Below are 57,671 nucleotides of genomic sequence, written 5' to 3'. Positions count from 1 at the left end.
ACGTTCGGGCGGAAGATGCTGAGCTTCTCGCCGGGAGCGGCCCCCTTGGGCGCGGCGGGCGGGCCTCCCGTGGCGCGCCAGGTGTCGGAGGCCCGGTAGGCGGCACGCATCCGTGCCTCCATGGGCCTGTCGGCCTTCTCCTCGGCGTAGAGGGCCTCGTACCAGGTGGCGTGTCCTTCGTTGAGCCACAGGTCGGACCAGGTGCGCGGGGAGACGCTGTCGCCGAACCACTGGTGCGCCAGTTCGTGCACCATGATCGCCTCGACGTACCACTTCGGGTACTCGGGCCGTGTGAACAGTTCCTTCTCGAAGAGGGAGAGCGTCTGTGTCTCCAGTTCGAACCCGGTGCGGGCCTCGGCGATCAGCAGCCCGTACGTCTCGAAGGGGTAGTCGCCGACCTTCTGCTGCATCCAGTCGATCTGGTCGGGTGTCTTCTTGAGCCACGGTTCCAGCGCCTCGCGGTCCTTGGTGGGCACCACGTCGCGTACGGGCAGACCGTCCGGCCCGCTCCGGTGCAGCACGGAGGAGCGGCCGATGGAGACCTGTGCCAGCTCGGTGGCCATGGTGTGCTCGGTCCGGTACGTCCAGGTGGTCGAGGCGGCGCGGCGGTTCACACCGAGGGGCAGCCCGTTGGCGACGGCCGTGTAGCCGTTGGGCGCGGTGACCCGGATGGTGAACAGGGCCTTGTCCGAGGGGTGGTCGTTGCTCGGGAACACCCGGTGGCCGGCGTCGGCCTGGTTGGCCATCGCGAGGCCGTCCTCGGTCCGCACCCAGCCGCTGTCCTGGTCCTTGGTCGACACGGGGTTGCTGTCGTGGTGCACGGTGATCCGCATCCGGACGCCGGGCAGCAGCGGCTCCGCGGGCGTGACCACCAGGTCCTCCCCGGAGCTCCGGAAATCCGCGGGCTCGCCGTTGACCTCGACGGATCGCACCGTTCCGTGCGAGTAGTCAAGATTGACCTGCTCCAGCCAGTCTGTCGTCCTGGCCACGATCGTGGTGACGGACGGCAGCGGCTTGGTGTTGCTGCCGGGATAGGTGAAGGAGAGGTCGTACGACGTGACGTCGTACCCGGGGTTGCCCAGGTGCGGGAAGAGCCGGTCGCCGATGCCGAGCGGGGGCGGGGCGGGGGCGCTCGCGGCGATGAGGCAGACGGAGGCGGCGGAGGCGAGGAACGCCGTGCGGAGCCGTCGGGGGGCCTTCTGGCGTGGGGTCCCGGCACGGGGAGTGGTCCTGGGGGTGCGCAGCATGGACCACGGCTATCAGCGACCGCCCGCCCTTCGGCGACGACTCGCGCCGAGCCCACCCGAACGGGCGCTTTTCGCCGAGTCGCCGCTCTACGGAGTCGTCGTCTGGTGCTGTGCGCGGCCCACGTCGAAGACACCCGGGACGTTGCGCATCGCCCGCATCAGCACGGGAAGGTGGGCGGCGTCCGGGAGTTGGAGCGTGTAGGTGTGGCGCACGCGCTGCTGGCTGGGCGGTTCGACGGTCGCCGAGACGATGTCGACGCCTTCCAGGGCGATGGCCTCGGTGAGGTCGGCGAGCAGGTGGGGCCGGCCGAAGGACTCGACGAAGAGGGTGACGCGGCACTGCGCGGTGTCGCCCCAGCGCACTCCGACCTCCGTGCGCCCGAGATCCTTCATGCGGGTCACGCCCGCGCACTCGACGCGGTGCACGGTCACCACTCCGCCGCGTACGGCGAAGCCGGTGATGTCGTCGGGCGGCACGGGCGTACAACAGCCCGCGAGGCGTACGGTCGCGCCGGGCTGGTCGACGACGACGTCCGCGGCGGCCGGGCGCGCGGCGGGCGCGTCCGCAGACGGACGGCGGGTCGTGGCGGGGGCCTCGGGCGGTGTCGCGGGTGACGGGTGGGCGGCCAGCCAGCGGGTGATGGCGATCCGCGCGACGGGCGTGTGCGCGTGCTCCAGCCACTCCCTGGAGGGCTCGGAGGCCGGGTCCTGGCCCATGAGCAGTTGCACGGTGTCGCCGTCACTCAGGACCGTACTGAGCCTCACCAGGCGGCCGTTGACGCGCGCGCCGATGCAGGCGTGCGCGTCCTCGCCGTACTGGGCGTACGCGGCGTCGACGCAACTGGCGCCCGCGGGCAGCCCGAGCGTGCCGCCGTCGGGCCGGTAGACGGTGATCTCCCGGTCCTGGGCGAGGTCCTCGCGGAGCGTCGACCAGAACGTGTCGGGGTCGGGGGCCGCCTCCTGCCAGTCGAGGAGGCGGGAGAGCCAGCCGGGACGGGTCGGGTCGGCGCGCTCGCCGTCCACCGCGTCGCCTGAGCGTGAGCCGTCGCCGTCCGTCTGCTCCTCCGAAGGAGGAGCGTAGGGATTGCCGAGCGCGATGACGCCGGCCTCGGCGACGTTGTGCATCTGGTGCGTACGGATGAGGACTTCGGCGACCTGGCCGTCGGTGCGGGCGACCGCGGTGTGCAGCGACTGGTACAGGTTGAACTTGGGGACGGCGATGAAGTCCTTGAACTCCGAGACCACGGGCGTGAGACAGGTGTGCAGTTCGCCGAGGACCCCGTAGCAGTCGGCGTCCTCGTTCACGAGCACCAGGAGGCGTCCGAAGTCGGAGCCGCGCAGTTCGCCGCGCTTGCGCGAGACGCGGTGCACGGAGACGAAGTGCCGTGGCCGGATGAGGACTTCGGCCTGCAGCCCGGCCTCGCGCAGGACCACCCGCACCTCTTCGGCGATCTCGTCGAGGGGATCGTCGGCGCGCGAGGCGTTGTTGACGATGAGTTCGCGTGTGTGGGCGTACTCCTCGGGGTGCAGGATCGCGAAGACGAGGTCCTCCAGCTCGGTCTTCAGTGCCTGCACGCCCAGGCGTTCGGCGAGCGGGATCAGCACGTCCCTCGTCACCTTGGCGATGCGCGCCTGTTTCTCGGGGCGCATCACACCGAGGGTGCGCATGTTGTGCAGCCGGTCGGCGAGCTTGATCGACATCACGCGTACGTCGCTGCCGGTGGCGACGAGCATCTTGCGGAACGTCTCGGGCTCGGCGGCCGCTCCGTAGTCGACCTTCTCCAGCTTCGTCACGCCGTCGACGAGGTAGCGGACCTCCTCGCCGAACTCCTCACGCACCTGATCGAGCGTCACTTCCGTGTCCTCGACGGTGTCGTGGAGCAGAGACGCCGTCAAAGTCGTGGTCTCCGCGCCGAGTTCGGCGAGGATCAAGGTCACGGCAAGCGGGTGCGTGATGTACGGCTCGCCGCTCTTGCGCATCTGGCCGCGGTGCGAGGACTCGGCGAGGACGTACGCGCGGCGCAGCGGGTCCAGGTCGGCGTCGGGATGGTGGGCACGATGAGCCTCGGCCACGTGACCGATCGCGTCGGGCAGCCGGCCGCGGACTGTGGGCCCCAGGAGAGCGGCCCGGCCGAGGCGTCGCAGGTCGATCCGGGGGCGGCTTCTCCTGCGCTGTGCCCCGGGCGTCATGGGGCCGGGCGTCGCGGGGTTCGTGGCCTCCGCACTCATGGGCACCTCCGGCTGCGTGGACCGGCGGACGGGGTGCCCCATGGCGTACTGCGCGGCTCTGGGGATGGCGTCGTTCCCCCGTCCGGGCCGGTGCTTGATGCTACCGAGCCCACCACGCCCGGCTGACCGCCTCTCGCCGAGCGTGAAACGGATCACCCATTCGAGCGAAGGTTCAGGGGGTCACGGTTTCGAGCCATCCGGCGTCGATCTCACCCTCTGCGACGATCACCGCGGGCCCGGTCATCTCGATCTCGCCGTCGGGCCGCTCGGTGATCACCAGGCGCCCGCCGGGCACATCGACCGTGTACGTCGCCGGTGTGCCGGTCACCGCGGGGTCGGCGCCGTCCCTGCGCGCCGTCGCCACGGCCACGGCGCACGCGCCCGTGCCGCACGAGCGGGTCTCGCCGGAGCCGCGCTCGTGGACACGCAGAGCGACGTGACGAAGACCACGGTCGACGACGAACTCAACGTTCACGCCGTCCGGGTACGCGGAGGCGGGGCTGAACGGCGGCGCGGTGTAGAGATCTCCGGCGTGGTCGAGGTCCTCCACGAAGGCGACGGCGTGGGGGTTGCCCATGTTGACGTTGCGCGCGGGCCAGCTGCGGTCGCCGACGCTCACGGTGACGTCCACTTCGGGGAGGAGCGCCTTGCCCATGCCGACGGTGATGTCGCCCTCCTTGGCGATGTGCACCGTCTTGACGCCTCCGCGCGTGGCGACGGCGATATCACCTTCGGCCACATGTCCGGCGCGCTGGAGGTAGTGGGCGAACACACGCACTCCGTTGCCGCACATCTCCGCGATCGAGCCGTCGCCGTTGCGGTAGTCCATGAACCATTCCGCTTCGGCCGCCATCGCCTGTGCCTCGGGGTGCGCGGCGGACCGCACGACGTGCAGCAGACCGTCCCCGCCGATGCCCGCGCGGCGGTCGCACAGGGCGGCGACGGCGGACGGGGGCAGGTCGATGACGTTCTCGGGGTCGGGGATGATCACGAAGTCGTTCTCGGTCCCGTGCCCCTTGAGGAAGGCGATCCGCGTGCTCATTCCTCGATCGTAAGGGGTCGGTACGACAACCCGGCCGTGCGGTCCGGCAGCCGGACCACACCGGGCCTCGGGCAGGACCGCACACGCAGGGCAGGCCCCAGGGGGCTCAGCGCAGCCGGGCCACGCGCCACACGGCGAGCACCACGACCGCGGCGACGACCACGGCGTACGCGATGGCGACCCGCCAGTCCGGGCGACGGCCGGAACCGCGCTGCGGGAGGCCGGGCCACGTGTAACCCACGCGGCGGGCGGCCATCATGCCCCAGCCGGCGGCACAGGAGCAGATCAGCAGGCCGAGCATGGCGATCATGGCCCCGCTGTCGCCGAAGTCGAAGGCGAGCGGGAAGGCGAACATCAGGGAGCCGAGCGCGGCGAGGCCCACGATGGGTGCGAGCTGCCAGATACGCATGCGGCGCTGCGGGCGAAGCTCGACCTCGACCTCGGGCCCCGGGAACATCTCGTCGGGTTCGGGACCGTCGGCGGTGACCCCGCCGGCGATCTCGTCGGGCCCGTCCGGGCTCAGTAGGTCCTCATCGAGGTCCTGCTGCTCCTGTGCGGTGTCGTGTACCCCGCCGGTGGCGGTGCCTTGTTCCGCGCCTTGTGCGGTGTCGCGAGGGCCGGCCTCCATCGCCACGCGCCCTCCCAACTCGGACTCCACTTGGTCGATCGAAGCTCGATGATGGCACGGCCTCGGAGACCGGGATGACGGCCGGAGCGTCCCGATGCCAGGACGTGATCAGGCTGTGACCGGTCGTTCGACCAACGCCAGCGCGAGCTGCGGAAGTTCTGTGAGATCCGCCGCAGCCCCACTCAGCCAATGCACCCGTGGATCGCGTCTGAACCAGGAATCCTGACGGCGCGCGAAGCGCTTGGTGGCACGTACGGTCTCGGCACGCGCCTCGCCCTCCGTGCACTCCCCGGAGAGCGCCGCGAGCACCTGCTGGTAGCCGAGGGCACGCGACGCCGTACGCCCCTGGCGCAACCCTTGCGCCTCCAGTGCGCGCACTTCCTCGACGAGGCCGGCCTCCCACATGCGGTCCACCCGCAGGGCGATGCGGTCGTCGAGCTCGGGGCGCGTGACGTCGACGCCGATCTGCACGGTGTCGTAGACGGAGTCGTGGCCGGGGAGGTTGGCGGTGAAGGGCTTGCCGGTGATCTCGATGACCTCCAGGGCCCGGACGATCCGGCGGCCGTTGCTGGGCAGGATCGCGTGGGCGGCCTCGGGGTCGGCGACGGCCAGCCGGGCGTGCAGGGCGCCGGAGCCACGCAGGGTGAGCTCCTCCTCCAGGCGGGCCCGGACCTCGGGGTCGGTACCGGGGAACTCCAGGTTGTCGACGGCTCCCCGGACGTACAGCCCGGAGCCGCCGACGAGGATCGGCCAGCGGCCCGCGGTGAGAAGTGCGTCGATGCGGTCGCGCGCGAGGCGCTGGTACTCGGCGACGCTCGCCGTGACCGTCACGTCCCAGATGTCCAGGAGGTGGTGCGGGATGCCGCCCCGTTCCTCGGGCGTCAGCTTGGCGGTACCGACATCCATCCCCCGGTAGAGCTGCATCGAGTCGGCGTTGACGACCTCGCCGCCGAGGCGCTGGGCCAGATGGACGCCGAGATCGGACTTTCCCGCCGCGGTGGGACCGACGACGGCGATGACCCGCGGGGCGGGGGCAGGACTACTCACCGCAACAGTCTCGCAAACCTCGGGGCGTCTTCTCGAACGAGCTACGTGACGGCGCGGGGCCGGGGTCGTTGCCTGTTGCGAGGTTCCAGCCGCCGGTCGTGAGGGCCGGTGACCCGGGCGACGCAATGGGACGCACCGGGCAACGCGGAATTTCGCCCACATGAGTAGAGTATGGAGATGGTATGGGCGTTTTTGCACGGCTTCTTCGTAAAGATGGACCTAAGTCGAAGGGGTCGGAGGAGGCCTCGACCGCCGAGGCCGAGGCCGGCGCTGTGACGGCCGAGCCCGGGGCGGATACGGAGCACTCGGAGGACGCGGCGAAGGGGTCGGCCAAGGCCGAGACCAAGACCTCGTCCGCAGCAGCGACGGACTCGGCGGAGTCCGAGGAGTCCGCCGCGGACGGCGTCGAGATCCCCAAGCAACAGTCCGCCGAGGAGGCGGCCGACAGCGAGGCGGGCGAGGGCGCCCGCAAGTAGCTGTCCCGCGAGGGAAGGTGAACCATGGGTCTCCTGGACAACGTGAAGGCCAGGCTCGCGCCTGCCAGGGAGAAGGTCTCCGACCTCGCGCAGCAGCACGGGGGAAAGATCGACAAGATCGAGCAGGGTCTCGACAAGGCCGCGAAACTGGCCGATGAGAAGACCAAGGGCAAGTACAGCGACAAGATCCAGACGGGCACGGGCAAGGCCAAGGGCGCCCTGGACCGACTCGCGCACAAGGAGGGTGACGGTAAGGACGGCGGCACGACGCCCCCGTCTCCCCCGGCACCACCGCCCTCGGCATCCTGAGCGACACCACATCGGCGGACGGCCTCGGAGCACGTTGAGCTCCGGGCCGTCCGCGGTGTTGGCGGCACACGCACGGCACGCGTCCTACCGCCTGCGTCTTACGGCCCGCGTCCTACGGGCCCACGCCTGACGCGTCGGCTCACGCATCGCCTGACGCCCTGCACCTGGCGGTTCGCTGCTGCCCCAAACCTCGGCAGAGGCAGGTCTCGCCCGGTGCTGGTGCACCCGGCGCGCGGGCGCTACGAGCAGCGCGGGGCCAGGGCAAACGCCGGGCACCAGGACCGCCCCGGGCGCTACGACCGACCAGCCCAGGCACTCAGACACTCGGATCGACCCGCCCGGGCGTTCAACGCCGACCAGCCTGGGCACTACAACCGTCCCGAGCACTCCCACCCGACCGCCCCAGGCACTCGGACCGACCGTCCCGGGCCCTACGACCGGCTAGCCCGGGCTGGACGCCCAGCTCAGCCCAGCCCGTCTCCCACTCCCGCCCCAGACCCTACGACCAGGCCGCCACCACGTACCCCACGCCGTAGGGCGCGTCCTCGTACAGGAGCGCGCCCGCGAGCCCCGCGCCCTCGCCAGCGCCCGCGAGCACCTGCCAAGGGGCACGGCCGGAGGCCTTGAGCTCGTACGCCAGTTCCGCGTCCAGCGTCTGAAGGGCGGCCACGTCGGCCGCTCCGAGCGCGTGCGCCACCTCCGCGTCGAAGCCGGCCGCCCGGTCGTCCAGATACCCGGGCGCCTTGAGCGTGCGGCACGCGCTGGCGTCGCCCATCACCAGCAGCGCCACCCGCTCGGCCCGCGTGGCGATTTCCCTCCCGCTCTGGATACACCGCTCGGCCGCGAGAGGTTCCCCCACGCCGAGACCTTCGACGGGGGCGTCCGACCAGTCCGTACGACCGAGCAGCCAGGCCGCGACCGCGAGCGAGGGCGGCAGGGGCCGATCAGCACCCTCGACGGGGCCGGATCCGGCCGGGCCTTCCGGTGTCCGGACCCCGTTCCGGCCCAGTCGGACGTCGAGATCCACGCCGAAGCCACGGAACGTGCCCCGAGAGCCCTCCGGATGCGCCCCACGCCCGCTCTGCTCGGCGGGTCCAACGACCACCAGCCGGTCGGCCCGCGCGGCGGCCAGTACCCCCAGCGCGTCCGTGCAAGCGGCACGTGCGGCGTCCAGTTCGGGTGCGGCGCCCGCGGCGACGTCGGGCACGAGAAGGGGCGGACAGGGGCAGACGGCGGCGGCGACAAGCATGATCGGCAGCGTAGCCCCGTGCGATGGTCCGACGGCACTCCTCGGGCGGCCGGATGTCACTCCTCGGCAGAGCCCGTCACCGCGCCCCGCCCAACGCCTCGCCTTACCTTGCCCAACGCCACGCCCTGCCCCGCCGGACGTCACTCCTCGATCAACACGTCCGTGAGGTCGATGACCGTGAGGAGGAGCACCACGAGCTTGCCGTCGCTGATCACGTACTCGACGAACAGGTTCCGGGAGAGGGCTATCTCGCGGGTCGACTCGTCGCCGCCCACGGCGTGCGACAGCTTGTGGCGCGGGTCGGCCACCAGTATGGCCAGCCCGCGGTCCAGCACCTCCCGGCGCTCGGCGGGAAGGCTGTCCCGGACGCGTGCGGCGCGCTCGGTGAACTCCACGCTGTACGGCATGAGGGACCCCTTCCCGGCCCGTGACGCGGTCAGTCGCCGTGTCAGTCGCAGCCGTGTCAGTCGCAGCCGCACCCGCTGCCCGTGGCGACCGGCAGCGGCTCCGGGGCCCCGATCTTCGGCAGCCCCAGCATGACGCCCGCCGGCTTTACGGCCTCGGCGGCGTTGCGCTTGTCCCAGGCGTCTCCCGCGCGCGTGCGCCGCACTTTCAGGGCGGGGCCCTCCGCCAGGAGGTGGTGCGGGGCCGCGTACGTGATCTCGACCGTCACCACGTCACCCGGGCGCACCTCCTCGTCGGGCTTGGTGAAGTGCACCAGGCGGTTGTCGGCGGCGCGGCCGGAGAGGCGGTGGGTGGCACCGTCCTTGCGGCCCTCGCCCTCGGCGACCATCAGCTCCAGGGTGCGGCCGACCTGCTTCTTGTTCTCGTCCCAGGAGATCTCCTCCTGGAGGGCGACGAGACGCTCGTAGCGCGCCTGCACGACCTCCTTGGGGATCTGCCCCTCCATGGTCGCCGCCGGGGTGCCGGGGCGCTTGGAGTACTGGAACGTAAACGCTTGCGCGAAGCGGGCCTCGCGGACCGCGTGCAGGGTCTGCTCGAAGTCCTCCTCGGTCTCACCCGGGAAGCCCACGATGATGTCGGTGGTGATCGCGGCGTGCGGGATCGCGGCGCGGACCTTGTCGATGATCCCGAGGTAGCGCTCCTGCCGGTACGAGCGGCGCATCGCCTTCAGGACGGTGTCCGAACCGGACTGCATCGGCATGTGCAGCTGCGGCATGACGTTCGGGGTCTCGGCCATCGCTGCGATGACGTCGTCCGTGAAGTCGCGCGGGTGCGGCGAGGTGAAGCGGACGCGCTCCAGGCCCTCGATCTTCCCGCAGGCCCGCAGGAGCTTGCTGAAGGCCTCGCGGTCGCCGATGTCGGAACCGTAAGCGTTTACGTTCTGCCCGAGCAGCGTGATCTCGGAGACGCCCTCGCCGACCAGCGCCTCGATCTCGGCGAGGATGTCGCCGGTCCTGCGGTCCTTCTCCTTGCCGCGCAGCGCCGGGACGATGCAGAAGGTGCACGTGTTGTTGCAGCCGACGGAGATGGAGACCCAGGCCGCGTACGCGCTCTCGCGGCGGGTCGGCAGCGTCGAGGGGAACGCCTCGAGCGACTCTGCGATCTCGACCTGCGCCTCTTCCTGTACGCGGGCGCGCTCCAGGAGGACGGGCAGCTTGCCGATGTTGTGCGTACCGAAGACGACGTCCACCCAGGGCGCCTTCTTCACGATGGTGTCGCGGTCCTTCTGGGCGAGGCAGCCGCCGACGGCGATCTGCATGCCGGGCCGCTTCGTCTTCATCGGCGCGAGCCTGCCGAGGTTCCCGTAGAGACGGTTGTCGGCGTTCTCCCGCACCGCGCAGGTGTTGAAGACGACGACGTCGGCGTCACCGTCGGAGCCGTCGGGCGCGCGTACGTATCCGGCGTCCTCGAGCAGTCCGGAGAGCCGTTCAGAGTCGTGGACGTTCATCTGACATCCGTAAGTGCGTACTTCATACGTTCTCGTCAGGTCCACTACGGGGCTCCGGTCGCTGCTGCTCATGCGACAAGGGTAGGCGGTGCCCGGAGTACGTCCGGCCCTGGCGCCTGTCGTGCGGGGGTATGCGGGCCGTGGCGCCCGCGTCCGGGGGCCCGGCCCTGGTCATCGTGGGCGTTGTGCTGGCAGGATCGCGCCCATGTTCCAGGCATTTTCCCGTATCGGCAGACGCCGGGCCCTGCAGGGTTCGGCCGCCGCCTTCGTGGCCTTCGGGCTGCTCCTGTGGTGGCTGCTGCCCCTGGGCAAGAGCTCACCGAGTGGGACGGTGTCCTTCAGTACGGGATCGGCGTCCGGCGTCTACCAGCTGTACGGGACGCTGCTGCAGGAGGCGCTTGCGAAGGACATGCCTCGTCTGAAGGTGGAGCTCGAAGGAAGCGTGGGCTCGCAGCAGAACGTGCAGCGGGTCGCCACCGGGGAGGCAGATTTCACCATCGCGGCCGCCGACGCGGTGGCGAAGTACGAGCGGGAGGGCGGCCGGGGCGCGGAACTGCTCCGCGGCTGCGCCCGGCTGTACGACGACTACGTGCACGTGATCGTCCCCCAGAGTTCCCCCGTGGAGACCATCGCGGAGCTGAAGGGCAAGCGGGTCGCGGTGGGGCCGCGCGGCTCCGGGGTGCGGCTGATCGCCGAGCATGTGCTGGAAGCGGCCGGCCTCGACCTGGACAGGGACATCGAGCCGGTGTCCGTCGGCATAGGAGAGATGCCGGAGCTACTCGAATCGAAGAAGATCGACGCATTCTTCTGGTCGGGCGGGCTCCCGACGAAAGCCGTGAGCGACCTCTCGAACAGGTCCGACATCAGGCTGGTCCCCATCAAGGCCGACCTCGTGGAGGAGCTGCACAAGCAAGGCCAGGAAGCCGAGTACTACCGGTCCGCCGTCATGCCGGCGGACGCCTATCCCCGTGCCCAGTCCGGGGAGTCCGTGGAGACGGTGGCGGTGGCGAACCTGCTCGTGACCCGGGCGGGGACGGACACGGAGCTGACCGAGGGGATGACCCGCACGGTGATCCACAGTCGCGACAGCATCGGGGAGAAGGTGCACGCGGCACAGCGCGTGGACCTGCGGACGGCCATCTACACCGATCCGCTCGACCTGGACGAGGGAGCGAGCCGCTACTACCGCTCGGTCAAGCCATAGCGGTCCGTACGGCGGAAGGCCTGACGGCGGCACAGGCACGGCCCAGGGCCGCTTGCGCGGCCGTTCAGGCTCCCGGCACCGTCCGCGGCACACTCACCGTCACCTTCAGGCCGTGCGGCTCGTGGTGCTCGTACGTGATGGCGCCGCCGCCTGCCGCGAGCAGGGCCCGGGAGATGGACAGGCCGAGGCCCGAGCCCTTGATGTTCTGGTGGCCGGGGCTGCGCCAGAAGCGGTCGCCGACGCGGGTGAGTTCCTCGTCGCTGAGTCCGGGACCGAGGTCGGTGACCACGATGGTCGAGACCTGGCCGTTGGAGGCCACCTCGACCTCGACGGACTCTCCTTCGGGGGTGAACTTCAGCGCGTTGTCGATCACCGCGTCCAGGGCGCTGGAGAGGGCGACGGGGTCGGCCCACGCGGTCGTGGCGGGGCAGGTCCCGACGAGTCGTACGCCCTTGTCGTCGGCGACCGGCGACCAGGACGCCACGCGCTCGGCCGTCAGCTCGCCGATGTCGGTGAGCCGCAGGTCCGCCTCGGCGTGTTCGGCGAGGGCGAGGTCCAGGAGGTCGTCCAGGACCTGCGCGAGGCGCTTGCCCTCGGTGCGGACGGAGGCGATCTCCTCGTTGCCCTCGGGGAGTTCCAGAGCGAGCAGTTCGATGCGCAGCAGCAGCGCGGACAGGGGGTTGCGCAGCTGGTGCGAGGCGTCGGCGACGAAGGCACGCTGCTGTTCCAGCACGTCCTCCACGTTGTCGGCCATCTCGTTGAACGACCGGGCCAGGCGTCTGAACTCCGGCGGCCCGCCGGCGACCGCGACGCGGGACTTCAGGCGGCCGGTCGCGATGTCGTGGGTGGTGGCGTCGAGGACGCGTACGGGCCGCAGTACCCAGCCGGTCAGACGTAGCGCTGCACTGAGCGCGAGGAGCATCGCGGCGATCTCGCCGGCGCCGATGACCAGCCAGCCGCGCAGGATCTTCGAGCGCATCTGTCCGGTGGGCGAGTCGGTGACCACGACGGCGATGACGTCACCGTCCCGGATGACGGGGGACGCCACGACGAGACGGTCCCGCTCCCACGGCCAGACCTGTGCGGGGTCGTGGCTGCGGCGGCTCTGGAAGGCCTCGTCGAAGGCGTCGCGGGCCTCGCCCTTCTCGGGGATGTACCAGTCCACCGGGGCCTTGGCCATGATGGTGTCGCGGTAGAACACGCCGACCTTGATGCCGTACAGCCCGTTGTACTTGATGAGTTCCCTGCCGAGCGTGTTGAGGCGCTCGTCCGAGGACTCGACCCGGGACCCCTTCGGCGGGTCGGTGACGAACTGTGCGAGAGACGCGAAGCGGGCCGTGTCGTCGATCCGGTCGACGACGACCTTCTGCTGCTGGGCGGCCGCCAGGCTGACGGCGAGGGGGACGCCCAGGGCGAGCAGCACGGCCGCCATCAGGACGATGAGCAGCGGGAGGAGACGTGCGCGCACCTGGCCCCGCTACGCGGCGGGCGCGACGAGCCGGTACCCGACGCCGCGCACGGTCTCGATCAGGGCCGGCATGCGCAGCTTGGAGCGCAGCGACGCGACGTGCACCTCCAGGGTGCGGCCGGTCCCCTCCCAACTGGTGCGCCAGACCTCGCTGATGATCTGTTCCCGCCGGAACACCACACCGGGACGCTGGGCGAGGAGCGCGAGAAGGTCGAACTCCTTGCGGGTCAGTTGGACAACCGAACCGTCCACGCTGACCTGACGGGTGGGCAGTTCGATCCGTACGGGGCCCAGGTTCAGCGCGGTCTCGCCAGGGGCCGCGGCCTCGTCGGCGACGTTGCGCCGGCTGACGGCGTGGATACGGGCGAGGAGTTCCCCCGTGTCGTACGGCTTCACCACGTAGTCGTCGGCGCCGAGGTTGAGGCCGTGGATCCGGGAGCGCACGTCGGCGCGCGCGGTGACCATGATCACGGGGATGCTGGTGCGCTTGCGGATCTTGCCGCAGACCTCGTAGCCGTCCTGGTCGGGCAGGCCGAGGTCGAGGAGCACCACTCCGAAGCCGGCCCCTTCGGGAACGAGCGCCTGCAGCGCCTCCTCGCCACTGCGGGCGTGGGTGACGTCGAAGCCGTGACGTGCGAGAACCGCGGACAGAGCGGCGGCCACGTGGTTGTCGTCCTCGACAAGGAGCAGTCTCACCCCGGCCCCCTTCGGTTCATCGGTCGTACGTTTTCGGTGGATAGACGTGGGCACGCGCGCGTGCCCCCTGGAAGTCAGTCCGATGACGCTGACGGCGTCAAGCATGTTCGGGGCGCGGCCGACTTCCGTTACGCAGCCGGTACGTGCCCGCCGCGGCCTTCACGAAGAGTGTCCGGTTGCTACCAGATCGTTATGCTCAATTTCCCCTCAGATGTAATGACGCTGGTCGTGCGGCATCACTACTGTCCTCCGCAACCGAGGAGGACGGAGCAAGAGGCCGATGACCGAAGTATCGGTGACCAAGGACGCCGTACCCGCGGCCGACGATCTGGTCGTACTGAAGAACGTCAACAAGCACTTCGGTGCGTTGCACGTGCTCCAGGACATCGACCTGACGATCGCGCGCGGTGAGGTCGTCGTGGTCATCGGGCCCTCCGGGTCCGGAAAGTCCACCCTGTGCCGCGCCATCAACCGCCTGGAGATGATCGACTCGGGAGACATCTCGATCGACGGCAAGCCGCTGCCCGAGGAGGGCAAGGAACTGGCCCGGCTGCGGGCCGATGTCGGCATGGTCTTCCAGTCCTTCAACCTCTTCGCGCACAAGACGGTGCTCGAGAACGTGATGCTGGGACAGCTCAAGGTCCGTAAGGCTGACAAGAAGGCCGCGGAGGAGAAGGCCCGCGGGCTGCTCGACCGGGTGGGGGTCGCCACGCAGGCGGACAAGTACCCCGCCCAGCTCTCCGGCGGCCAGCAACAGCGTGTCGCGATCGCGCGGGCGCTGGCGATGGACCCCAAGGTCATGCTCTTCGACGAGCCGACTTCGGCTCTCGACCCGGAGATGATCAACGAGGTCCTGGAAGTCATGCAGCAGCTTGCGCGTGACGGGATGACGATGGTTGTAGTCACACACGAGATGGGTTTCGCCCGTTCGGCCGCCAACCGCGTCGTCTTCATGGCGGACGGACGCATCGTCGAAGAGGCTGTGCCGGACCAGTTCTTCAGCAACCCCCGCAGCGACCGGGCGAAGGACTTCCTGTCGAAGATCCTGCACCACTGACGGCCTGCGTCACCCGCCACCGACGGATCGCACATCTTCACCACTCAAAGGATGTTCATCATGAAGCTCCGCAAGGTCACCGCCGCCTCGGCCGCCGTCCTCGCACTCGCCCTCACTGCCACCGCGTGCGGCTCGGACGACAAGGACAGCGACAGCGCCGACACCGGCTCCGGCGGCAGCAAGAAGATCACCATCGGCATCAAGTTCGATCAGCCCGGCATCGGCCAGAAAACGCCGGACGGCTACGAGGGCTTCGATGTCGACGTCGCGACGTACGTCGCCAAGCAGCTCGGCTACAACGCGGACCAGATCCAGTGGAAGGAAGCGAAGAGCGCCGACCGCGAGACCATGCTCCAGCGTGGTGACGTCGACTTCATCGCCGCCTCCTACTCGATCAACGACGAGCGCGCCGCGAAGGTCGACTTCGCCGGTCCGTACCTCCTGGCCCACCAGGACGTCCTGATCCGCGCCGACGACGACTCGATCAAGACGCCGGCCGACCTCAACAGCAAGAAGCTGTGTTCGGTGACGGGCTCCACCTCGGCGCAGAACGTCAAGGACAAGCTCGCCCCCAAGGCCCAGCTGCAGGAGTACCCGGCGTACTCGGCGTGCCTGTCCGGTCTGCAGAGCGGCGCCATCGACGCGCTGACCACGGACGACTCGATCCTCGCCGGTTATGCCTCGCAGGCGAACTACAAGGGCAAGTTCAAGCTCGGCGGCTTCAAGATGACCAACGAGAACTACGGCATCGGCGTCAAGAAGGGCAGCGACCTCAAGGCCAAGATCAACACGGCCCTGGAGAAGATGGTCTCCGACAAGGCCTGGGACACGGCCGTGAAGGACAACCTCGGCCCGGCCGACTACAAGAACGAGCCCGCCCCCCAGATCGGCAACATCGTCAAGTGAAGCGGGTCCTGATCTGACAGGTGCGCCGCCCCGGAGGGCGGCGCACCTGCTGGAAAGAGCCCTCCACACACGCGGAAGCGCGGGAGATCGTGTTCGACTTTCTTGAAGGTTACGACCTGTGGGAAGCCTTCTGGACGACGGTGCAACTCACCGTCCTCTCAGCCGTCGGCTCCTTGATCTGGGGGACCCTGCTGGCCGCCATGCGGGTCGGTCCGGTGCCTCTGATGCGCGGTTTCGGTACCGCCTACGTCAACATCGTGCGGAACATCCCACTCACCGTGATCATCCTGTTCACGTCGCTCGGCCTCAACCAGACGTTCAGGGTCACCCTGGGCTCGGATCAGACCGCCACCACCAATTTCCGGCTCGCGGTACTCGGTCTGATCGTGTACACCTCCGCGTTCGTGTGTGAGGCGCTGCGGTCCGGCATCAACACAGTGCCCGTCGGCCAGGCCGAGGCGGCGCGCGCCATCGGCCTGAACTTCACGCAGGTGCTGACGCTGGTCGTACTGCCCCAGGCGTTCCGTTCGGTCGTGGGCCCGCTGGCCAACGTCCTGATCGCGTTGACGAAGAACACGACGGTGGCCGCAGCGATCGGTGTCGCCGAGGCGGCGCTGCTGATGAAGGAGATGATCGAGAACGAGGCGCAGCTCCTCGCGATCTCCGCGGTCTTCGCGTTCGGATTCGTGTGTCTGACGCTGCCGACCGGTCTGATCCTCGGCTGGGTGAGCAAGAAGGTGGCGGTGAAGCGATGAGCTCGGTCCTCTACGACGCCCAGGGCCCGCGGGCCAAGCGGCGGAACATCGTGTTCTCCGTGGTGTTCCTCGCCGCCCTCGCCGCGGTGCTGTGGTGGGCGTACACCATGCTCGACGAGAAGGGCCAGCTGGAGTGGGTGCTGTGGAAGCCCTTCTTCACCGGCACCGAAGCCTGGAGCACATACCTCTGGCCGGGGCTGCAGAACACGCTCAAGGCCGCGGCGCTCGCCATGGTCATCGCGCTGCCGCTCGGTGCGGTCCTCGGTATCGCACGGCTGTCCGAGCACGCCTGGGTACGCATCCCGGCGGGCGCGGTGGTGGAGTTCTTCCGCGCCATCCCGGTGCTGGTCCTCATGATCTTCGGCCTGGCGCTGTTCTCCGAGTACACGAACGTCAGCGCGGACGACCGTCCGCTGTACGCGGTCGTCACCGGCCTCGTGCTCTACAACGCCTCGGTCCTCGCGGAGATCGTCCGGGCCGGCATCCTGTCGCTGCCCAGAGGCCAGTCCGAGGCTGCCTTGGCGGTCGGTCTGCGCAAGAACCAGGTGATGCGGTTCATCCTGCTGCCGCAGGCGGTCACGGCGATGCTGCCGGCGATCGTCAGCCAGCTCGTGGTGATCGTGAAGGACACAGCGCTCGGCGGCGCCGTCCTCACCTTCCCCGACCTGATGGCGTCCGTCAGCCCGATGAGCGCCTACTACGCGAACGTCATCGCCAGCTTCACGGTCATCGCGGTGATCTACATCGTGATCAACTTCGCGCTCACGAGCTTCGCGAGCTGGCTGGAGGGCAGGCTGCGCCGCGGCAAGAAGTCCACCGGCGCGGTCCTCGGAGTGGACGCGGTCGACGAGCTCAGCGCACCCGGCGAGCACGTGGACGTCACCCACGAGGTCGACAAGGGTCCGTGAACGACCCTCGCAGACCGAAGAACTGACGAGATGTGAGCAACCGGAGGCAGTGGCATGATCGCCACTGCCTCCGTCACTTGACGCAAGCACCGGCAATGGGTTGCATACGTTCTGTGATCGTGCACCCCGCTCCACCTGCCCCTCCCGGTAAGACACTCGGCACACCTCTCCGGGCAGGGGGCGCCGCGTCGTGGACCCGGTGATCATCGTCGGAGCGGGGCCCGTCGGACTCACGCTCGCCCTGGCGCTGGCCCGCCAGGAGGTCCCGTCCATCGTTCTGGACGAGGGGCCCGGCAAGGACGAACAGAGGCTCGCGCGGACCGTCGTACTGCGTGAGGACACCACCGCGCTGATCGAGCGGCTGACGGGGTTCCCGCTGGCCGAGGCCGGTTTCCGTTGGGCCGGATGGCGGTCGATGCGACGCAAGCAGGTGATGCGGCAGATCACGTTCGGCGACGACGAGCCCGCACCGCTGCACGTCCCCCAGCACGTACTGACCGCCGCACTCAGGGCCGCGATCGCGACCGAGCGGCTGGTCAGGGTCGCCGTGGACAGCCGCCTCGACTCGATCGAGCAGGAGACCTCGGGCGTCACGGCGCACACCCGCGAGCCCAAGGGCACCTGGTGGCGCGGCAGCTATCTGATCGGCTGCGACGGACCGCGCTCGACGGTGCGCAAGCTCCAGGACATCCGCTTCCCCGGTCGCACCGCCGTCGAGCGACACGCCGTCGCCGCGCTGCGTACGGAACTTCCGTGGCCCGGTGAGGCGTTGTTGCACCGGATGCCGCCGTGGCGGACGTCGGGCCCCTCGGCCGGGGAGGTGACCGCACGTCCGCTCGCCGACGACGTGTGGCGCCTGGACTGGCTGCTGCCGCCGGGCAAGGACCTGGTCACGCCGGACCTGCTGGTGGCGCGCGTCCGTGAGACCCTCGCGGGCTGGAGCGGGGGCACCACGCCCCCGTACGAGCTGCTGGACACAGGAGTCCACACGGTGCACCACCGGCTGGCGCGGCGGTGGCGCGCCGGACGTGTCTTCCTGGCCGGGGACGCCGCGCATCTGCTCGGTGCGCTCGGCACACAGGGCCTCGACGACGGTCTGCGGGACGCCGACAACCTCGCGTGGAAGCTATCCCTCGCCTGGCACCACGGCCCGCACGAGGCGCTGCTCGACAGTTACCAGGTGGAACGGCGCGCGGTCGTCGCCGCGCGCCTGCGCGCCGCGGACCAGGCGCTGCCGATACTGCGCGCCGGAGGACTGCGTTCCGCGGTGCCCGGGTCGGCCCGCGGCCATGACTCGTTGCTCACCGACGGCCATCTGGGGCGCGGACCGCTGGGCGCGCCGGGGGCGTACGCCGATTCGCCGCTCGCGCCTCCACGCGCCGAGTCGTCGGCCGAGGTCGGCACGGCGGTGGGCGACCAGGTCGCCGATGTACGGGTGACGGCGGAGGACGGTTCCTTCGTACGGCTGCGGGACCGGCTGGGCCACGGGGCGCTGCTGGTCCTGCTGATCGCGCCGGGGACCGGGGTGTGGGAGCGCAAGCACTGGGTGACGGCCGGGATCATGCCGCGTCTCGCGGCCGCCGTGACCGCGCTGCCGCACCACGCCGAGCTGCTGGTCGCCGAGAGCTACCCGGGTGCGGCGGCGCACACGGTGCTGCTGATCCGCCCTGACGGGCACCTGGTCGCGGCGTTCAGCGGGGTGCGCCCGGCGGATCTGTACGAGGCGGCGGAGGCGGCTCTGGGCGGCCCCCGGGCCACGGCGGAGGCCGCGGCGGGGACGTCCTGAGCGCTCTCTGTCCAGTCGGTGACACTGAGTTGACCGGTCCGGACCGCCATGGTGTACTCCGGATCGTGACCGACACCTGTGTGCGCCTGTGGCGGAGGGTCCATATGGACCTCGTCCGCTATGCGGGCTGCGTGTGTCGCCCGTCCTGCTGAATTCGCATCCTCTCCACCCGCGCGCGTCGCCGACGTCGTTCCCGCGCGCTCCACGCGAACGCTCACCAGGACGGTACCCGTGTCTGTCTCCCCTTCCCTGACACCCTCTGCCTCTGCCCCCGCTCCGGCCCACGGCCCCACGCAGGCCGAGCTGCTCGACTTCGTCCGGCGCACGGCCGCAGACGCCGAGCTGATCGCCTCTCTCCCGCTCGACCCCGAGGGCCGTACGTGGGTACGCCTCGAAGGGCCGGGCGGCAGCGAGGCCTGGCTCATCGGCTGGCCGCCCGGCACGGGCACCGGCTGGCACGACCACGCCGAGTCGGTCGGCGCCTTCCTCACGGCGTCGGGCGAACTCAAGGAGAACTCGCTCACCGCCCGGCTGCCCACCGACGGCTGGAAGACCCTCGAACTGACCGAGGGCATCGACCGGGAACGGCGGCTGGGGGCCGGCAAGGGCCGTTCTTTCGGCCGCCACCATGTGCACGAGGTACTGAACGAGTCCACGGAGGAGCACGCGATCTCCGTCCACGCCTACTACCCGCCGCTGCCGCAGATCCGGCGCTACAGCCGCAGCGGCCAGGTGCTGCGCCTTGAGCAGGTCGAGCGCCCGGCGGACTGGCAGTGACCGCCGAAGGCCGTCCGCGAGCCGAAAGCCCGGTCGGGATCGACGAGTTGCTGGAGCGGGTCCGTGAGGGCCTCGACCGGGTCGGGGCCGACGCCGCCCACGACGCCGCGCGGGCGGGCGAGGCCCTGCTGGTCGACATCCGGTACACGGCACTGCGCGAGCGCGACGGACTGATCCCCGGCGCCCTCGTCGTCGAGCGCAACGAACTGGAGTGGCGCCTCGACCCCCAGGGCAGCCATCGCGCTCCCGAAGCGACGAGCCACGCCCTGCGCGTTGTGATCGTCTGCAACGAGGGCTACGCATCGAGCCTCGCGGCCGCGTCCCTGCGCCAGTTGGGACTGCACCGGGCGACAGACCTGGTGGGCGGCTTCCAGGCTTGGCGGGCGGCGGGCCTGCCGGTGACTGGGCTGACGGTGGATGGACTACCGGTGACTGCAGTGCCGGTGACCGGACGACGGTAGCTGGGCTGCCGGTGGCTTCTCAGGCCTCCGGTCGGACAGTCTCATCCGGGCGCGGGCCTCTTCTTCAACTGTCGGTCACAAAGCCTCCCCTGTCGGCGTACTTCGACGCCTCGTTGGGCATATGTAGCGGTGGGGGCCCTTCGCGTAAGGGGCCCCCACCATTGCGTACCACCCCTTACTCCCTGGCCGTGGCCACGGTGACCGGCCGCGCCTTGAGGGCCACCCGGCCCGGCAGCGTGGTGCCGACGAGGGCGAGCAGTCCGGCGGCTGCGACCACCGTGACGTACACCAGGGGTGTGACGGCCGGAGCCGCGCTGCCTGTCATCCCGATGCTGAAGGCCGTGAGGACGGCGAGCGCGATGCCGCTCCCGAGGGTCGTGGCCAGGAGCAGCACCAACAGTGCCTCCGTCCGCAGCATCCGCAGTACCTGGCGACGCGTGGCACCGGCGAGGCGGAGCAACGCGAACTCCCGTACGCGCTCGGAGACCGACATGGCGAGCGTGTTGACGACCGCGATGGCCGTGAAGGCGAGAACGAGCCCCATGGCGAAGTAGTTGACCTCGGCGTTCGCCTGCAGCCGCTCGGCCTGCAACGAGTCAGCGGTGGCCGGTGAGACGACCCGGACACCCGGGAACTTCCGGACGGCGGCCGCGAGTTCTTCCTGTGAACGGGCGGTGGAGACGAGGACCGTGGCCGCGAGCGGGTTGTCGACATGGCGGGCGACCAGGTCGTGGGCCATGGTGAGGTCGCCGAAGCCGAGTCCCTTGGCGTAGACGGCGACGACGGTGAGGGTGGCGGGCGTGCCGTCCCCGAGGGTGAGCTTCAGCGTGCTGCCGGGCTTCAAGTGGAGCTGGTCCGCGGCGAGTTCGCTGACGGCGACGGTGTTGTGCGTGAGCTCGGCGAGGGAGCCCGCGGTGACGTCGGGGTCCCAGGTGCGGGTCAGGCCGGCGGGGCTGACGCCCTGTGCCGCGTACTTGTCGAGGCCGACACGAACGGTCGTCCGGACGACCTCGGTGGCCACATCGCGGTCCGTACGCAGCTGCCGTGCGGCCTGCGCCGGGACGCCGGGGCCCTCGGCGGCGAGGACCCAGTCCGCGCGGATGCCCTCGCGGGCCTGGGTGCGCGCGGCGTGTCCCAGCGTCGGCTGGACGAAGAGGACGGTGCAGGTCATACCGATGAGGAGGGTGAGCGGCGTGACGACGGAGGCCATGCGGGCGGCGTTGCCCCGCAGATTGGCGGTGGCGAGCCTGCCACCCGGGCCGCTGAGTCGCAGCGGGGCGCCCAGGACCGCCGCGGCCGCCCTCACCAGGAGCGGGCCGAGCAGCGCGACGGACGAGGCGAGGACGACAACGGCCAGGAACGTCACGGGAGTCGACGCCGGCTCGGTGCGCAGGATGCTGAGTACGGCGACGAGGACCGTACCTCCGGCGAGCAGCACGAGCCCCGCGATGATGCGCCCCCAGGCGGGGCGGCTGCGCTCGGCGCCGGCCTCGGAGAGTGCCTCGGCCGGGCGAATACGGGCGATGCGGCGTGAGGAGACACGGGCGGCGGCCCAGGCACCGATGAGCGTGGCGGCGATGGCGGCGAACAGCGGGAACACGCTGACGGTGTGCTGAAGCGTGGCAGGCACGGCGCCCAGGGCGACGAACCTGCCGTGCAGCCAGCTCCCGAGCGGCAGCCCCGCGAGCGCTCCGGTGACTCCGGCGGCCGCGCCGATCAGCAGGGCCTCGCGGCCGAGGAGCTTGCGGATCTGCCCTGATGTGGCGGCGATGGCGCGCAGCAGGGCGAGTTCGCGGTGCCTCTGCTGCACGGAGAGCGCGAAGGTGCCGACGACCACGAGTACGGCGACGAGCAGGGACGTGCCGCCCATCGCTCCGCCCATGCTGACGAGCTTGATCCGGGCGGCTGCCGCGTCCAGGAACTCGACGGAACCTCGCTCGTCACCAGTGCTGACCTGCGCGGTCGTGCCATGCAGCGCCTTGGCCACGGCCGCTTTGAGGTCGGCGGTGTCGGTGCCCTCGGCCGGGACGACGCCGATCGCCGTGACCTGGCCCGGGTGCGCGGCGAGGCGCCGGGCTTCGGCGGCGGAGAAGAAGAGCGAGGTCTGGTGGCGTAGGTCGTCTCCGGTGGGCGCGGCGATGCCGGTGACGCGATACGTGCGCGGGCTCTGGGTGGACTGGACGGTGAGGCGGTCCCCCGGCTTCAGTCGGGCTCGGTCGGCGAGATAACGGTCGACGACCAGATCGTCCCGGGCTCGGGGAGGGGTTCCGGTGGTGAGGGCGTACGGAGTGAGGGCAGCGGAGTCCCAGGCGTGGCCGTAGGCGGTCCGGCCGCCGGTGCCTGTGCCTGTCGGTATCAACGGCTCGGCGAGGAAGGTCAGTTCGGGGATGACGCGACGGGCGCCGGGGACTCGGCCGAGCGTCGTGGTGAGGTTCTCGGCCAGCCAGGCCCGTTCTGAGATGGGCTTGGCCTTGTGTTTGGTCTTCGTCTTGCCCTTCTTGTGCTTGACGGTGGTCCGGTGAACGTTCTGGTCGGCGGAGACCACGATGGGGGCGGCGGCGTAGCGCTCGGTGCCGATGGTGCCGCGCAGTCCGGTTTCGAGGAGGGCGCCGCAGGCCGTGATGAGGGCGGCCGCACACATCAGGGCGAGGAAGGCACCGAGGAATCCGCCTTTGCGGTGGCGGACGGTCCGCAGGGCGTAGCGAAGCATCATGAGGTCTCGGTCTCTCTTCCGTCGTCTGCGGTGTCAGGAGTGGAGCCGGGCGCCGAGTCGGGCGGGGTATCGCGGGTGGGCGCTTCTGCTGAGGCGGCCTGGGCGGGGAAGGCGAGGAACCGGGTGAGTACCGTGCGCGCGTCGGCCGGTGTGTCCGCCTCGGGGCGCTTGTAGCGGTTGAGGAGCGCGATGTACTCCTCGAAGAACTCGCGCAGTTCGGGGAGCGTCAGCCGGATCGTGCCTCGCGAGTACGGGAAGGCGTCGGCCCATGGCTCGTCGACCGCGTCCCACTGGAGTTGCTCGAAGAGTTCGAGGTCGGCGGCGTACGCGTGGTGGTTCAGCTCGTCCATCACGAGCCGCATCTCGGGGCTCTGGCGGCTGCGCGGCGGGAAGCGACGGTCACCGGGGACGGCTCGCCACCAACGTTCGCGGCCGTGTCCGGCGGCACCCGTCTCCTCGACGAAGCCGTAGCGCGCGAGTTCGCGCAGGTGGTAGCTGGTGGCCCCGGTGTTGAGCCCGAGCGCCCTGGCGAGCGTCGCGGATGTGGCGGGGCCGTGCACGGTGAGGTGCTGCAGCATCCACTGCCGCCGGGGCTGGGCAAGTGCCTTGAGCGCGGCGAGGTCGGAGAGCTCGACGGGGGCCGGGCGAGGGTCGGGGTCGGGAGCTGTGTGCTCCGGCTTCGCGGGATCGGGACGTGTGTGTCCCGGCTCAGCGGGGTCGGTTGCGCCGGGTTCCTGTGCCATGCGTACACAGTCGCCTGTGCACAGGGGTCTGTGCACTGCGGTCGGCCAGCGTCTTGGACCGGGGGTTAACCCCACCCTCACTCATGGCAACAGGGGCTCCCCGGAAGGGAGTTGTCACTCGTCCGGGGTCAGGGTCGGGGTTCTCCGGCGCCGGCGCGGGCTTCCGACTCCGATGTCGGCGCTGACATCGGAGCTGGCGCTGGTGTCGGAAGCACGCGCTCCGCCCAGCTGGCCTCCGCCCTGCCCGCTCCACCCGTCCCGGCCCCGGACGCGATGGGCGCCCCCGCGCGTCCACCGTGCCCGGGGCCCGGAACCGGTCGGCCCGGAGGCAGCCTCACGCCTCCTCAAGGGCCTGTCTCAGAACCCCTCGCCGTCATCGAGGAACTCCGTGTCCTCGCCCTCTTCCTCCAGCGCCTGCCGGACCACTCTGAGGGCCATGCCCTCGGAGTAGCCCTTGCGGGCGAGCATGCTCGCGAGGCGTCGTATCCGCTTGTCGCGGTCGAGGCCGCGCGTGGAACGCAGTCTGCGGGCGACGAGCTCGCGTGCCGTCGTCTCCTCCTGTTCGGAGTCGAGCTGTCCGACGGCCTCGTCGATCAGTGCGGAGTCCACGCCCTTGGTCCGCAACTCCCGGGCGAGCGCCCGCCGGGCCAGGCCCCGGCCGTGATGCCGGGACTCCACCCAGGCGTCCGCGAAGGCACTGTCGTTGATCAGCCCGACCTCTTCGAAACGGGAGAGCACCTCGTCCGCCACGTCGTCCGGGATCTCGCGCTTGCGCAACGCGTCCGCGAGCTGTTTCCGCGTGCGCGGGGTCCCGGTGAGCAGGCGCAGGCAGATGCCGCGCGCCCGCTCAGCCGGGTCCCCTGGGGGCTCCCCCTTCTCGGCCCTCGACGAGGCAGAGGGGCCTCCGTCCTGTGGTTCGCCCTCGGTTGACGATTCGCCGAAACCACGCCGCCGACCGCGACCCCGACCACCACGGCCGCCACCGCGTGAGGCTCCGGCACCCCGCTCCCCCGTGCTCTGCGGCCCGTCGCCCCCGTACGACCAGCCATCGGCATCGCGTCGGCCGGAGCCTCGGCGCGAGCCGCCGCTCGGCGTGGTGTCACCGTCCCGCGGACCGTCGCCGCGGTACGGACCATCGTCCGGCCGTCCGTCCCCCTCCGGATCGCCGTACGCAGCCTCGGCGTCCCAGGCCCCGAGACCGTGACCGTACGACCCGTCGGCGTCGTACGCCCTGTCGCTGTCTCCGGCCGTGCCGCTGTCACCCCCGCGCCTCTTCCCTTCGGAGGCGGCGGGGTCGACGTACTCGGCCCAGTCGGTTCGCCGTGTCACGGACTAGCTCTTGGCCGCCGCGGCCTTGGGCTTGACGGCCTTGGCTGCGGGAGCGGGAACCGTCTTCGCGGCCTCGTCCGACGCCGCCGACACCGCCGCGTCCGCGCCCGGCTCGGCGGTGGGCTTCTCCGGCTTCACACCGACACCCAGCTTCTCCAGGATCTTCTTCTCGATCTCGTTGGCGAGGTCGGGGTTGTCCTTCAGGAAGTTGCGAGCGTTCTCCTTGCCCTGGCCGAGCTGGTCGCCCTCGTACGTGTACCAGGCGCCGGCCTTGCGGACGAAGCCGTTCTCCACGCCCATGTCGATCAGGCCGCCCTCGCGGCTGATGCCCTGCCCGTAGAGGATGTCGAACTCGGCCTGCTTGAAGGGCGGGGCGACCTTGTTCTTGACGACCTTGACGCGGGTGCGGTTGCCGACCGCGTCCGTGCCGTCCTTCAGCGTCTCGATACGGCGGATGTCGAGTCGCACCGAGGCATAGAACTTGAGCGCCCGGCCACCGGTCGTGGTCTCCGGGGAGCCGAACATCACGCCGATCTTCTCGCGCAGCTGGTTGATGAAGATCGCCGTGGTCTTCGACTGGTTGAGCGCGCTGGTGATCTTCCGGAGGGCCTGGCTCATCAGGCGGGCCTGGAGACCCACGTGCGAGTCACCCATCTCGCCCTCGATCTCCGCGCGCGGCACGAGGGCGGCGACGGAGTCGATGACGATGAGGTCGAGGGCGCCGGAGCGGACCAGCATGTCCACGATTTCCAGAGCCTGCTCGCCGTTGTCCGGCTGCGACAGGATCAGGTTGTCGATGTCGACGCCGAGCTTCTTCGCGTACTCGGGGTCGAGGGCGTGCTCCGCGTCGACGAAGGCCACCTGGCCGCCGGCCTTCTGCGCGTTCGCCACCGCGTGCAGGGTCAGGGTCGTCTTTCCGGAGGACTCCGGGCCGTACACCTCGACCACTCGGCCGCGCGGCAGACCACCGACGCCAAGGGCGACATCGAGTGCGGTCGACCCTGTGTGGATGACCTCGATGGGCTCGTTCGGCCGCTCGCCGAGGCGCATCACCGCGCCCTTGCCGAATTGCCGTTCAATTTGTGCGAGAGCGGCGTCGAGCGCCTTCTCGCGGTCAGTACCTGCTGCCATGGGTTCCACCCGATTTGCTTGAGTCGATCGCTTCACGTCAAAGACGCTAACGCCTGCCACTGACAATGCGCCCCGACGCCCCTCCGGCCTGTGGATAACTCGGGCGCTTCTCCACGAAATCCCCGTCGACATCCCGTCTCTGGCTTGGCCGGAGCCTCCATCAGAATGGATGTTCGATTTTGGTGTCAAGCGCACCACGCGCTTCGCCGGAGGCGTGTCGCGAGCCGTACCACCCGGCTGCTTCCAGGGTCGTACGGGCGGCCCCGCCGGTGCGCTACGCGGTGCCGCGGGGCTCTTCGTCCTCCGCCGTCCGCGTCTCGCGGGGCCCCTTCAGCGCGCGTCGTATGCGTGCGAGGAGAGTGCTCGTACCCCGCTCGCGGCGGCCGTGGACCCGCGGGTCGTCCGTGACGTCGTACCGCTTCACGTAGGCCCCCAGGAAGGCCTGGAGCGTGGCGACCGCCGGGATGGCGATCAGCGCGCCGACCGCGCCGAGGAGTGCGGTGCCCGCGATGACCGACCCGAAGGCGACCGCCGGGTGGATGTCCACGGTCTTCGCGGTCAACTTGGGCTGCAGCACGTAGTTCTCGAACTGCTGGTAGACCACGACGAAGATCAGCACCCACAGCGCGTACCAGGGATCGACCGTGAAGGCGATCAGCATCGGCAGGGCGCCCGCGAGGTACGTACCGATGGTGGGGATGAACTGCGAGACCAGACCCACCCAGACGGCGAGCACGGGCGCGTAGTTCACGCCGAGGGACTCCAGCAGGATGTAGTGCGCTACGCCGGAGATCAGTGCCATCAGCCCGCGCGAGTACAGATAGCCGCCGGTCTTGTTGACGGCGATCTCCCACGCGCGCAGCACCTCGGCCTGCCGGGCGGGCGGCAGTACGGAGCACAGGGCGCGCCGCAGCCGCGGGCCGTCGGCGGCGAAGTAGAAGGCGAACAGTGTGATCGTCAGGAGCTGGAAGAGCCCGCCCAGCACCTGAGTGGACACGTCCAGGACGCCGCTCGCGCTGTTCTGCACGTACTTCCGCAGCCAGTCGGAGCGCAGCAGGCCCTCCTGGATGTCGACGCGGCTGAGCTCCGTGTGGAAGGTCGTGTTGATCCAGCTGATCACCGAGTCGACATACTTCGGGAAGTCCTCGACCATGTCGATGATCTGTCCCGCGAGCATCGAGCCGAGCAGCGTGACGAAGCCCGCGCTCGCGATCATCACGAAGAGGAAGACGATCCCGGTGGCCAGGCCCCTGCGCATGCCGAACGAGGCCATCCAGCTCACCGCGGGCTCTATGGCGAGGGCCAGGAAGAACGCGATCAGGACGTTGATCAGCAGCCCGGTCAGCTCGTGGAAAGCCCAACTGCCCAGCTGGAAACAGGCGATGAGAGCGAGGGCGAGCAGCATGGCCCGCGGCAGCCAGCGCGGCATGCGGGCGCCCGTCTCGGCCGCGCCCCCGGCCGGGGGCCCGGGAGGTGTCGTGCCGAGTGGGGAAGCCTGCTGACCGACGTGCGCGGTCTCATCTGTCGATGCCACGGACCAAGTCTCGCCCACACCTCCGACAATCGGCCCCCGCCCCCGGATCTTCGTGGCCCGTCAGCGGTTTTCGTAGGGAACGTTCACCGCGGTACACACCGCGCGCCACACGTCCTTCGCCTCCCAGCCCGCGTCCAGCGCCTGCCGCACCGTGCGCCCGCCGAGCTCCGACATCACATGATCGCGCGCGAAGGTGTCGGCGTACCCCGCTCCGAAGTGATCCGCCATCCGCTGCCAGAAGACCGTCAACCGCATGACTCCAGTATCCCGCCCCTGAGAGTGGGCCCGAGCCGGGACCGCTTGCCGAGAACGCTTTCCGTCCTACGGTCTGACTCATGGCCGAAACAGGAGCATCCCCACTCCCCCCGACGCCCCCGGCGCACACCCCCCTCGCCCGCGCCGGGCACTTCGTCTGGCTCACCGCGCGCGTGCTGGAGCAGCGCCGTTTCGCGTACCACTTCTTGGGCGGCGACGCCGACGCGGTCGAGACCGCGCTGTCCGCCTACCGCAACGAGGACGACGGGTACGGTCACGCGCTGGAACCCGATCTGCGCGGCCCGGTCAGCCAGCCCCTGCACACCGGGCACGCACTGGGCGTCCTGGACTCGATCGGGCGCTGTGGCGGGCAGCGGGTGGAGCGCATGTGCCGCTATCTGACCTCCGTGTCGACGCAGGACGGCGCGCTGCCGACGATCCATCCCAGCCAGCGCGGCTATCCGACGGCGCCCTTCCTGCCGGTCGTCGACGACCCGCCCAGCGAACTCCTCGCCACCGGCCCCGTGGTGGGCCTGTTGCACCGCAACGAGGTCTGGCACGCCTGGCTGTTCAGGGCCACCGACTTCTGCTGGCATGCGGTGGAGTCCCTGGACAAGTCGCATCCGTACGAGATCGAGGCGGCCGTGGCCTTCCTGGACTCGGCGCCCGACCGCCCGCGCGCGGAGGCGGCCGCCGACCGCCTCGGTCGCCTGGTGCGCGAACACCGGCTCGCGGCGCTGGACCCGGCGCGTCCCGACGCGTTCCCCGTGGCCCCCGGTTACGCGCCCGGAGAGCACCACTTCCCGTACGACTACGCGAAGACACCGGGCTCACTCGCGCGCGCGTGGTTCACCGACGCCGAGATGACGGGCTCCCTGGAGTTCCTGGTGAGCCAACAGCAGAAGGACGGCGGCTGGCCGGTCCGCCGGCGCCAGTGGGCACCGGGTACGGCTCTGGAGGCACGCCCGATCGTGACGATCGAGGCCCTGCGCACCCTGCGCGCCTACGGGCTGCCCGTCGGCTGACATCGACACCGGTCCACGCGCCGACCTGACCAAGCCGATCACCGGTCACCAACTACCGCTGTCGCTGCCGGTCGCAGACGGGGCCTCGATCAGGGGGCACACGCACGCGTGCCCCCTCACCAGCCCACCCGGACGCCCCCTCCCAAGACCAACACCACCTCAGCCCCCTCCCGTCCCTTCAGCCGGTCATCGCCCGCACCCCCGCCGTAACGAGCACAGCCGCAGCGACGACCAGCAGGAACGGGGCCCGCAGCAGCAACGCCACGGCAGCCGCGGCAAGCCCCGCGGCCTTCGCGTCCAGCACCAGGACGCGTCCGTCGGCGAAGGTCTGCTGGGCCGTGAGGGCGGCCAGGAGGGCGACGGGCAGCAGAGCGGCAAGCCTCTGAACCAGCGGCCGCTCCAGGAGGCCCGCAGGGATCAGCAGCCCGATGAGCTTGACGGCATAGCACCCGACGGCGGTGAGACCGATCGCGATCCAGATGTTCAACGCCCCTCCCCCACGGTGTCGTCGTCTTCGGCCGTCCCGGTACGCGCCGGACGACGCCCTTGCGCCCACAGGACGACCGGGGCGGCGAGCGCGGCCACCAGGACGGGAACACCGGCAGGCAGGACAGGCAACAGCCCGAGCCCCAGGACGACCGCGAGCCCCGCGACAACCCGCTCCATGGTGGTCCTGAGCATGGGCGCGAGCAGCGCCAGAAAGACGGCGGGCCCGGCCGCGTCCAGGCCCCAGGCGTCGGTGTCGCCGATGGCGTCGGCGCCCAGCGCGCCGAGCAGGGTGGTGAGATTCCACAGCACGTAGAGGGTGAGCCCGGTGACGGTGAAGCCGATCCGCACGGCGCGCCGCGTGGGCTGGGCGAGGGCCACGGCGGTGGTCTCGTCGATGACCCACTGGGCGGCGAACGGCCGCACCGCGCGCGGGAGGGCCAACAACTGCGATAGCCGCAACCCGTAGAAGGCGTTGCGCACCCCCAGGAAGAACGCGCCCGCCGCGGCGGTGAACGGGTTGCCTCCGCCGGCCAGCGCCCCCACCAGAGCGAACTGGGAGGCGCCGGTGAACACCAGAAGGCTCAGTGCGCAGGTCTGCAGCAGCGTGAGCCCGCTGCCCGCCGAGGTCACGCCGAAGGCGAAACCGGACAGTCCGACGGCGATCCCGACTCCGAGGGCGTCCCGTACGACAGCGGCGTCGGGTTTTCCGCCGTCTTCACTGCGTATGTCTGCGAGAGCTGCGTGTTCTGCCACGCCCGGACGGTACGAGAACCTCCCGCCGCGATTCTTGTACGTTCTTGCGCTCGCGCTGATAGGCACCCGGCGGCACACCCACGATCCGCGTGAAATGCCGGTTGAGGTGCGGCTGATCCGTGAACCCCACCGCGACGGCCGCCTCCGCGGGCGGGACACCCGAGTCCAGCAACCGACGCGCACGCCGTACCCGGACATCGGTCAGCCACGCGTGCGGGGGCATCCCGTAGGCGTCCCGAAAGGCACGCAACAAAGCGAAGGGGCTGGTCCCCAGATCACCGGCGAGCCGCTCCAGAGTGGGCGGCTCCACGATCTGTTCCTCAAGAACGGCACGCGCGCGTGCCGCGACCCCGGCCCCCGCCGTCCGCAGAACCCGCTCCGGCAACGGCCCGCCGTTCACCCGCAGCAACCGGGTCACGGCAACGCGCAACAACGTGTCGGCGGCCAGCGCGTTGCCCTCATCGGCGGCCCGCAACACCTGATGAACCAGCCTCACGGCATACGGATCATCGAGAACCGGCCTCACGAAGCCCGGAGTACCACGAAGAGCGGTGGTCTCGGCAGCGATCTCCGCCACCAGCTCCGGCGACGGATAGACGGCCCCGTACCGCCAACCCTCAGGAATCCCCGCCCGCCCCGTGTGCGGCGTATCGGGATTGACCAGCGCGAGAGACCCGGCCCCCGCGTACTGATCGGCCCCACCGTGATGAAAGACCTCGACACCGTCGGCAATGGCGGCGATGACGAAGTTCTCGTGCGTATGCCGGACAAAGGTCTTCTGCACATACCGAGCCCGCAACAGATCGACACCGGGCAACTCCGCAAACTGCCAGTGCCGAGCCCGTTCCTCCCCAGCTCCAGCCATGCCCTCATTCTCCGCCATCACAAGAAACACCGGTTCTCAACCTCGGGGCAGCCACGCGACGGGGACGCCCCACGCCCCGCAGCCGCCGGACAACCGAAGGGGCCGGTCCGGGGGTGTCCGCCCGCAGCGGCTGGCGCGTCAACTCGGGCTCCCAAGAAAGCAGACCGATTCCGCGCCAGACCGAGGACGGATATCCCCGGACCGGCCCCGACCCAAAACGACCGGCAGGCGCAGGACAGACGCCCCGCAGCACCCCCGCAGCCAATCCCCCACAGCTGCCCAGCAGCCAATCCCCCACAGCACTCTCGCAGCCCCCTCGCAGCCGATCCCGACGCAGGTCAGCCCCGTTGTCAGTGCCCGGGTGCAGGATGGACGCATGGTCAGCTCCGCACACCGAGCCCTGAGCGGCTTCTCGCAAGCAACCCGTGCATGGTTCACGGGTGCCTTCGACGCGCCCACCGCGGCCCAGGCCGGAGCGTGGCAAGCCATCGGCGAGGGCTCGGACGTGCTGGTCGTGGCCCCCACCGGCTCGGGCAAGACCCTGGCCGCGTTCCTCGCGGCCCTGGACCAGCTGGCCTCGACCCCACCCCCGGCCGACCCGAAGAAGCGCTGCAGAGTCCTGTACGTATCACCGCTCAAGGCCCTCGCGGTCGACGTGGAGCGAAACCTGCGCAGCCCGCTGACCGGCATCCGGCAGGAGGCGGTCCGCCTGGGCCTGCCCGAGCCCGAGGTGAAGGTCGGCATCCGCTCCGGCGACACCCCGCCGGCCGAGCGCCGCGCACTGTCCACCCGCCCGCCGGACATCCTGATCACGACCCCGGAGTCGCTGTTCCTGATGCTCACGTCGGCCACGCGCGACGCGCTGACGGGCATCGAGACGGTGATCCTGGACGAGGTGCACGCGGTCGCGGGCACGAAGCGCGGCGCCCACCTCGCCCTCACCCTGGAGCGCCTGGACGAGCTGCTCCCGAAGCCGGCCCGCCGGATCGGCCTCTCCGCCACCGTCCGCCCGGTGGACGAGGTCGCCCGCTACCTCTCCCCCCACCGCAAGGTCGAGATCGTCCAGCCCCCGTCCGGCAAGGAATTCGACCTCTCCGTAGTCGTGCCCGTCGAGGACCTGGGCGAGCTGGGCGGCTCCCCCGTGGCGGACTCCGACACGGGAGCCGAGCGCCCCTCGATCTGGCCGCACGTCGAGGAGAGGATCGCCGACCTGGTCCAGTCCCACCGCTCGACGATCGTCTTTGCCAACTCCCGCCGCCTGGCGGAGCGCCTCTGCAACCGGCTCAACGAGATCGCGTACGAGAGGGCGACGGGCGAGCCGCTGGAGGAGCACCACGCGCCGGCCGAGCTGATGGGCGGCTCGGGCGCGGCCCAGGGTGCCCCGCCGGTCATCGCCCGTGCCCACCACGGCTCGGTCTCCAAGGAGCAGCGCGCCCTCGTCGAGGAGGACCTGAAGGCGGGCCGCCTGCCCGCGGTGGTCGCCACGTCCAGCCTGGAGCTGGGCATCGACATGGGCGCGGTGGACCTCGTCGTCCAGGTCGAGTCACCCCCGTCCGTGGCGTCCGGCCTCCAGCGCGTGGGCCGTGCGGGCCACCAGGTCGGGGCGATCTCCACAGGCGTGGTCTTTCCGAAGTACCGAGGCGACCTCGTCCAGGCGGCCGTGGTCACCGAACGGATGCGCACCGGCTCCATCGAGTCCCTCCGTATCCCCGCCAACCCCCTGGACGTGCTGGCACAGCAGCTCGTCGCCATGACCGCGCTCGACACCTGGCAGGTCGACGACCTGCTCACCACGGTCCGCCGCGCGGCCCCCTTCGCGTCACTTCCGGAGTCGGCGTTCACGGCGGTGCTCGACATGCTCGCGGGCCGCTACCCCTCCGACGCCTTCGCCGAGTTGCGGCCGCGTGTGGTGTGGGACCGCGTCGCCGGTACGGTCACGGGCCGCCCCGGCGCCCAGCGCCTCGCCGTCACCTCCGGCGGCACCATCCCCGACCGCGGTCTCTTCGGGGTCTTCCTCGCCGGCGCCGACCCCAAGAAGGGCGGCGGCCGGGTCGGCGAGCTCGACGAGGAGATGGTCTACGAGTCCCGCGTGGGGGATGTCTTCACGCTCGGCACCAGCTCCTGGCGCATCGAGGACATCACGCGCGACCGCGTCCTGGTGTCCCCGGCCCCCGGCGTGCCGGGCAGGCTGCCGTTCTGGAAGGGCGACCAGCTCGGGCGTCCGCTCGAACTCGGCCGCGCGGTGGGCGCGTTCCTGCGCGAGGTCGGATCGCTGCCCAAGGACGACGCCCGTCTCCGCCTCCTCGCGGCGGGCCTGGACGCCTGGGCCGCCGACAACGTCCTGTCCTACCTGGCCGAACAGCGTGAGGCCTGCGGCCACATCCCGGACGACCGCACCATCGTCGTCGAGCGTTTCCGTGACGAGCTGGGCGACTGGCGGGTCGTCGTGCACTCGCCCTTCGGCGCCCAGGTCCACGCCCCGTGGGCCCTCGCGCTCGGCGCCCGCCTCTCCGAGCGGTACGGCATGGACGCCCAGGTCATGCACGCCGACGACGGCATCGTCCTGCGCCTCCCGGACGCCGACCTGATGGGCCTGGACCTGCTCGACCAGGAACCCGCCAAGCTGGGTACGGAGTACGACTCGGAGCAGGCCCCCGTGGGCGCGGCGGACGTCGCGTTCGACAAGGGCGAGGTCAATCAGATCGTCACCGACCAGGTCGGCGGCTCCGCCCTGTTCGCGTCCCGCTTCCGCGAATGCGCCGCCCGCGCCCTCCTCCTGCCGCGCCGCAGCCCCGGCAAGCGCACTCCCCTGTGGCAGCAGCGCCAGCGCGCCGCCCAACTGCTCCAGGTGGCCGGCGAGTACGGCTCCTTCCCCATCGTTCTGGAAGCCGTCCGCGAATGCCTCCAGGACGTCTTCGACGTACCGGGTCTCACGGAACTGATGGGCGACCTGGAGTCCCGCAAGGTGCGGCTCGTCGAGGTCACGACACCGGAACCGTCCCCCTTCGCCCGGTCACTGCTGTTCGGCTACGTCGCCCAGTTCCTGTACGAGGGAGACTCCCCGCTCGCCGAGCGGCGTGCCGCGGCCCTGTCGCTGGACTCGCGTCTGCTCGCCGAACTCCTCGGCCAGGCGGAGTTGCGCGAACTCCTGGACGCCGATGTCCTGACGGAGCTGGAGAGGGAGCTCCAGTGGCTCACGGAGGACCGCCGCACCAAGGACGCCGAAGGCGTCGCGGACCTTCTGCGGATGCTCGGCCCGCTCACCGGCGCCGAACTGGCCGAGCGCGGCGCCGAACCGGAGTGGGCCCGGGATCTGGCTTCGGCCCGCCGCGCCATCCGGGTCCGGATCGGCGGGGCCGACCACTGGGCGGCGATCGAGGACGCGGGCCGACTGCGCGACGCGCTCGGCACGGCACTGCCGGTCGGCGTCCCGGAGGCCTTCACCGAACCGGTCAAGGACCCGCTCGGCGACCTCCTCGCCCGGTACGCGCGCACGCACGGCCCGTTCACCTCGACCGCGGCGGCGGGCCGCTTCGGCCTGGGTCCGGCCGTCACCGAAGGGGCGCTGCAGAGGCTCGCCGCGGCCGGTCGCGTCGTACAAGGCGAGTTCCACCCGGCGGGGATCGGCCAGGAGTGGTGCGACGCGGCGGTGCTGCGCCGGCTGCGGCGCCGTTCGCTGGCCGCGCTGCGCCATGAGCTGGAGCCGGTGCCGCCCGCGGCTCTGGCACAGTTCCTGCCGCAGTGGCAGCACCTCGGCAGTGGGCACGGCCTGCGCGGCATCGACGGACTCGTGCGCGCCATCGAGCAGTTGCAGGGCGCTTCGGTGCCCGCATCGGCGCTGGAGAAGCTCGTCCTGCCGTCCCGCGTCGCGCACTACGCCCCCGCGATGCTCGACGAACTGACCGCCGCCGGAGAGGTCGTCTGGGCCGGAGCGGGCGCACTGCCCGGCAAGGACGGCTGGGTGTCCGTCTACCTGGCGGACACCGCTCCCCTCCTCCTGCCACCCCCGCATCCCCTGGAGCTGACCGCGCTCCACCAGTCGGTCCTGGACGCCCTCTCCGGGGGCTACGGCCTCTTCTTCCGCCAGATCACCGACCAGATCCGCGCCACCACGCACCCCGATGCCACCGATCCCCAACTCGCCGACGCCATCTGGGACCTGGCCTGGTCGGGCCGTCTGACGAACGACACGCTCGGCCCGATGCGCTCTCTCCTCGGCTCGGGCCGCACCGCGGGTTCCACCGCGCACCGCGCGAAACGCACAGTGCCCCGCGGCCGGTACGGAGGCCTGACGGCCGCCGCACGCCCCCAGTCCCGGACGGGCCCGCCGACGGTCGCGGGCCGCTGGTCGCTGCTCCCCGCCCTCGAACCCGACGCCACGGTCCGCGCCCATGCCCTGGCCCGTACCCTGCTCGACCGACACGGCGTGGTCACCCGGGGCGCGGTGGCGGCGGAGGGCGTGGAGGGCGGCTTCTCCGCCGTCTACCGCGTCCTGTCCGCCTTCGAGGAGAGCGGCCAGGCCCGCCGCGGCTATGTGGTGGAGGGGCTCGGCGCCGCCCAGTTCGCGATGGACGGCGCGGTGGACCGACTGCGCGCGGCGGCCAACGCCCGCGAGCGGGGTGAGGCCCTGCCCGAGCCCGGGTTCCCGGGCATGCCCCTGCCCGGCGGCCGCCCGGTCGCACGCACACCGGGCCACACCGACGGTCCCACCGAACACCCGGATCCCTTCGACGACATGGGCGACGTGGGCTTCCCCGCCTCCGACGCTCTCCGGTCGGACAACGACCCGTACTCCTTGCGCGACGGTTCCGGACCGTCCTTCCCCGGCACCCCGACACCGGGCTCCGATCATCGATATCCAACCCCCTTCGCCGACACGCCCCGTACGGCCCCGCAGGCCTTCCCGGGAGGCCCCGCCTCCCGTGCCCGCGCGGGCAACGGCAACCGCGCCATCGTGCTGGCCGCCGCCGACCCCGCGAACGCCTACGGAGCGGCCCTCCCCTGGCCCGAGCCCCCCACAGGTGCCGGTCACAAACCGGGCCGCAAGGCGGGCTCCCTGGTTGTCCTGGTGGACGGCGAGCTGACTCTCTACATGGAGCGAGGCGGCAAGACGCTCCTGGCCTGGCCGTCCACCCTCGACGGCTCGCCCTCCGACAGTTCGCCTACCGACGACTCGCCCCTCCACGACCCGCGCCTGCGCACAGCCGCCGAAGCACTCGCCGCGGCCGCCCGCGCGGGATCCCTCGGCACGGTCACGGTGGAGCGGGTCAACGGAGCCTCCGCACTGACATCCGCCTTCGGCACCCTCCTGGAAGGAGCCGGTTTCCACGCGACCCCACGAGGGCTGCGCCTCCGCGCGTAAGCCGCCTGCGGCGTAAGGCCGCCCGCCCAACGCCGACCCGTCACCACCGGCCCCGTCCCCACCCGTCACCACCGGCCCTATCCCACCCGCTCCCCTCGCCGCCCGGCCCCTCCCCCCCCGGCCTTCCCTGCCACACAAGACACCCCGCCCGCCCCGTGCCACCCTGGACCCCATGCCCGAAGGAGACACCGTCTGGCAGACCGCCCGGCGCCTGCACACCGCGCTCGCGGGCCACGTGCTCACCCGCTCCGACCTCCGGGTGCCCAAGTACGCCACGGCCGACCTCACCGGACGCGCGGTCCTGGACGTCACCCCGCGCGGAAAGCACCTGCTCACCCGTATCGAGGGCGGCCTGACCCTGCACTCCCATCTTCGGATGGACGGCTCCTGGAAGGTGTACGCCCCGGGCGAGCGCTGGAGCGGCGGCCCGGGCCACCAGATCCGGGTGATCCTCGGCACCAACGACCGCACGGCCGTGGGCTACCGGCTCCCCGTACTGGATCTGCTCCGCACCACCGACGAGGAACGAGCCGTCGGCCACCTCGGCCCCGACCTCCTGGGCCCGGACTGGGACCCCGACAAGGCCCTGGCGAACCTCCTGCGCGACCCGGCCCGCCCCCTCGGTGAAGCCCTCCTCGACCAGCGCAACCTCGCCGGCATCGGCAACATCTACAAGAGCGAGCTCTGCTTCCTGCTCCGCGCGACCCCCTGGCTGCCCATCGGCGACCTCCCCGCCGACCACGCCGCCCGTCTGCCTGCCCTCGCCAAAAAGCTCCTCGAAGCCAACCGCGACCGCCCGGCCCGCAGCACCACAGGCCGCCGCGACCAGAACCTGTACGTGTACGGCCGCGCACCCCGCCCCTGCCTGCGCTGCCGCACCTCGATCCGCGCCGCGAACCAGGGCGACGGCTCCCGGGAGCGCCCCACGTACTGGTGCCCGACCTGCCAGCCGGGCCCTTCCCCGCACCCCTGACCGGCCCCACCGCGCACAACCCACCCCGTACAACCCATCACGTACAACCCACGACGCACGACCAATTGACGACCCGTCAGAAACCCTCGTACGGTCCCCTCATGCCCGTCACCGCGTACGACCTCACCGGACGCACCGCATTCGTCACCGGCGCGGCAAGCGGTATCGGCCGCGCCAGCGCCGTGCTGCTCGCGGAGGCGGGTGCCACCATCCACTGCGCAGACCGCGACACCCAGGGCCTGGACGAGACAGCGGCCCTCATCAAGGACACGGGCGGTACCGCACACTCACACCCCCTCGACGTCACCGACCGCTCCCAGCTCAATGAGGCGGTGGCGGCCTGCGAGCGCCTCGACGTCATGGCCGCGGTCGCCGGGATCATGCACAGCAGCCCGGTCCTGGAGACCCGCGACGAGGACCTCGACCGCGTACTCGGCGTCAACTTCAAGGGCGTTCTGTACGCCTGCCAGGAGGCGGCCCTCGCGATGATCGCGTCAGGTACGCGGGGCAGCATTGTCACGATGGCGTCGGGAGCCGTCGACACCGGCGGGCCGGGCCTGCTCTGCTACGGAGCGGCGAAGGCAGCCGTCGTCCAGCTGACGAAGACCCTGGCGACGGAGATGGGCCCGCACGGCATCCGTGTCAACGCGGTCGCGCCGGGATGGATCCGTACGCCCATGACCGACCGCCACGACGGCGAGGCCCAGGCGCGGACCGAGGGGTTCATGGCCCGGATGTCACCACTGGGCCGGGTCGGTGAGCCGGAGGACATCGCCCACGCGGTCCTGCACCTCTCCTCCGACGCCTCGTCGTTCACGACGGGCCAGATCCTCCGCCCCAACGGGGGCGTGGCAATGCCTTGGTAACGAGGCACCGACGCACACCCCCGCGCCCAACGCCCTCACAGAAGCCGCCCCGAAGCCGCCCTGAAGAGCCCTCCGGGCAGCGTCTCAGGAAGACCCCCCACGCCCCACAAGCGGCCCCCGCCACCTCCGCCAAACCTCCGAAACGCGCCGCGCCCACCGATCCGACCCGGCCGCCCCCGCGGCACGCCCCTTCGGCACACAGTGCACCGGAAGCAGACTCAGCCCCCACCCACCGGCCGCGACCGCACCCTCCAGCACGCCGACGTCCGGCGCGAACGCCAGCCGCATCACGGCCCACCACCACAGCCCTCCAACACCGAGGGCCAGCCCCCACTTGCCTATTCGCCCCATCCGCCCCGCCATGGCACCACCTCCAGCCAGACGCCTGACGCTAGTCCGCCACGTTCACCCATCAACAGGGCGCACACATACAAACCGGGCGCCCGGCGCACACCACGAGCGCCCGCCACCTCACCCGTTCTCCGCCTGGAACATCCAGTGATGCTTCTCAAGATCCGCGGTGATCCCGATGAAGATGTCCTGACTCACCGGATCCGCCTCCCCCGTGGCCCCGACCCGCTGCCGCATCCGCTCGATGACTGCCGCGAGCGCGTCCACGAGCGTCCCCACCGCGTCGGTGTCCTTCACCCACCCGTCCGGCGTGACCCCGATACCGCTGCTGGTCGCGACCGTCGCGGCACGTCCGTCCGGCGAGACCCCGAGCGTGGAGGCACGTTCGGCCACGGTGTCGGAGTGCAGCCGGGCGGTGTCCACGACCTCGTCGAGCTGGAGATGGACGGACCGGAAGCGCGGTCCGACCACGTTCCAGTGAATCTGCTTCGCCACGAGCGACAGATCCACCAGATCGACCAGCGCACCCTGCAGCGCCTCGGACACGGTCTTCAGATCGGCATCGGTCAACGGGCTCTTCACGACGTACATGGACATCCTCCGGTCAGCAACGACCCCCGGCTTCCGCCCCCGCTCCTCCACCATGGCCGCCCCGCCCACTACCGGCAAACGCTGACAAAACCCACCACACCACCGAACCGCACCACCGAACCGCACCACCGCGCCCCACCACCGAGCCGCGCCACACCACCGAGCCGCGCCACACCACCGAGCCGCGCCATCAAGCCACACCCTCACACCACGCACCCGGCTTCAGCCCCCGCCCACGCAAAAGCCCCGACCGCCCCCCTCCAGGTCTCCCGGGAGAAGGCCCCGGCCGGGGCTCTCACACAGTTCTTCGCATCTCAGCTCGCGGGCGCGAGCCCGTGAGCGTCAGGCGGCGACGACGTCGACCGCCTCCGCAGGCGCCTTGATGGTCACCCGTTCCGGCGGCACACCGGTCACCGATACGGAATTGAGCCTCGGGCGCACCGGTGTGGGCACAGGCTCGGTAGCCGCTGCCGACCGGGCCAGCTCGGCGAGTGCGAGCTCGTCGCTCACTTCCCGCATGAGCTCGGACATCCGTACGTCCAGCGCGTCGCAGATAGCGGAAAGCAGCTCAGAGGAAGCCTCTTTCTGCCCCCGCTCCACCTCGGAAAGATAGCCGAGTGAAACTCGGGCGGACGAGGAGACTTCGCGCAGAGTACGGCCCTGGCGCTGGCGCTGCCGACGCAGCACGTCACCAAGCAGGCGACGGAGCAGAATCATCGGTGGCTCCCTCCTCGGACCGCGTAGCCGCATCCTTCTCGCCCCACCGTACCGCCTTGCGCCGCGGCCGTGCGGGGAGCGATGTCGTGTTCACTCAGGGCTGCAAACATCAAAACCCCCCGTTCTGTTCCGTATCCTGTGCCCGCTCGTTCTCAGTGAGTTCGCCCACAAGCTGCTCCAGAAGCAGTGCGAGCACGCTCCGTACACTCTCCATACGGATTTCCGTCCGGGAGCCGTTCAACCGCAACGCCACCACTTTCCCGCCAAGAACGCCTTCGCCGGAGGTGCCGTGCGGCCCTTCCACGGCAACGAAAACCGTGCCGACGGGCTGTCCGTCCTGGGGTTCGGGACCGGCGACACCGGTCGTCGCGATGCCCCAGTCCGCGCCGAGCACCTTGCGGGCGCCGACCGCCATCTGGGCCGCGACCTGCGGATCCACCGCTCCGCGCTGATCCAGCAGAGTGGCGTCGACGCCGAGTACATCGCGCTTGAGATCGGTGGCGTACGCGGTCACCGAGCCGCGGAAGGCCTTGGAGGCTCCGGGCACCGCCGCGAGGTCCGCCGCGACCAGACCGCCGGTGAGCGACTCGGCGACAGCGAGCGTCTCGCCCCTCACCGTGAGTAGTCGCAGCACTTCGGCGGCCGTGGAGGTCACGCTTCCGCCTCCTCGGCGGCGGCCTTCCGCTCGGCCAGTCCCTGGCGCCGCAGCACAATGGCCTGTCTCACATAGTCGATTCCGGTGACGACTGTCAGGGCGACCGCCGCAGCCATCACCCAGAACCTCAGGGTCGCCAGGGGCCCCGTCAGCGCCAGGACGTACATCCCGACGGCCACACCCTGCGTCAGCGTCTTTATCTTGCCGCCGCGGCTGGCGGGGATCACGCCGTAACGGATCACCACGAAGCGCAGCAGGGTGATCCCGAGTTCACGCCCGAGGATCACGCCCGTCACCCACCACGGCAGATCGCCGAGCGAGGAGAGACAGATGAGCGCCGCCCCCATGATCGCCTTGTCGGCGATCGGGTCGGCGATCTTCCCGAAGTCGGTGACGAGGTTGTACGTACGGGCCAGATGGCCGTCGAAGACGTCCGTGATCATGGCTACGGCGAAGGCCGCCCAGGCCCAGGCCCGCCACACGGGGTCGTATCCGCCGTCGGCCAGCATCAGCGCCACGAAGCCCGGCACGAGCACGAGCCGGAGCATGGTGAGGAGGTTGGCGACGTTCCACAGACTCGCCTGGTTGACGGCCGCGGCGCTCAGCTTCGCGCCGCGCGGTGTCTTCGAGCCCTGGGCGCCGGTGGCACCCGTACCGGAGGTTCCGGAGTTTCCCTTGCCGGAAGCGCTGGAGGCGCCGGCAGCACCGCGCGTACCGGGCGCACCGGGGCCGCCCGCCGCGGATGCCGGGACTCCGGTCATCTGGCCGCCTCCTCTGTACATGCGAGCGAGCCCGGGAGCGGCTCGGCCACCAGGTCGACACCTTCCGTACCGACCACCTTCGCCTCGACCATACGGCCGACGGTGAGACCTTCGCCGCTTGTGAACAGCACCTGGCCGTCGGTCTCGGGCGCCTGGTGCGCGGCACGGCCGTACGCGGGCTCCTCCTCGCCTGCGGAACCGGCGGCGGATCCGGCGCCGCCGACGGACTCCACCAGCACCTGCAAGGTCTCCCCGACACGCTCCTCCGCCCGCTGGGAGACCAGCTCCTCGGCGAGCCGGGACACGCGCGCGAGGCGCTCGGCGACGACGTCCCCGTCCAGCTTGTTCTCGTACGTCGCCGCTTCGGTGCCGTCCTCGTCGGAATACCCGAAGACGCCGATGGCGTCCAGCCGCGCGCCGGTAAGGAAGCGCTCCAGCTCCGCCAGGTCGTCCGCGGTCTCGCCGGGGAAGCCCACGATGAAGTTGGACCGCACACCGGCCTGCGGAGCCTTGGAGCGGATCGTGTCGAGCAGCTGCAGGAACTGGTCGGTGCTCCCGAAGCGGCGCATCGCGCGCAGCACGCCGGGGGCCGAGTGCTGGAAGGACAGGTCGAAGTAGGGCGCGATCTTCGGCGTCGAGGTCAGTACGTCGATGAGCCCGGGCCGCATCTCGGCGGGCTGGAGGTAGCTGACCCGCACCCGCTCGATCCCGTCGACGTCGGCGAGCTCGGGCAGCAGCGTCTCCAGGAGGCGGATGTCGCCGAGGTCCTTGCCGTACGAAGTGTTGTTCTCGGAGACCAGCATGACCTCCTTGACGCCCTGTTCGGCCAGCCAGCGCGTCTCTCCCAGGACGTCCGACGGCCGCCGCGAGATGAAGGAGCCGCGGAAGGACGGGATCGCGCAGAAGGAGCAGCGCCGGTCGCAGCCGGAGGCCAGCTTCACCGAGGCGACGGGAGAACCGTCGAGCCGGCGGCGCAGGGGTGCGCGGGGACCGGACTCCGGAGCGAGGCCTTCCGGAAGATCGACGGGAGCGTGCCCCGGAAGGGCGACCTCCGCGCCGGCGCTCTGCCGCTCGGCCGGGCTGATCGGCAGCAGCTTGCGCCGGTCGCGAGGGGTGTGGGCGGCGTGGATTCCGCCGTTCAGGATGGTCTGGAGGCGGTCGGAGATGTCGGCGTAGTCGTCGAAACCGAGCACACCGTCGGCCTCGGGCAGGGCCTCGGCGAGCTCCTTGCCGTACCGCTCGGCCATGCAGCCGACGGCCACGACGGCCTGCGTTCTCCCATGGCCCTTGAGGTCGTTGGCCTCCAGGAGGGCGTCGACGGAGTCCTTCTTGGCGGCCTCGACGAAGCCACAGGTGTTGACGACCGCGACGTCCGCGTTCTCGGCGTCCTCCACGAGGTGCCAGCCGTCCGCCTCCAAGCGGCCTGCGAGCTCCTCCGAGTCCACCTCGTTACGGGCGCAGCCAAGAGTGACGAGTGCGACGGTACGGCGTTCAGGCATGGGCTCAAGACTACTTCGTCCCACTGACAGCCCACGTCGACGGGGTTGGCCGATCTTGGCCAACCCCGTACCCGCATGCCCCTTGAGGTCACTTGTCCGACCTCGGGGTCCCTCATCCGACCTCGGGGTCGCCCTTCGTGTACGTGAGGCGCTCGACGCCACCGGGCTGGAACTCGTCCTCGATCTTCTTGCCGTTGACGTAGAGCTGGAGCGCTCCCGCGTCACCGAGGACGAGGTCGATCTTCTCCTTGTCCTGGAAGGTCTTGGAGTCGCCCTGCTTCAGGAAGCCGTCGAAGAGCAGCCGGCCGTTGTGGTCCTTGGCGGAGATCCAGCTGCGCCCGTCGGGGGCGGTCACCTGGACGGTCACCTTGTCCTGCGGCGCGGCCGCGATGGCGCTGTCCGACGGGTCGGGCTTGGGGTCGGCGGGCTTGGTCGGGGTCGGCTTGGTCTTGACGGGCTTGCTGGCGGTGGGCGTGGATCCCTCGGCGACCTGCGTCTTCGAGCCGTCCGAGTCGTCCTTGACCATCGTGAACCCGACGAAGCCGATCACCGCGACGATCGCGGCGACCATGGCGGCGGTCCAGTTGGGACCCCGGCGCTCCGGACGGATCCGCTCGGCCTCGAACATGGGTGCCGCGGGGGTCGGCGCGGGCCGCCCGCCGTGATCACCGTCGTACTGGGCGAGCAGCGGCGCCGGATCGAGGTGGACGGCGCGCGCCAGCGTCTTGAGGTGACCGCGGGCGTACACGTCGCCGCCGCAGGGCGTGAAGTCGTCCTGTTCGATCGCGTGCACGATGGCGATGCGGACCCGGGTGGCGTTACTGACGTCGTCGACTGTCAGCCCCGCCGCGATGCGCGCCTGCTGCAGAGCACGGCCGATCGAAGGGCGATCACCCTTTTCGATGGGAGGCTCGTCCTGAGGGGAGTTGTCGTCAGGGGAGTTGCCGATGGACACGGGGGCGCCTTTCGAGCGTGTAGCCACCTGTGCTGGAGGTTCAGTCTAGGGGGGTTGCGAAAGGGTGGGGCAACCGGGCGGTGGGACTTTGTACGCCATCAGAACGGCCGGTCATCCTGATGGTGGGACACGTGCCTTTCCCTTCCCTCAACTTGACGTGCGACGAAGGGAAACGGTTGCTCACGGTTCCCTTACGGGTGAGTCACGTTCGAATCACCCACGTGGCCCTGACGTGCTCACCCACGTGGCCGAGGCCCATCCGCAAGAGGAAACGGACTTCCCCGTTTCTCTACGGATGAGCCTCCCCACGGATCACCGCGAGCACTCCGTCCAGCTCGTCAGGTTTCACAAGAACATCACGTGCCTTGGAACCCTCGCTCGGACCGACGATGTTGCGGGACTCCATGAGGTCCATCAGCCGGCCGGCCTTGGCGAAACCGACGCGCAGCTTGCGCTGGAGCATCGAGGTCGACCCGAACTGCGTGGAGACGACCAGTTCGGCGGCCTGGCACAGCAGGTCGAGGTCGTCGCCGATGTCCTCGTCGATCTCCTTCTTCTGCTTGGTGCCCACGGTGACGTCGTCCCGGAAGACCGGCGCCATCTGGTCCTTGCAGTGCTGGACGACGACGGCGACCTCTTCCTCGGTGACGAAGGCGCCCTGCATACGGGTCGGCTTGTTCGCCCCCATCGGCAGGAAGAGCCCGTCGCCCTTGCCGATCAGCTTCTCGGCGCCGGGCTGGTCGAGGATGACCCGCGAGTCCGCGAGCGACGACGTGGCGAAGGCGAGCCGCGAGGGCACGTTCGCCTTGATCAGACCGGTGACGACGTCCACGGACGGCCGCTGCGTGGCGAGCACCAGGTGGATGCCCGCCGCGCGCGCGAGCTGCGTGATACGCACGATCGAGTCCTCGACGTCCCGTGGCGCGACCATCATCAGGTCGGCGAGCTCGTCGACGATCACCAGCAGATACGGATAGGTCTTGAGCTCCCGCTCGCTGCCTTCCGGCGTCTTGAGCTTGCCGTCGCGGATGGCCTGGTTGAAGTCGTCGATGTGCCGGTAGCCGAACGCCGCCAGGTCGTCGTACCGCAGATCCATCTCCCGTACGACCCACTGCAGCGCCTCGGCGGCCCGCTTCGGGTTGGTGATGATCGGCGTGATGAGGTGCGGGATGCCCTCGTACGCCGTCAGCTCGACGCGCTTGGGGTCGACGAGGACCATCCGCACGTCCTCGGGAGTCGCGCGGACCATGATTGACGTAATCAGGCAGTTAATGCACGACGATTTACCGGAACCCGTGGCTCCGGCGACCAGGACGTGCGGCATCTTCGCGAGGTTGGCCATCACATAGCCGCCCTCGACGTCCTTGCCGAGCGCGACGAGCATCGGGTGGTCGTCCTCGGCCGCGTCCGCGAGGCGCAGCACATCGCCCAGGTTGACCATCTCGCGGTCGGTGTTGGGGATCTCGATGCCGACCGCCGACTTGCCGGGGATCGGGCTGATGATCCGCACGTCCGGGCTGGCGACGGCGTACGCGATGTTCTTGGCGAGCGCCGTGATCCGCTCGACCTTCACCGCGGGGCCGAGCTCGACCTCGTACCGCGTGACCGTCGGGCCACGGGTGAAGCCGGTGACGGCGGCGTCGACCTTGAACTCCATGAAGACGTTCGTCAGCGAGGCGACCACGGCGTCGTTGGCGGCGCTGCGCGTCTTGCCCGGGCCGCCGCGCTCCAGGAGGTCGAGCGACGGCAGGGAGTAGGTGATGTCGCCGGAGAGCTGCAGCTGCTCGGCGCGCGGAGGCAGATCGCGCGCCGTCTCGGGCGCGGGCTTGGTCAGGTCGGCGACCTCGGCCTTGAGCATCTCCTGCTTGGGCCTGGCGCCCTTGGCCCCCTTGGCGCGCGCGGCGGGCACCGGCGTCGGCTCCCCGCGACCGCCCGTGTCCTGTCCGCCGGTGTCCTGACGGTCCCCGCGGTCCGCACCGACGCCCTGCGTCAGATCGGCCACCAGCGCGCTGGGAGGCATCCCGTGCATCACGGCACCGTCGAGCGCCGCCGCGGCGGCAGCAGCCACGTCCACGGCGTCCATGGGCCGGTCCAGCGCGGGCTGCTGCACGGCGGGCCGCCGACGGCGGCTCCGGCGCGCGGAGAGCGCCTCCTGCTCGGCACTGTCCGGGTCGTACTCCTCGGGCGCCGCCCGGCGCCGCCGGGGGCTCGCCGGCAACGCCTCGCGCCACTGGTCGTCGTAGCGCTCGTCGTCCTCGCCGAACCCGTCGTCCGTCTCACGAGGGTGTACGAGGCCGAGCCGGGCGCCCAGCATGCGCAGCCGCTGCGGAATGGCGTTGACCGGTGTCGCGGTGACCACCAGCAGCCCGAAGACCGTGACCAGCGCAAGAAGCGGTACGGCGAGAACCTCACCCATCGTGTACGTCAGCGGTGTCGCCGCACCCCAGCCGATGAGTCCGCCCGCGTCCCTTATCGCCTGCATGCCGTCGCTGCGCGCGGGCGCCCCGCAGGCGATGTGGACCTGGCCGAGCACACCGATGACGAGCGCGGAAAGACCGATCACGATGCGGCCGTTGGCCTCGGGCTTCTCGGGATGCCGGATGAGGCGCGCGGCGATGACCCCGAGCAGTATCGGCACGAGCAGGTCGAGGCGGCCGAAGGCACCGGTCACCAGCATCTCGACGAGGTCACCAACCGGACCACGGAGGTTGGACCAGGTCCCGGCGGCGACAATCAGTGCCAGCCCGAGCAGCAGCAGCGCGAGACCGTCCTTTCGATGCGCCGGGTCGAGCCCCTTCGCGCCCCGCCCTATGCCGCGGAACACGGCGCCGACGGCGTGCGCGACCCCCAGCCACAGGGCGCGCACCAGCTTGTACACGCCCCCGGTCGGGTTGGGCGCCGGCTTCGGAGGCGCGGCCTTCTTGGCCGCGGCCTTCTTCGCGGGCGCCTTTTTCGCCGGGGCTTTCTTCGCAGGGGCCTTCTTCGCCGCAGCCTTCCTCGGTGCGGCCGCCTTCTTCGCGGGCGCCTTCTTGGCTGCGGACTGACGTGGGGCCATGAGTGTGAGGTTACCGGTGGAGACCACTGCGGACACGTGTGCCTACTGCTTCACCCGTTCGTGTCGCCCACACAGGGCGCCGAAGTGACGCCGCCTCAACACCAATCCTGGCTGTGCACAACGACGTTGCCCTCACCCGCGCCCCGTAGGGGGCGCGGGGAACTGCGCGCCCAGCCCCCACCGACGGGTGCTCGGGCCGTGAGCGACACACCGGCCCCAAGCCAATGCGACTCAGTCTGGCCAACGCGACTCAGTTCTGCGAGGGCAGCGAAGAAGCCGCCCCACTCCCCGTCCCCGGCTCCAACGCGTCCAGCGCCCGCCGCAACCCCGTGAGTTTGCGTTCGAGATGGGCCGCGGTGGCCACCGCGGCCGCGTCCGCCGAGTCGTCGTCGAGCTGTTTGGAGAGGGCCTCGGCCTGCTCCTCGACAGCCGCGAGCCGCGCGGAGAGTTCGGCGAGCAGCCCCGCCGGCTCCTTGGTGTCGCCGACCGCCGCCTTGCCGCCACCGCCTTCGAGCTGGAGCCGCAGCAGCGCTGCCTGCTCCCGGAGTTGGCAGTTCTTCATGTAGAGCTCTACGAAGACCGAGACCTTCGCGCGCAGCACCCACGGGTCGAACGGCTTCGAGATGTAGTCCACCGCACCCGCCGCGTATCCCCGGAAGGTGTGGTGCGGGCCGTGGTTGATCGCCGTGAGGAAGATGATCGGGATGTCCCGGGTCCGTTCTCGCCTCTTGATGTGCGCGGCGGTTTCGAAACCGTCCATGCCCGGCATCTGGACGTCCAGCAGAATGACCGCGAAGTCGTCCGTGAGCAGTGCTTTGAGCGCTTCCTCCCCGGAAGATGCCCGAACCAGTGTCTGATCGAGCGCGGAGAGGATCGCCTCCAGCGCCAGCAGATTCTCCGGCCGGTCATCGACCAGGAGGATCTTGGCCTTCTGCACCATGGCCCGCCCTCCTCGTCCCGGCAGTGCACCGGGCGCCGCCCCAGGGGACGACTCCCTTGCGTCGCCCGTCCTTGTGCCGGTCATGGTAGCCGCACCCCGCCTGTCGCCACACCCTGTCACCGCGATGTCACTGTGCACGTAGCAGAAACGTAGCGGGAGACCAGAAGGTTCCCCGAATCCCGGGTTTCTACACCGTCTCGGGCACACTCAGTCAACAGCCCGGCGCGCCCGGGCCACCACCCGAGCGCCCCTGGCCACACGGCCGTTCCCGGCCGCCCGATCACTCCTGCCACCCTGTCACTGTCCCTGCATCCACTGCTGCATGACCGCGAGAAGATGATCGGGATCGACCGGCTTCGTCACGTAGTCGGAAGCACCCGACTCGATCGCCTTCTCCCGGTCGCCCTTCATCGCCTTCGCGGTGAGCGCGATGATCGGCAGCCCGGCGAACTGGGGCATCCGGCGGATCGCCGTCGTGGTCGCGTATCCGTCCATCTCGGGCATCATGATGTCCATCAGGACGACCGTCACATCGTCGTGCTGTTCCAGCACTTCGATGCCCTCGCGGCCGTTCTCGGCGTACAGCACCGACAGTCCGTGCTGCTCCAGGACGCTGGTGAGCGCGAACACGTTGCGGATGTCGTCGTCGACGATCAGCACCTTCTCGCCCTCGAAGCGGATGACGGCGCGCGAGTGCACGGACGTCTCCTCGCCCCCAACAGTCCAGGAATCCCGGGCCTGCGTCTGCGGCCCCGGAAGGGCGGGCCGCTGCTGGGCCGAGGGCATCGCCCTGCGACGCCGCCTGAAGAGCGCGGCGGCCCCGTTCTGTGTCTCCTGGTACGACTTGACCTCTGCGGGGGTCTCCACATGGCCCCCGTTCTCGCCGTCCGAACCCGCCGGAAGCGCCCCGTTCTCCATGGGCGTACCGAGCTGCGGATAACCCTGGGGAGGCAGTTCGCTCGGGTGCAGCGGCAAATACAGCGTGAACGTCGAGCCGCGTCCCGGCTCGCTCTGCGCGTGGATCTCACCGCCCAGCAGTCGCGCGATCTCCCGGGAGATGGACAACCCCAGTCCCGTACCGCCGTACTTGCGGCTCGTCGTGCCGTCCGCCTGCTTGAACGCCTCGAAGATCACCCGCATCTTGCTGGCCGCGATCCCGATTCCCGTGTCCGCCACGGAGAACGCGATCAGATCGGCGTCCGCGTCCCGCAGTGAACCCGCCTCCAGGAGCTGTTCCCGGATGGCGACCGGCACCTCCGCGCCCGCGGGCCGGATGACCAGTTCGACCGCTCCGGAGTCGGTGAACTTCACCGCGTTGGAGAGCAGGTTGCGCAGCACCTGGAGGAGCCGCTGCTCGTCCGTGTGCAGCGTGGCCGGCAGCTCCGGCGACACCCGTACGGAGAAATCGAGGCCCTTCTCCGCCGTCAGCGGACGGAAAGTGGCCTCTACGTAGTCGACGAGTTGGACCAGCGCGATACGGGTCGGCGACACATCCATCTTGCCCGCCTCGACCTTCGACAGGTCGAGGATGTCGTTGATCAGCTGGAGCAGGTCGGAACCCGCGCCGTGGATCGTCTCGGCGAACTCGACCTGCTTCGGGGTGAGGTTGGAGTCCGCGTTGTCGGCGAGCAGCTTGGCCAGGATCAGCAGCGAGTTGAGCGGCGTACGCAGCTCGTGCGACATGTTGGCGAGGAACTCGCTCTTGTAGCGCATGGAGACCGCGAGTTGCTCGGCGCGCTCCTCCAGGACCTGCCGCGCCTCCTCGATCTCGGTGTTCTTGACCTCGATGTCGCGGTTCTGCTGGGCCAGCAGTTCGGCCTTCTCCTCCAGCTCGGCGTTGGACGCCTGGAGGGCCTTCTGCCGGTTCTCCAGCTCGGCCGACCGCTCCCGCAGCTGCTCCGTCAACTCCTGCGACTGCTTGAGCAGTACCTCGGTCTTCGTGTTGACCGCGATCGTGTTGACGCTCGTCGCGATCATTTCGGCGATCTGGCTGAGGAAGTCCTTCTGGATGTGCGTGAACGAGTGGAACGACGCCAGCTCGATCACACCGAGCACGGTGCCTTCGAAGAGCACCGGCAGCACGATGACATGCGCGGGAGGCGCCTCCCCGAGCCCGGACGCGATCTTCAGATACCCCGGCGGCACGTTCTCCACGAGAATCGTCCGCTTCTCCTTGGCGGCCGTCCCGATCAACGTCTCCCCGGGCCTGAACGACGTCGGCATGGAGCCCATGGAGTACCCGTACGACCCGAGCATGCGCAGTTCGTACGAGTCGTCGTGCGCGGCGCCCACGTCCTTGCCATCGTCCAGCGGCATCGCCAGGAAGAACGCGCCGTGCTGCGCCGAGACCACCGGAGTCAGCTCGCTCATGATCAGCGAGGCCACGTCGGCGAGGTCGCGCCGGCCCTGCATCAGACCGGAGATCCGGGCGAGGTTGCCCTTCAGCCAGTCCTGCTCCTTGTTGGCGATGGTGGTGTCACGGAGGTTGGCGATCATCTTGTTGATGTAGTCCTGAAGTTCCTGGATCTCGCCGGAGGCGTCCACGTCGATCTTCAGGTTGAGGTCGCCACGGGTCACCGCGGTGGCCACGCGCGCGATGGCACGCACCTGCCGGGTGAGGTTCCCGGCCATCTCGTTCACCGACTCGGTGAGGTCGCGCCAGGTGCCGTCGACGTCGCGGACGCGCGCCTGGCCGCCCAACTGGCCTTCCGTGCCCACCTCGCGGGCGACTCGGGTGACCTCCTCGGCGAACGACGACAGCTGGTCGACCATCGTGTTGATGGTGGTCTTCAGCTCCAGGATCTCGCCGCGCGCGTCGATGTCGATCTTCTTGGTCAGGTCGCCCTTGGCGATGGCCGTGGTGACCATCGCGATGTTGCGCACCTGGCCGGTCAGGTTGGACGCCATGCCGTTCACGGACTCGGTGAGGTCCTTCCACGTACCGGACACGCCCGGTACGCGCGCCTGGCCGCCGAGGATGCCGTCCGTGCCCACCTCGCGGGCCACCTTGGTGACCTGGTCGGCGAACGAACTCAGCGTCTTCACCATGGTGTTGAAGGTGTCGGCGAGCTGCGCGACCTCGCCGCGCGCCTCGATCGTCACCGTCCGGGTGAGGTCGCCGTTGGCGACCGCGGACGCGACTTGGGAAATGTTCCGCACCTGCACGGTCAGGTTGTTGGCCATCAGGTTGACGTTGTCGGTGAGGTCCTTCCAGATGCCCGTGACGCCCGACGCGTACGCCTGACCGCCCAGGATGCCTTCGGTACCCACCTCGCGGGCCACCCGGGTCACCTGCTCGGCGAACGACGACAGCTGGTCGACCATCGTGTTGACGGTGCTGACGAGTTCGAGGATCTCGCCCTTCGCGTCGACGGTGATCTTCTTCGACAGGTCGCCCTTGGCGACCGCGGTCGTGACCTCGGCGATGTTGCGCACCTGGATCGTCAGGTTGTTCGCCATGAAGTTCACGGACTGGGTGAGGTCCTTCCAGGTGCCGGAGACACCCTGCACCTCGGCCTGTCCGCCGAGGATGCCCTCCGTGCCCACCTCGCGGGCCACCCGCGTGACCTGCTCGGCGAAGTTCGAGAGCTGGTCCACCATCGTGTTGAGGGTGTTCTTCAGCTCCAGGATCTCGCCGCGCGCGTCCACGTCGATCTTCTGCGACAGGTCACCGCGGGCCACCGCCGTCGCGACCTGCGCGATGTTGCGCACCTGGGCGGTGAGGTTGCCGGCCATGCCGTTCACGGAGTCGGTCAGGTCGCGCCAGACACCGGCGACGCCGGGCACCTGCGCCTGACCGCCCAGCCGGCCGTCGGTGCCCACCTCGCGGGCCACCCTGGTGACCTGCTCGGCGAAGGCGCTGAGCTGGTCGACCATCGTGTTGATGGTGTTCTTGAGCTCCAGGATCTCGCCGCGCGCGTCGACCTCGATCTTCTGCGACAGGTCACCCCGGGCCACCGCCGTCGTCACCTGCGCGATCTGCCGCACCTGGGAGGTGAGGTTGCCCGCCATGAAGTTGACGGAGTCGGTGAGGTCCTTCCACGTGCCGGACACACCGTCCACGCGCGCCTGGCCGCCCAGCCGGCCCTCCGTGCCCACGTCACGCGCCATCCGCGTCACCTGGTCGGCGAAGGACGACAGCTGGTCCACCATCGTGTTCACGGTGTTCTTCAGCGCGAGCATCTCACCGGAGACGTCCACGGTGACCTTCTGCGACAGATCGCCGTTGGCCACCGCCGTCGTCACCTGCGCGATGTTCCTCACCTGTCCGGTGAGATTCCGGAACGCCGTGTTGACGGAGTCCGTGAGGTCCTTCCACGTACCGGCCGCGCCCGGCACCGCCGCCTGACCGCCCAGCTCACCCTCGACACCGACCTCCCGCGCCACGCGGGTCACCTCGGCACCGAAGCTCGACAGCTGGTCGACCATCGTGTTGACGGTGTTCTTCAGCTCCAGCATCTCGCCGGCGACCTCGACGCTGACCTTCTGCGACAGGTCACCGTTGGCCACCGCCGTCGTCACCGCGGCGATGTCCCGCACCTGAGTGGTGAGGTTCCGGAAGACCGTGTTCACCGAATCGGTGAGGTCCTTCCACGTTCCCGCCGCACCCGGCACGTTCGCCTGCCCGCCGAGCCGCCCCTCGCCGCCGACCTCGTTGGCCACGCGGGTGACCTCGTCCGCGAACGTACGCAGCGTCTCGGTCATCTGGTTGATCGTCTCGGCGAGCTGCGCGACCTCGCCGCGCGCCGACACGGTCACCTTCTGCGACAGGTCGCCGTTGGCCACCGCCGTCGTCACCTGGGCAATCCCGCGCACCTGCGCGGTCAGATTGCCGGCCATAAGATTCACCGAATCGGTGAGGTCCTTCCACACACCCGCCACACCAGGCACCTGCGCCTGGCCGCCGAGCTCGCCCTCGGTGCCCACCTCACGCGCGACTCGCGTCACCTCGGAGGAGAAAGAGGACAGCTGATCCACCATCGTGTTGACGGTGTTCTTGAGTTCCAGCATCTCGCCGGCCACGTGAACCGTGACCTTCCGGGACAAGTCACCCTTGGCGACCGCTGTGGTCACCAGCGCGATGTCCCGCACCTGAGCCGTCAGCCGGTACGCCATGGTGTTGACCGAATCCGTGAGGTCCTTCCACGAACCGGACATACCGCGCACCCGCGCCTGCCCGCCCAGCTTGCCCTCGGTGCCCACCTCGCTGGCCACACGCGTGACCTCGTCGGTGAACGTCGACAGCTGGTCGACCAGGTTGTTTACCGTGCGCCCGACCTTCAGGAACTCCCCGCGCAGCGGATGCCCGTTCCCGTCCGCGGCCTGCGCCCGCAGCTCCATGCGCGGCGACAGATCGCCCTCCGCCACGGCGGACAGCACCCGTCCGACCTCGGAGACGGGCCGTACGAGGTCGTCGACCAGCGCGTTGGAGTTGTCGATCGCGGTGGCCCAGGAGCCCTCGCAAGCGCCCGACTCCAGCCGCTCCGTCAACTTGCCCTCGCGGCCGACCATGCGCCGCACGCGCGCCAGCTCGCCCGTCAGATGCAGATTCCGGTCGGCCACTTCATTGAAAACCGCCGCGATCTCGGACATCACGCCATCGCCCGAGACCGTGAGCCGCTTACGGAAGTTGCCGTCCCGCATCGACACCAGGGCCGCCAGCAGCCTGTTCAGGGCAGCCGTGTCCACGTCGGTGGTGCCATTGCGTGGTTTGCGCTGGTTACTCAGGGACTGTCCGCCTTTCGCGCGCGTTTTAGTGCCCCGCGTCGCTGCGCCAGACTCCACTGTGTCCCTCCCGCAAGGGTCGACCATTTACTGCTCGGCGTACTCGGGTACTACTGCTCGGCGTACTGGAAGGCACTCTGCCTGCCCGGACCTTCCCTTGAAGCTTGCCCAGTGTTTCACCATGGCTGAACCAGGCCATAACAGTTCGGCAGCTTCGCACATGGTCCGCACACACGCTCCGGAGTGGAAACAGTGGTGACCGGCATCCGCATGGACGGCGAAGGTAAGTAACCTTGCATGCGGCTGTCCAGCCACGCCGGTCCTTCCGGCCTGGGCGGTGGCACGAGCACGAGCGGGCAGGCATCGGAGGGGCACCGCACCATGACCACCGAACTGCATCCTGGGGGGCCACCCCAGGATCCCCGGCCGACGGAGAACCAGCCCCTGCCCCGGCAGGAGCGGGTCGGCCACGCAGCGCTGCCCTCCGACAACCGGACAAGGAGTTCTGTGATCACCGCGCGCGCGGCCGCCAGCTTCGATCCTGTCGGGCGGTCCGTCGCGACCGCCCGGTCCTTCGTCCGTGACACCCTCCAGGGTTGGGGCTTCGCCGACATCGTCGACGACGCCGTGGTCCTCACCAGCGAGCTTGTCACCAATGCCGTGGTGCACGCGGGCACGTCCGCCGACGTCCTGTGCCTGCGCAGCGACGAGGGCGTACGGATCGAGGTGGGGGACCGCTACCCGGAACGTGAGATTCCACTCCAGGCGACCGCCATCAACATGGGCAGCCCCGACCGCGAGGGCGGCCGTGGCCTGCAGCTCTGCGCCGCCCTGGCCGGCCGCTGGGGCGTCGAGTACACGCCCACGCACAAGCAGGTCTGGTTCCAGCTGGAACTGCCGGAACGGTCGGTGGGCACCCGCACAGCCGGCCCCGCCCTCCCGGCCAACCTCCTCCCGCTCGCCGACGGCCGCGTCCGCGTGGCGGTCATCCAGATCGACCGCACCGGCGCCATCAACGCCTGGAACGAGGACGCGGAGGAACTGTTCGGGTACGCGGCCGAGCAGGTCATCGGCAAGCCCCTCACCGACCTCGCGGCCTGGCCGCACACGCCCGGCACCAGCACCGGCATCGTCGAGGCGCTCCAACTCTCCCGCTGGGAGGGCAGCTACGGCCTCCGCGCCGCCAACGGCCGTGTGACACCCGTCTACGCGTCGCATCTGCGCGTCCGGGACACCGGCGGCGAACCCTCGACGGTGTGCCTTCTCGTACGCGACCACGAACGCGCCGTCCTGCAGACCCCGCTGCGCGTCAACGCCTCCGACACGACCACCAGTTCGGAGGGTCAGGCGTCGGACCCCTTCGAGGTCTTCATCGGCTCGCCGGCCCCCGACGACCTGGACGGCCTCCTCCAGCGCACGGTGGAGCGCGCCCGCGACATGCTCGACGGCGACTCCGCCTTCCTCCTCCTGGCGACCGACGACGAAACGGAGTTGGAGGTCCGCGCCTCCACCGGCCTCCCCTCCGCCCGCCAGCGCTTCGCCCGCGTCCCCGTGGAAGCGGGCCCCGGCCGCTACGGCTCGGCCCGTATGCCCGCCGTACACGAGGACCTGACGGTCGTTCCGGGCGCCGTACCGCTCCTCAGCGGCACGGGCATGCGCTCGGTCGTCACGGTCCCCCTCAAGGTCGAGGGCCGCCTCACCGGTTCACTCGGCGTCGCGGCCGAGGCCCAGGGGCGGTATTCGAACGAGGAGGCCCTGCGCCTCCAGTTCGCCGCCGACCGCATCGCGCTCGCCGTGGAGTCGGCGCGCCTGGGCGAACTGGAGCGCCTGCGCCGCGGATCCCTGTCCTTCCTCGTCGAGGCCTCGGACCTCCTCGCGGGCACGCTGGACCGCGACCAGACACTGGCTCTGATGGCCCAGATGACGGTCCCGACCCTGGCCACCTGGTGCGCCGTCTACACGATCGCCGACCAGGCATCGGATCCGTATCTTTCGTACGTCCTGCACGAGGACGAGGACCGCATCGACGGCCTCAAGGCCCTCCTGTCGAAGATCGCCCCTCCGGACCCCGTCCCGACCCCGGGCGCCCGCGTCTGGGCCGCTCCCGCGGAGGCGGCCCACCAGGCGGCCCTGCGCACCTCCATGCGCAGCCTCGGCCTCGGCGAGCCCGCCACCGTGAGCTCCGGCATCGGTACGACGCTGCAGACGGCCGCTGCGGTCGGCGGCGAGACGGTCGTACTCCCCCTGGTGGCCCGCAACCGCGTCATCGGCATGCTGACGCTCGGCAAGCCGTCGGACGAACACTTCCGCCAGGAAATCCTTGAACTCGCCGAGGACTTGAGCCGCAGGGCCGCCCTGGCCCTCGACAACGCCCGCCTGTACTCGGAGCGCACGGCCATCAGCCAGTCCCTCCAGCGCAGCCTCCTGCCCCCGGAACTCCCCCAGATCGACGGCGTGGAGGTCGAGGTCATCTACCGCGCGGCGGGCGAGGGCAACGAAGTCGGCGGCGACTTCTACGACCTCTTCCCCATCCGCGACGGCGCCTACGGCTTCGCCATCGGAGACGTCTGCGGTACGGGCCCGGAGGCGGCCGCGGTCACCGGCCTCGCCCGACACGCGCTGCGGCTGCTCGCCCGCGAGGGCTTCGGCGGCCCGGCGGTCCTGGAGCGCCTGAACTCCGCGATCCTCGACGAGGGCGCCCGCAGCCGCTTCCTGACGCTCCTGTACGGGGAGTTGTGGCCCCAGGAGGACGGCTCGGCGCTCCTCAAGGTCGTCTGTGCCGGCCACCCGCTCCCCCTGCGCCTCCGCCAGGACGGCACGGTCGAACCGGCCGCCGAACCCCAGCCGCTCCTCGGCGTGATGGAGGACCTGGAGCTGTACGAGCAGACGATCACGCTCGACCCGGGCGACGTCCTGCTGTGCGTGACGGACGGCGTCACCGAACGCCGCGAGGGCACGCGCATGTTGGGCGACGACGGCCTCATCGACGTCCTCACCACCTGCACAGGCCTCACGGCCGGAGCAGTGGCCGCTCGCATCATGCGCGCGGTGGAACGCTTCGCGTCGGACGCCCCGTCGGACGACATGGCCATTCTCGCGATGCGCGTTCCCGGCCTCCAGAACGACTGAACCCGGCCCGAAGGAACCGGTCCCGGACACACGAAAGGCCCCCGCCCACAAGGGCGGAGGCCTTTTTGTCGGAGCCCCCCAACGGAATCGAACCGTTGACCTTCTCCTTACCATGGAGACGCTCTGCCGACTGAGCTAGGGGGGCCAGTTACTTTTCGAGGTCTCCCTCGCGGCAACGAAATAGATCATACCCCGAACGGCGGCGTGCTCCCAACCCTGTTCAACCGCCTAGAAGGCGGGCTGCAGGAGCCCACCGAGCGCATTGCACGCGGACACCATCCGCTGCATCTCCCGCTTCGACAACGACGCGTCAACAGGCAGAGCCAGCGTCTCGTCGGCGGCCCGCTCGGTCTCCGGCAGGCAGACGTCCCGCCGGAAGACGGGCATCCGGTGCACGGGCGTCTTCACCGGCACCCGGCACTCGACTCCTTTGGCCCGCACGGCCCGCGCGAAGGCGTCCCGGTCCGGCCGTCCGTTCCCCGGCACCCGCACGACGTACTGCTGGTACGTGTGTCCGATGCCGCGCATCGGCGTCCGCACGCCCCTCAACCGCCCGTCCAGGAACGCCGCATGCGCCCTGCGCTCCTCGATCTCGTCGTACGGCGCCTCGGACTCGCCCTGCTCCAGCACGAGCAGCCCGTGCCGCTGCCCGACGTCCCGGAGCCGCGCGATGTCAGCGGGCCGTCCGAAGCGGTGCACGGCGACGACAGCGACGGTCCGCGGACCGACGGCCGCGTTCACCTCGGTGGCGTCCAGGCAGTACGTGGCCGGGTCTATGTCGGCGAAGACCGGCATCGCACCGGCCTGGATCACGGCCTCGGCGACCTCGACGTTGCCGAACGCCGGCACGATGACCTCGTCACCGATTCCCACGCCCGCGGCCCGGAGCATTGCAGCAGTACCCATGTGCGGGATGTTGGTCGCGCAACGTGAACTCCAAGTGACGCACAACAAAAAAGAGCTGGTCCCTGAACCGAAGTTCAGGGACCAGCTCTATTAATAATAGTTCGGCGGTGTCCTACTCTCCCACAGGGTCCCCCCTGCAGTACCATCGGCGCTGTAAGGCTTAGCTTCCGGGTTCGGAATGTAACCGGGCGTT

Annotated in this window: 44 protein-coding genes, 1 tRNA gene, 1 rRNA gene and 1 pseudogene (1 of these 47 running past the window's edge); 16 read left to right on the top strand and 31 right to left on the bottom strand. The window is 70.2% G+C overall.

All coding sequences use genetic code 11. The annotated features are described in order from the left end of the window. The 5 genes from ACIBEI_RS37110 to miaA all read right to left on the bottom strand — a co-directional run. Window positions 1-1,247, bottom strand: partial view of a M1 family metallopeptidase gene (locus tag ACIBEI_RS37110; protein WP_398894902.1) — the 5' portion only. Its footprint begins 271 nt before the window's first position; 1,247 of the gene's 1,518 nt are visible here — the first part of the coding sequence; it begins with the start codon at window positions 1,245-1,247; its stop codon lies beyond the left edge, outside the window. 87 nt (window positions 1,248-1,334) lie between these two features. Continuing rightward, entirely contained in the window at window positions 1,335-3,476 is a 2,142-nt protein-coding gene (locus tag ACIBEI_RS37105; protein WP_398894900.1) for a RelA/SpoT family protein, read from the bottom strand. Between the two features lie 172 nt (window positions 3,477-3,648). Continuing rightward, complete coding sequence (gene dapF / locus ACIBEI_RS37100; protein WP_398894898.1) at window positions 3,649-4,518, bottom strand: diaminopimelate epimerase; 870 nt, start codon at window positions 4,516-4,518, stop codon at window positions 3,649-3,651. Between the two features lie 106 nt (window positions 4,519-4,624). Next, window positions 4,625-5,146 (bottom strand): hypothetical protein, encoded by a 522-nt coding sequence (locus ACIBEI_RS37095; protein WP_398894991.1) that lies wholly within the window; start codon window positions 5,144-5,146, stop codon window positions 4,625-4,627. A 108-nt stretch (window positions 5,147-5,254) separates the two neighbouring features. Then, window positions 5,255-6,193 carry a tRNA (adenosine(37)-N6)-dimethylallyltransferase MiaA gene (miaA, locus tag ACIBEI_RS37090; RefSeq protein ID WP_398894896.1) on the bottom strand — a complete coding sequence of 313 codons (939 nt, stop codon included), beginning with the start codon at window positions 6,191-6,193 and terminating at the stop codon, window positions 5,255-5,257. A 182-nt stretch (window positions 6,194-6,375) separates the two neighbouring features. On the opposite strand from miaA, the gene ACIBEI_RS37085 reads away from it, so the two are divergent. Together ACIBEI_RS37085 and ACIBEI_RS37080 are read left to right on the top strand one after the other, a co-directional pair. Next, window positions 6,376-6,669 carry a hypothetical protein gene (locus ACIBEI_RS37085; RefSeq protein ID WP_398894895.1) on the top strand — a complete coding sequence of 98 codons (294 nt, stop codon included), beginning with the start codon at window positions 6,376-6,378 and terminating at the stop codon, window positions 6,667-6,669. A gap of 24 nt (window positions 6,670-6,693) precedes the next feature. Beyond that, the gene (locus ACIBEI_RS37080; RefSeq protein ID WP_398894894.1) at window positions 6,694-6,978 is read left to right on the top strand and encodes an antitoxin; all 285 of its coding nucleotides are present in this window, start codon (window positions 6,694-6,696) and stop codon (window positions 6,976-6,978) included. Window positions 6,979-7,477: 499 nt separating this feature from the next. Here the strand turns inward: ACIBEI_RS37080 and ACIBEI_RS37075 are convergent, their stop codons facing one another. The 3 genes from ACIBEI_RS37075 to miaB all read right to left on the bottom strand — a co-directional run bounded on the left by ACIBEI_RS37075 (window position 7,478) and on the right by miaB (window position 10,211). Beyond that, window positions 7,478-8,227: a class III extradiol dioxygenase subunit B-like domain-containing protein gene (locus tag ACIBEI_RS37075; RefSeq protein ID WP_398894893.1), complete on the bottom strand. Its 750-nt coding sequence runs from the start codon at window positions 8,225-8,227 to the stop codon at window positions 7,478-7,480. Window positions 8,228-8,367: 140 nt separating this feature from the next. Further along, window positions 8,368-8,634, bottom strand: a complete 267-nt coding sequence (locus tag ACIBEI_RS37070) for a hypothetical protein (RefSeq protein WP_055616853.1) — start codon at window positions 8,632-8,634, stop codon at window positions 8,368-8,370. 56 nt (window positions 8,635-8,690) lie between these two features. After that, a complete protein-coding gene (gene miaB, locus ACIBEI_RS37065; RefSeq protein WP_398894892.1) occupies window positions 8,691-10,211 on the bottom strand; it encodes a tRNA (N6-isopentenyl adenosine(37)-C2)-methylthiotransferase MiaB in 1,521 nt (506 codons plus the stop codon). 133 nt (window positions 10,212-10,344) lie between these two features. Between miaB and ACIBEI_RS37060 the strand changes: the two genes are divergently transcribed. Next, entirely contained in the window at window positions 10,345-11,343 is a 999-nt protein-coding gene (locus ACIBEI_RS37060) for a TAXI family TRAP transporter solute-binding subunit (protein ID WP_398894891.1), read from the top strand. Window positions 11,344-11,407: 64 nt separating this feature from the next. On the opposite strand, the gene ACIBEI_RS37055 is transcribed toward ACIBEI_RS37060, so the two are convergent. After that, window positions 11,408-12,811 (bottom strand): ATP-binding protein, encoded by a 1,404-nt coding sequence (locus ACIBEI_RS37055; RefSeq protein ID WP_398894890.1) that lies wholly within the window; start codon window positions 12,809-12,811, stop codon window positions 11,408-11,410. Window positions 12,812-12,820: 9 nt separating this feature from the next. Continuing rightward, on the bottom strand, window positions 12,821-13,507 hold the full coding sequence (locus ACIBEI_RS37050; protein ID WP_398894889.1) for a response regulator transcription factor: 687 nt from the start codon (window positions 13,505-13,507) through the stop codon (window positions 12,821-12,823). A gap of 280 nt (window positions 13,508-13,787) precedes the next feature. Between ACIBEI_RS37050 and ACIBEI_RS37045 the strand changes: the two genes are divergently transcribed. The 8 genes from ACIBEI_RS37045 to ACIBEI_RS37010 all read left to right on the top strand — a co-directional run bounded on the left by ACIBEI_RS37045 (window position 13,788) and on the right by ACIBEI_RS37010 (window position 20,157). After that, on the top strand, window positions 13,788-14,564 hold the full coding sequence (locus ACIBEI_RS37045; RefSeq protein WP_143638069.1) for an amino acid ABC transporter ATP-binding protein: 777 nt from the start codon (window positions 13,788-13,790) through the stop codon (window positions 14,562-14,564). A gap of 60 nt (window positions 14,565-14,624) precedes the next feature. After that, entirely contained in the window at window positions 14,625-15,470 is an 846-nt protein-coding gene (locus ACIBEI_RS37040) for a glutamate ABC transporter substrate-binding protein (protein ID WP_398894888.1), read from the top strand. 89 nt (window positions 15,471-15,559) lie between these two features. Further along, on the top strand, window positions 15,560-16,225 hold the full coding sequence (locus ACIBEI_RS37035) for an amino acid ABC transporter permease (RefSeq protein ID WP_383949847.1): 666 nt from the start codon (window positions 15,560-15,562) through the stop codon (window positions 16,223-16,225). Further along, window positions 16,222-17,133, top strand: a complete 912-nt coding sequence (locus tag ACIBEI_RS37030; RefSeq protein ID WP_398894887.1) for an amino acid ABC transporter permease — start codon at window positions 16,222-16,224, stop codon at window positions 17,131-17,133. The genes ACIBEI_RS37035 and ACIBEI_RS37030 overlap by 4 nt, the downstream gene beginning before the upstream one ends. Window positions 17,134-17,323: 190 nt before the next feature. Then, entirely contained in the window at window positions 17,324-18,919 is a 1,596-nt protein-coding gene (locus ACIBEI_RS37025) for an FAD-dependent monooxygenase (protein ID WP_398894885.1), read from the top strand. A gap of 65 nt (window positions 18,920-18,984) precedes the next feature. Beyond that, window positions 18,985-19,071: a putative leader peptide gene (locus tag ACIBEI_RS37020; RefSeq protein WP_313960178.1), complete on the top strand. Its 87-nt coding sequence runs from the start codon at window positions 18,985-18,987 to the stop codon at window positions 19,069-19,071. A gap of 79 nt (window positions 19,072-19,150) precedes the next feature. Further along, a complete protein-coding gene (locus tag ACIBEI_RS37015) occupies window positions 19,151-19,696 on the top strand; it encodes a cysteine dioxygenase (protein ID WP_398894884.1) in 546 nt (181 codons plus the stop codon). Then, complete coding sequence (locus ACIBEI_RS37010) at window positions 19,693-20,157, top strand: rhodanese-like domain-containing protein (RefSeq protein WP_398894883.1); 465 nt, start codon at window positions 19,693-19,695, stop codon at window positions 20,155-20,157. Before ACIBEI_RS37015 ends, ACIBEI_RS37010 begins: the two co-directional genes overlap by 4 nt. A gap of 175 nt (window positions 20,158-20,332) precedes the next feature. On the opposite strand, the gene ACIBEI_RS37005 is transcribed toward ACIBEI_RS37010, so the two are convergent. From ACIBEI_RS37005 to ACIBEI_RS36980, 6 genes are all read right to left on the bottom strand, one after another. Then, complete coding sequence (locus ACIBEI_RS37005; protein WP_398894882.1) at window positions 20,333-22,870, bottom strand: FtsX-like permease family protein; 2,538 nt, start codon at window positions 22,868-22,870, stop codon at window positions 20,333-20,335. After that, window positions 22,867-23,613: an ArsR/SmtB family transcription factor gene (locus tag ACIBEI_RS37000; protein ID WP_398894881.1), complete on the bottom strand. Its 747-nt coding sequence runs from the start codon at window positions 23,611-23,613 to the stop codon at window positions 22,867-22,869. Before ACIBEI_RS37000 ends, ACIBEI_RS37005 begins: the two co-directional genes overlap by 4 nt. Window positions 23,614-23,970: 357 nt before the next feature. Continuing rightward, window positions 23,971-24,942, bottom strand: a complete 972-nt coding sequence (gene recX, locus ACIBEI_RS36995) for a recombination regulator RecX (protein ID WP_398894880.1) — start codon at window positions 24,940-24,942, stop codon at window positions 23,971-23,973. Between the two features lie 3 nt (window positions 24,943-24,945). After that, the gene (gene recA / locus ACIBEI_RS36990; protein WP_398894879.1) at window positions 24,946-26,073 is read right to left on the bottom strand and encodes a recombinase RecA; all 1,128 of its coding nucleotides are present in this window, start codon (window positions 26,071-26,073) and stop codon (window positions 24,946-24,948) included. Between the two features lie 274 nt (window positions 26,074-26,347). Next, on the bottom strand, window positions 26,348-27,607 hold the full coding sequence (locus ACIBEI_RS36985; protein WP_398894878.1) for an AI-2E family transporter: 1,260 nt from the start codon (window positions 27,605-27,607) through the stop codon (window positions 26,348-26,350). Window positions 27,608-27,667: 60 nt separating this feature from the next. Beyond that, a complete protein-coding gene (locus tag ACIBEI_RS36980) occupies window positions 27,668-27,862 on the bottom strand; it encodes a DUF3046 domain-containing protein (RefSeq protein ID WP_055618504.1) in 195 nt (64 codons plus the stop codon). An 80-nt stretch (window positions 27,863-27,942) separates the two neighbouring features. Here ACIBEI_RS36980 and ACIBEI_RS36975 point away from each other — a divergent pair, with 80 nt between their 5' ends. Then, on the top strand, window positions 27,943-28,887 hold the full coding sequence (locus ACIBEI_RS36975; RefSeq protein ID WP_398894877.1) for a hypothetical protein: 945 nt from the start codon (window positions 27,943-27,945) through the stop codon (window positions 28,885-28,887). A gap of 178 nt (window positions 28,888-29,065) precedes the next feature. Here the strand turns inward: ACIBEI_RS36975 and ACIBEI_RS36970 are convergent, their stop codons facing one another. From ACIBEI_RS36970 to ACIBEI_RS36960, 3 genes and pseudogenes are all read right to left on the bottom strand, one after another. Next, the gene (locus ACIBEI_RS36970) at window positions 29,066-29,374 is read right to left on the bottom strand and encodes an AzlD domain-containing protein (protein ID WP_326759256.1); all 309 of its coding nucleotides are present in this window, start codon (window positions 29,372-29,374) and stop codon (window positions 29,066-29,068) included. Continuing rightward, entirely contained in the window at window positions 29,371-30,129 is a 759-nt protein-coding gene (locus ACIBEI_RS36965; RefSeq protein WP_398894876.1) for an AzlC family ABC transporter permease, read from the bottom strand. The genes ACIBEI_RS36970 and ACIBEI_RS36965 overlap by 4 nt, the downstream gene beginning before the upstream one ends. Before the next feature lie 7 nt (window positions 30,130-30,136). Continuing rightward, window positions 30,137-30,994 (bottom strand): annotated as a pseudogene (locus ACIBEI_RS36960) (AraC family transcriptional regulator); the annotation flags it as partial. A 376-nt stretch (window positions 30,995-31,370) separates the two neighbouring features. Here ACIBEI_RS36960 and ACIBEI_RS36955 point away from each other — a divergent pair. The 3 genes from ACIBEI_RS36955 to ACIBEI_RS36945 all read left to right on the top strand — a co-directional run bounded on the left by ACIBEI_RS36955 (window position 31,371) and on the right by ACIBEI_RS36945 (window position 38,195). Continuing rightward, window positions 31,371-36,356 (top strand): ATP-dependent helicase, encoded by a 4,986-nt coding sequence (locus ACIBEI_RS36955; protein ID WP_398894875.1) that lies wholly within the window; start codon window positions 31,371-31,373, stop codon window positions 36,354-36,356. A gap of 172 nt (window positions 36,357-36,528) precedes the next feature. After that, a complete protein-coding gene (locus tag ACIBEI_RS36950; protein WP_398894874.1) occupies window positions 36,529-37,329 on the top strand; it encodes an Fpg/Nei family DNA glycosylase in 801 nt (266 codons plus the stop codon). Window positions 37,330-37,430: 101 nt separating this feature from the next. Next, window positions 37,431-38,195: an SDR family NAD(P)-dependent oxidoreductase gene (locus ACIBEI_RS36945; RefSeq protein ID WP_398894872.1), complete on the top strand. Its 765-nt coding sequence runs from the start codon at window positions 37,431-37,433 to the stop codon at window positions 38,193-38,195. Window positions 38,196-38,666: 471 nt separating this feature from the next. On the opposite strand, the gene ACIBEI_RS36940 is transcribed toward ACIBEI_RS36945, so the two are convergent. The 9 genes from ACIBEI_RS36940 to ACIBEI_RS36900 all read right to left on the bottom strand — a co-directional run bounded on the left by ACIBEI_RS36940 (window position 38,667) and on the right by ACIBEI_RS36900 (window position 53,503). After that, entirely contained in the window at window positions 38,667-39,137 is a 471-nt protein-coding gene (locus ACIBEI_RS36940) for a Dps family protein (protein ID WP_398894870.1), read from the bottom strand. A 342-nt stretch (window positions 39,138-39,479) separates the two neighbouring features. Then, the gene (locus ACIBEI_RS36935) at window positions 39,480-39,854 is read right to left on the bottom strand and encodes a helix-turn-helix domain-containing protein (protein WP_055509692.1); all 375 of its coding nucleotides are present in this window, start codon (window positions 39,852-39,854) and stop codon (window positions 39,480-39,482) included. A 109-nt stretch (window positions 39,855-39,963) separates the two neighbouring features. After that, window positions 39,964-40,509 carry a CinA family protein gene (locus ACIBEI_RS36930; RefSeq protein WP_398894868.1) on the bottom strand — a complete coding sequence of 182 codons (546 nt, stop codon included), beginning with the start codon at window positions 40,507-40,509 and terminating at the stop codon, window positions 39,964-39,966. Further along, window positions 40,506-41,270, bottom strand: coding sequence for a CDP-diacylglycerol--glycerol-3-phosphate 3-phosphatidyltransferase (gene pgsA / locus ACIBEI_RS36925; RefSeq protein ID WP_398894866.1), 765 nt, complete (start codon window positions 41,268-41,270; stop codon window positions 40,506-40,508). The genes ACIBEI_RS36930 and pgsA overlap by 4 nt, the downstream gene beginning before the upstream one ends. Beyond that, on the bottom strand, window positions 41,267-42,769 hold the full coding sequence (rimO, locus tag ACIBEI_RS36920; RefSeq protein WP_398894864.1) for a 30S ribosomal protein S12 methylthiotransferase RimO: 1,503 nt from the start codon (window positions 42,767-42,769) through the stop codon (window positions 41,267-41,269). The genes pgsA and rimO overlap by 4 nt, the downstream gene beginning before the upstream one ends. A 112-nt stretch (window positions 42,770-42,881) precedes the next feature. After that, window positions 42,882-43,724 (bottom strand): helix-turn-helix domain-containing protein, encoded by an 843-nt coding sequence (locus ACIBEI_RS36915; RefSeq protein ID WP_398894862.1) that lies wholly within the window; start codon window positions 43,722-43,724, stop codon window positions 42,882-42,884. A 289-nt stretch (window positions 43,725-44,013) separates the two neighbouring features. After that, entirely contained in the window at window positions 44,014-46,779 is a 2,766-nt protein-coding gene (locus ACIBEI_RS36910) for a DNA translocase FtsK (protein ID WP_398894861.1), read from the bottom strand. A gap of 250 nt (window positions 46,780-47,029) precedes the next feature. After that, window positions 47,030-47,719, bottom strand: a complete 690-nt coding sequence (locus ACIBEI_RS36905) for a two-component system response regulator (protein ID WP_200395535.1) — start codon at window positions 47,717-47,719, stop codon at window positions 47,030-47,032. Window positions 47,720-48,016: 297 nt separating this feature from the next. Then, window positions 48,017-53,503 (bottom strand): HAMP domain-containing protein, encoded by a 5,487-nt coding sequence (locus tag ACIBEI_RS36900; RefSeq protein WP_398894860.1) that lies wholly within the window; start codon window positions 53,501-53,503, stop codon window positions 48,017-48,019. A gap of 321 nt (window positions 53,504-53,824) precedes the next feature. Between ACIBEI_RS36900 and ACIBEI_RS36895 the strand changes: the two genes are divergently transcribed. Then, window positions 53,825-56,572: a SpoIIE family protein phosphatase gene (locus tag ACIBEI_RS36895; protein WP_398894858.1), complete on the top strand. Its 2,748-nt coding sequence runs from the start codon at window positions 53,825-53,827 to the stop codon at window positions 56,570-56,572. Window positions 56,573-56,644: 72 nt separating this feature from the next. Here the strand turns inward: ACIBEI_RS36895 and ACIBEI_RS36890 are convergent. From ACIBEI_RS36890 to rrf, 3 genes are all read right to left on the bottom strand, one after another. Beyond that, a tRNA-Thr gene (locus tag ACIBEI_RS36890) sits at window positions 56,645-56,717 on the bottom strand. 83 nt (window positions 56,718-56,800) lie between these two features. Then, entirely contained in the window at window positions 56,801-57,463 is a 663-nt protein-coding gene (locus tag ACIBEI_RS36885; protein ID WP_398894990.1) for a DegT/DnrJ/EryC1/StrS family aminotransferase, read from the bottom strand. A 114-nt stretch (window positions 57,464-57,577) separates the two neighbouring features. Continuing rightward, a 5S ribosomal RNA gene (rrf, locus tag ACIBEI_RS36880) occupies window positions 57,578-57,671 on the bottom strand; the annotation flags it as partial.

The sequence above is a fragment of the Streptomyces sp. NPDC050988 genome, assembly GCF_044456225.1.
Lineage (GTDB): Bacteria > Actinomycetota > Actinomycetes > Streptomycetales > Streptomycetaceae > Streptomyces.
This window is presented reverse-complemented; position numbering and strand designations above follow the sequence as displayed.

Bases quoted from the DNA above. Each gene is read 5' to 3' on its own strand.
- ACIBEI_RS37105 (WP_398894900.1), bottom strand. From the start codon at position 3,476: ATGAGTGCGGAGGCCACGAACCCCGCGACGCCCGGCCCCATGACGCCC.
- dapF (WP_398894898.1), bottom strand. From the start codon at position 4,518: ATGAGCACGCGGATCGCCTTCCTCAAGGGGCACGGGACCGAGAACGAC.
- ACIBEI_RS37095 (WP_398894991.1), bottom strand. From the start codon at position 5,146: ATGGAGGCCGGCCCTCGCGACACCGCACAAGGCGCGGAACAAGGCACC.
- ACIBEI_RS37085 (WP_398894895.1), top strand. From the start codon at position 6,376: ATGGGCGTTTTTGCACGGCTTCTTCGTAAAGATGGACCTAAGTCGAAG.
- ACIBEI_RS37080 (WP_398894894.1), top strand. From the start codon at position 6,694: ATGGGTCTCCTGGACAACGTGAAGGCCAGGCTCGCGCCTGCCAGGGAG.
- ACIBEI_RS37075 (WP_398894893.1), bottom strand. From the start codon at position 8,227: ATGCTTGTCGCCGCCGCCGTCTGCCCCTGTCCGCCCCTTCTCGTGCCC.
- ACIBEI_RS37070 (WP_055616853.1), bottom strand. From the start codon at position 8,634: ATGCCGTACAGCGTGGAGTTCACCGAGCGCGCCGCACGCGTCCGGGAC.
- miaB (WP_398894892.1), bottom strand. From the start codon at position 10,211: ATGAGCAGCAGCGACCGGAGCCCCGTAGTGGACCTGACGAGAACGTAT.
- ACIBEI_RS37060 (WP_398894891.1), top strand. From the start codon at position 10,345: ATGTTCCAGGCATTTTCCCGTATCGGCAGACGCCGGGCCCTGCAGGGT.
- ACIBEI_RS37045 (WP_143638069.1), top strand. From the start codon at position 13,788: ATGACCGAAGTATCGGTGACCAAGGACGCCGTACCCGCGGCCGACGAT.
- ACIBEI_RS37040 (WP_398894888.1), top strand. From the start codon at position 14,625: ATGAAGCTCCGCAAGGTCACCGCCGCCTCGGCCGCCGTCCTCGCACTC.
- ACIBEI_RS37030 (WP_398894887.1), top strand. From the start codon at position 16,222: ATGAGCTCGGTCCTCTACGACGCCCAGGGCCCGCGGGCCAAGCGGCGG.
- ACIBEI_RS37005 (WP_398894882.1), bottom strand. From the start codon at position 22,870: ATGATGCTTCGCTACGCCCTGCGGACCGTCCGCCACCGCAAAGGCGGA.
- ACIBEI_RS37000 (WP_398894881.1), bottom strand. From the start codon at position 23,613: ATGGCACAGGAACCCGGCGCAACCGACCCCGCTGAGCCGGGACACACA.
- recA (WP_398894879.1), bottom strand. From the start codon at position 26,073: ATGGCAGCAGGTACTGACCGCGAGAAGGCGCTCGACGCCGCTCTCGCA.
- ACIBEI_RS36980 (WP_055618504.1), bottom strand. From the start codon at position 27,862: ATGCGGTTGACGGTCTTCTGGCAGCGGATGGCGGATCACTTCGGAGCG.
- ACIBEI_RS36975 (WP_398894877.1), top strand. From the start codon at position 27,943: ATGGCCGAAACAGGAGCATCCCCACTCCCCCCGACGCCCCCGGCGCAC.
- ACIBEI_RS36955 (WP_398894875.1), top strand. From the start codon at position 31,371: ATGGTCAGCTCCGCACACCGAGCCCTGAGCGGCTTCTCGCAAGCAACC.
- ACIBEI_RS36950 (WP_398894874.1), top strand. From the start codon at position 36,529: ATGCCCGAAGGAGACACCGTCTGGCAGACCGCCCGGCGCCTGCACACC.
- ACIBEI_RS36945 (WP_398894872.1), top strand. From the start codon at position 37,431: ATGCCCGTCACCGCGTACGACCTCACCGGACGCACCGCATTCGTCACC.
- ACIBEI_RS36940 (WP_398894870.1), bottom strand. From the start codon at position 39,137: ATGTACGTCGTGAAGAGCCCGTTGACCGATGCCGATCTGAAGACCGTG.
- ACIBEI_RS36935 (WP_055509692.1), bottom strand. From the start codon at position 39,854: ATGATTCTGCTCCGTCGCCTGCTTGGTGACGTGCTGCGTCGGCAGCGC.
- pgsA (WP_398894866.1), bottom strand. From the start codon at position 41,270: ATGACCGGAGTCCCGGCATCCGCGGCGGGCGGCCCCGGTGCGCCCGGT.
- rimO (WP_398894864.1), bottom strand. From the start codon at position 42,769: ATGCCTGAACGCCGTACCGTCGCACTCGTCACTCTTGGCTGCGCCCGT.
- ACIBEI_RS36910 (WP_398894861.1), bottom strand. From the start codon at position 46,779: ATGGCCCCACGTCAGTCCGCAGCCAAGAAGGCGCCCGCGAAGAAGGCG.
- ACIBEI_RS36905 (WP_200395535.1), bottom strand. From the start codon at position 47,719: ATGGTGCAGAAGGCCAAGATCCTCCTGGTCGATGACCGGCCGGAGAAT.
- ACIBEI_RS36895 (WP_398894858.1), top strand. From the start codon at position 53,825: ATGACCACCGAACTGCATCCTGGGGGGCCACCCCAGGATCCCCGGCCG.
- ACIBEI_RS36885 (WP_398894990.1), bottom strand. From the start codon at position 57,463: ATGCTCCGGGCCGCGGGCGTGGGAATCGGTGACGAGGTCATCGTGCCG.